Annotated in this window: 52 protein-coding genes, 3 tRNA genes and 1 riboswitch (1 of these 56 running past the window's edge); of the genes, 15 read left to right on the top strand and 40 right to left on the bottom strand. The window is 64.0% G+C overall.

Translation table 11 applies throughout. The annotated features are described in order from the left end of the window. Positions 1-1,789, bottom strand: the 5' portion of a protein-coding gene (gene dnaK, locus JMJ54_RS12450; protein WP_203538884.1) for a molecular chaperone DnaK. Its footprint begins 137 nt before the window's first position; the window shows 1,789 of its 1,926 coding nt (coding positions 1-1,789); its start codon is at positions 1,787-1,789; its stop codon lies beyond the left edge, outside the window. A gap of 265 nt (positions 1,790-2,054) precedes the next feature. After that, positions 2,055-2,594 carry a nucleotide exchange factor GrpE gene (grpE, locus tag JMJ54_RS12445; RefSeq protein WP_203538883.1) on the bottom strand — a complete coding sequence of 180 codons (540 nt, stop codon included), beginning with the start codon at positions 2,592-2,594 and terminating at the stop codon, positions 2,055-2,057. A 258-nt stretch (positions 2,595-2,852) separates the two neighbouring features. On the opposite strand from grpE, the gene aceA reads away from it, so the two are divergent. Next, a complete protein-coding gene (aceA, locus tag JMJ54_RS12440) occupies positions 2,853-4,133 on the top strand; it encodes an isocitrate lyase (RefSeq protein ID WP_189461322.1) in 1,281 nt (426 codons plus the stop codon). A 165-nt stretch (positions 4,134-4,298) separates the two neighbouring features. Here the strand turns inward: aceA and JMJ54_RS12435 are convergent, their stop codons facing one another. Beyond that, positions 4,299-4,658 carry a 5-carboxymethyl-2-hydroxymuconate Delta-isomerase gene (locus tag JMJ54_RS12435; RefSeq protein WP_203538882.1) on the bottom strand — a complete coding sequence of 120 codons (360 nt, stop codon included), beginning with the start codon at positions 4,656-4,658 and terminating at the stop codon, positions 4,299-4,301. 69 nt (positions 4,659-4,727) lie between these two features. Beyond that, positions 4,728-5,624, bottom strand: coding sequence for a LysR family transcriptional regulator (locus JMJ54_RS12430; protein ID WP_203538881.1), 897 nt, complete (start codon positions 5,622-5,624; stop codon positions 4,728-4,730). A 117-nt stretch (positions 5,625-5,741) separates the two neighbouring features. Here JMJ54_RS12430 and aceB point away from each other — a divergent pair, with 117 nt between their 5' ends. Continuing rightward, the gene (gene aceB, locus JMJ54_RS12425; RefSeq protein ID WP_203538880.1) at positions 5,742-7,337 is read left to right on the top strand and encodes a malate synthase A; all 1,596 of its coding nucleotides are present in this window, start codon (positions 5,742-5,744) and stop codon (positions 7,335-7,337) included. A gap of 55 nt (positions 7,338-7,392) precedes the next feature. On the opposite strand, the gene JMJ54_RS12420 is transcribed toward aceB, so the two are convergent. Both JMJ54_RS12420 and JMJ54_RS12415 read right to left on the bottom strand, forming a co-directional pair. After that, positions 7,393-8,271, bottom strand: a complete 879-nt coding sequence (locus JMJ54_RS12420) for a lipid A biosynthesis lauroyl acyltransferase (protein WP_203538879.1) — start codon at positions 8,269-8,271, stop codon at positions 7,393-7,395. A gap of 175 nt (positions 8,272-8,446) precedes the next feature. Beyond that, positions 8,447-9,370: a bestrophin family protein gene (locus tag JMJ54_RS12415; protein WP_203538878.1), complete on the bottom strand. Its 924-nt coding sequence runs from the start codon at positions 9,368-9,370 to the stop codon at positions 8,447-8,449. Between the two features lie 150 nt (positions 9,371-9,520). On the opposite strand from JMJ54_RS12415, the gene JMJ54_RS12410 reads away from it, so the two are divergent. Continuing rightward, on the top strand, positions 9,521-11,305 hold the full coding sequence (locus JMJ54_RS12410; protein WP_203538877.1) for an ABC transporter transmembrane domain-containing protein: 1,785 nt from the start codon (positions 9,521-9,523) through the stop codon (positions 11,303-11,305). Positions 11,306-11,411: 106 nt separating this feature from the next. Further along, positions 11,412-12,023, top strand: coding sequence for a glutathione S-transferase (locus JMJ54_RS12405; protein ID WP_203538876.1), 612 nt, complete (start codon positions 11,412-11,414; stop codon positions 12,021-12,023). A gap of 43 nt (positions 12,024-12,066) precedes the next feature. Here JMJ54_RS12405 and JMJ54_RS12400 read toward each other — a convergent pair whose 3' ends face one another. From JMJ54_RS12400 to JMJ54_RS12370, 7 genes are all read right to left on the bottom strand, one after another. Then, positions 12,067-13,212 (bottom strand): osmoprotectant ABC transporter ATP-binding protein OsmV, encoded by a 1,146-nt coding sequence (locus tag JMJ54_RS12400; RefSeq protein WP_203538875.1) that lies wholly within the window; start codon positions 13,210-13,212, stop codon positions 12,067-12,069. Beyond that, positions 13,212-13,871, bottom strand: coding sequence for an ABC transporter permease (locus JMJ54_RS12395; RefSeq protein ID WP_203538874.1), 660 nt, complete (start codon positions 13,869-13,871; stop codon positions 13,212-13,214). Before JMJ54_RS12395 ends, JMJ54_RS12400 begins: the two co-directional genes overlap by 1 nt. After that, positions 13,871-14,773 carry a glycine betaine ABC transporter substrate-binding protein gene (locus JMJ54_RS12390; protein ID WP_239000070.1) on the bottom strand — a complete coding sequence of 301 codons (903 nt, stop codon included), beginning with the start codon at positions 14,771-14,773 and terminating at the stop codon, positions 13,871-13,873. The genes JMJ54_RS12395 and JMJ54_RS12390 overlap by 1 nt, the downstream gene beginning before the upstream one ends. 73 nt (positions 14,774-14,846) lie before the next feature. Further along, positions 14,847-15,563, bottom strand: a complete 717-nt coding sequence (locus JMJ54_RS12385) for an ABC transporter permease (protein ID WP_203538873.1) — start codon at positions 15,561-15,563, stop codon at positions 14,847-14,849. Between the two features lie 263 nt (positions 15,564-15,826). Beyond that, positions 15,827-16,384 (bottom strand): sugar O-acetyltransferase, encoded by a 558-nt coding sequence (locus tag JMJ54_RS12380; RefSeq protein WP_275411106.1) that lies wholly within the window; start codon positions 16,382-16,384, stop codon positions 15,827-15,829. Positions 16,385-16,454: 70 nt separating this feature from the next. Beyond that, positions 16,455-18,452 (bottom strand): UvrD-helicase domain-containing protein, encoded by a 1,998-nt coding sequence (locus JMJ54_RS12375; RefSeq protein WP_203538872.1) that lies wholly within the window; start codon positions 18,450-18,452, stop codon positions 16,455-16,457. Between the two features lie 72 nt (positions 18,453-18,524). After that, positions 18,525-20,150, bottom strand: coding sequence for a methyl-accepting chemotaxis protein (locus JMJ54_RS12370; protein WP_203538871.1), 1,626 nt, complete (start codon positions 20,148-20,150; stop codon positions 18,525-18,527). A gap of 367 nt (positions 20,151-20,517) precedes the next feature. Further along, a riboswitch (glycine riboswitch) is annotated at positions 20,518-20,636 on the top strand. Positions 20,637-20,729: 93 nt separating this feature from the next. Between JMJ54_RS12370 and JMJ54_RS12365 the strand changes: the two genes are divergently transcribed. Beyond that, positions 20,730-22,118: an alanine/glycine:cation symporter family protein gene (locus JMJ54_RS12365; protein WP_203538870.1), complete on the top strand. Its 1,389-nt coding sequence runs from the start codon at positions 20,730-20,732 to the stop codon at positions 22,116-22,118. 54 nt (positions 22,119-22,172) lie between these two features. On the opposite strand, the gene JMJ54_RS12360 is transcribed toward JMJ54_RS12365, so the two are convergent. Further along, entirely contained in the window at positions 22,173-24,014 is a 1,842-nt protein-coding gene (locus tag JMJ54_RS12360; protein ID WP_203538869.1) for a carbohydrate-binding protein, read from the bottom strand. Between the two features lie 283 nt (positions 24,015-24,297). Between JMJ54_RS12360 and JMJ54_RS12355 the strand changes: the two genes are divergently transcribed. Further along, positions 24,298-25,257: an AraC family transcriptional regulator gene (locus JMJ54_RS12355; RefSeq protein WP_203538868.1), complete on the top strand. Its 960-nt coding sequence runs from the start codon at positions 24,298-24,300 to the stop codon at positions 25,255-25,257. 86 nt (positions 25,258-25,343) lie between these two features. On the opposite strand, the gene JMJ54_RS12350 is transcribed toward JMJ54_RS12355, so the two are convergent. The 12 genes from JMJ54_RS12350 to folD form a co-directional block, all read right to left on the bottom strand. Next, positions 25,344-25,625: a hypothetical protein gene (locus JMJ54_RS12350; protein WP_203538867.1), complete on the bottom strand. Its 282-nt coding sequence runs from the start codon at positions 25,623-25,625 to the stop codon at positions 25,344-25,346. 168 nt (positions 25,626-25,793) lie between these two features. Next, positions 25,794-26,099: a hypothetical protein gene (locus JMJ54_RS12345; protein ID WP_203538866.1), complete on the bottom strand. Its 306-nt coding sequence runs from the start codon at positions 26,097-26,099 to the stop codon at positions 25,794-25,796. A gap of 232 nt (positions 26,100-26,331) precedes the next feature. Then, complete coding sequence (gene nth / locus JMJ54_RS12340; RefSeq protein ID WP_203538865.1) at positions 26,332-26,982, bottom strand: endonuclease III; 651 nt, start codon at positions 26,980-26,982, stop codon at positions 26,332-26,334. A 75-nt stretch (positions 26,983-27,057) separates the two neighbouring features. After that, positions 27,058-27,768, bottom strand: a complete 711-nt coding sequence (locus tag JMJ54_RS12335; RefSeq protein WP_203538864.1) for an electron transport complex subunit E — start codon at positions 27,766-27,768, stop codon at positions 27,058-27,060. After that, positions 27,768-28,394: an electron transport complex subunit RsxG gene (gene rsxG, locus JMJ54_RS12330; RefSeq protein ID WP_203538863.1), complete on the bottom strand. Its 627-nt coding sequence runs from the start codon at positions 28,392-28,394 to the stop codon at positions 27,768-27,770. Before rsxG ends, JMJ54_RS12335 begins: the two co-directional genes overlap by 1 nt. After that, a complete protein-coding gene (locus JMJ54_RS12325) occupies positions 28,391-29,419 on the bottom strand; it encodes an RnfABCDGE type electron transport complex subunit D (RefSeq protein WP_203538862.1) in 1,029 nt (342 codons plus the stop codon). The genes rsxG and JMJ54_RS12325 overlap by 4 nt, the downstream gene beginning before the upstream one ends. Further along, positions 29,416-30,498: a DinB family protein gene (locus tag JMJ54_RS12320; protein WP_203538861.1), complete on the bottom strand. Its 1,083-nt coding sequence runs from the start codon at positions 30,496-30,498 to the stop codon at positions 29,416-29,418. The genes JMJ54_RS12325 and JMJ54_RS12320 overlap by 4 nt, the downstream gene beginning before the upstream one ends. Next, positions 30,495-32,603, bottom strand: a complete 2,109-nt coding sequence (rsxC, locus tag JMJ54_RS12315) for an electron transport complex subunit RsxC (protein ID WP_308438001.1) — start codon at positions 32,601-32,603, stop codon at positions 30,495-30,497. Before rsxC ends, JMJ54_RS12320 begins: the two co-directional genes overlap by 4 nt. Beyond that, positions 32,600-33,160, bottom strand: a complete 561-nt coding sequence (gene rsxB, locus JMJ54_RS12310; RefSeq protein ID WP_203538860.1) for an electron transport complex subunit RsxB — start codon at positions 33,158-33,160, stop codon at positions 32,600-32,602. Before rsxB ends, rsxC begins: the two co-directional genes overlap by 4 nt. A 10-nt stretch (positions 33,161-33,170) precedes the next feature. Further along, positions 33,171-33,752 (bottom strand): electron transport complex subunit RsxA, encoded by a 582-nt coding sequence (gene rsxA, locus JMJ54_RS12305; protein WP_203538859.1) that lies wholly within the window; start codon positions 33,750-33,752, stop codon positions 33,171-33,173. A 235-nt stretch (positions 33,753-33,987) separates the two neighbouring features. Next, the gene (locus JMJ54_RS12300) at positions 33,988-35,013 is read right to left on the bottom strand and encodes a quinone-dependent dihydroorotate dehydrogenase (RefSeq protein WP_203538858.1); all 1,026 of its coding nucleotides are present in this window, start codon (positions 35,011-35,013) and stop codon (positions 33,988-33,990) included. A gap of 1 nt (position 35,014) precedes the next feature. Continuing rightward, positions 35,015-35,869 carry a bifunctional methylenetetrahydrofolate dehydrogenase/methenyltetrahydrofolate cyclohydrolase FolD gene (gene folD, locus JMJ54_RS12295; RefSeq protein ID WP_203538857.1) on the bottom strand — a complete coding sequence of 285 codons (855 nt, stop codon included), beginning with the start codon at positions 35,867-35,869 and terminating at the stop codon, positions 35,015-35,017. 128 nt (positions 35,870-35,997) lie between these two features. Here folD and JMJ54_RS12290 point away from each other — a divergent pair. The 3 genes from JMJ54_RS12290 (at position 35,998) to JMJ54_RS12280 (ending at position 36,300) form a co-directional block, all read left to right on the top strand. After that, positions 35,998-36,074: transfer RNA gene (locus tag JMJ54_RS12290), tRNA-Pro, on the top strand. A gap of 29 nt (positions 36,075-36,103) precedes the next feature. After that, positions 36,104-36,180: transfer RNA gene (locus tag JMJ54_RS12285), tRNA-Arg, on the top strand. A gap of 44 nt (positions 36,181-36,224) precedes the next feature. After that, positions 36,225-36,300 (top strand) — tRNA-His (locus tag JMJ54_RS12280). Between the two features lie 156 nt (positions 36,301-36,456). On the opposite strand, the gene JMJ54_RS12275 is transcribed toward JMJ54_RS12280, so the two are convergent. The 3 genes from JMJ54_RS12275 to JMJ54_RS12265 form a co-directional block, all read right to left on the bottom strand. Beyond that, positions 36,457-36,930, bottom strand: coding sequence for a hypothetical protein (locus tag JMJ54_RS12275; RefSeq protein ID WP_203538856.1), 474 nt, complete (start codon positions 36,928-36,930; stop codon positions 36,457-36,459). Between the two features lie 16 nt (positions 36,931-36,946). Beyond that, positions 36,947-37,741: a DUF2092 domain-containing protein gene (locus JMJ54_RS12270; protein ID WP_203538855.1), complete on the bottom strand. Its 795-nt coding sequence runs from the start codon at positions 37,739-37,741 to the stop codon at positions 36,947-36,949. Between the two features lie 402 nt (positions 37,742-38,143). Further along, positions 38,144-39,337 (bottom strand): amino acid aminotransferase, encoded by a 1,194-nt coding sequence (locus JMJ54_RS12265; protein WP_203538854.1) that lies wholly within the window; start codon positions 39,335-39,337, stop codon positions 38,144-38,146. 220 nt (positions 39,338-39,557) lie between these two features. On the opposite strand from JMJ54_RS12265, the gene JMJ54_RS12260 reads away from it, so the two are divergent. The 3 genes from JMJ54_RS12260 to JMJ54_RS12250 all read left to right on the top strand — a co-directional run bounded on the left by JMJ54_RS12260 (position 39,558) and on the right by JMJ54_RS12250 (position 42,332). Further along, positions 39,558-39,836 (top strand): DUF5710 domain-containing protein, encoded by a 279-nt coding sequence (locus JMJ54_RS12260; RefSeq protein ID WP_203538853.1) that lies wholly within the window; start codon positions 39,558-39,560, stop codon positions 39,834-39,836. A 127-nt stretch (positions 39,837-39,963) separates the two neighbouring features. Further along, entirely contained in the window at positions 39,964-41,388 is a 1,425-nt protein-coding gene (sbcB, locus tag JMJ54_RS12255) for an exodeoxyribonuclease I (RefSeq protein ID WP_203538852.1), read from the top strand. After that, on the top strand, positions 41,385-42,332 hold the full coding sequence (locus JMJ54_RS12250; RefSeq protein WP_203538851.1) for a LysR family transcriptional regulator: 948 nt from the start codon (positions 41,385-41,387) through the stop codon (positions 42,330-42,332). Before sbcB ends, JMJ54_RS12250 begins: the two co-directional genes overlap by 4 nt. Before the next feature lie 2 nt (positions 42,333-42,334). Here JMJ54_RS12250 and JMJ54_RS12245 read toward each other — a convergent pair whose 3' ends face one another. Together JMJ54_RS12245 and JMJ54_RS12240 are read right to left on the bottom strand one after the other, a co-directional pair. After that, on the bottom strand, positions 42,335-42,628 hold the full coding sequence (locus JMJ54_RS12245; RefSeq protein WP_203538850.1) for a TFIIB-type zinc ribbon-containing protein: 294 nt from the start codon (positions 42,626-42,628) through the stop codon (positions 42,335-42,337). Positions 42,629-42,666: 38 nt separating this feature from the next. Beyond that, positions 42,667-44,952: a heavy metal translocating P-type ATPase gene (locus tag JMJ54_RS12240; protein ID WP_203538849.1), complete on the bottom strand. Its 2,286-nt coding sequence runs from the start codon at positions 44,950-44,952 to the stop codon at positions 42,667-42,669. Positions 44,953-45,013: 61 nt separating this feature from the next. Between JMJ54_RS12240 and cadR the strand changes: the two genes are divergently transcribed. After that, entirely contained in the window at positions 45,014-45,448 is a 435-nt protein-coding gene (gene cadR / locus JMJ54_RS12235) for a Cd(II)/Pb(II)-responsive transcriptional regulator (RefSeq protein ID WP_203538848.1), read from the top strand. Positions 45,449-45,613: 165 nt separating this feature from the next. Here cadR and JMJ54_RS12230 read toward each other — a convergent pair whose 3' ends face one another. The 3 genes from JMJ54_RS12230 to JMJ54_RS12220 are packed head-to-tail and all read right to left on the bottom strand — an operon-like array spanning position 45,614 to position 48,074. Further along, positions 45,614-46,390, bottom strand: coding sequence for a ferredoxin--NADP reductase (locus tag JMJ54_RS12230; protein ID WP_203538847.1), 777 nt, complete (start codon positions 46,388-46,390; stop codon positions 45,614-45,616). A 2-nt stretch (positions 46,391-46,392) separates the two neighbouring features. Further along, positions 46,393-47,325: an electron transfer flavoprotein subunit alpha/FixB family protein gene (locus JMJ54_RS12225; RefSeq protein ID WP_203538846.1), complete on the bottom strand. Its 933-nt coding sequence runs from the start codon at positions 47,323-47,325 to the stop codon at positions 46,393-46,395. Further along, positions 47,325-48,074: an electron transfer flavoprotein subunit beta/FixA family protein gene (locus JMJ54_RS12220; RefSeq protein ID WP_203538845.1), complete on the bottom strand. Its 750-nt coding sequence runs from the start codon at positions 48,072-48,074 to the stop codon at positions 47,325-47,327. Before JMJ54_RS12220 ends, JMJ54_RS12225 begins: the two co-directional genes overlap by 1 nt. Before the next feature lie 107 nt (positions 48,075-48,181). Here JMJ54_RS12220 and JMJ54_RS12215 point away from each other — a divergent pair, with 107 nt between their 5' ends. Next, a complete protein-coding gene (locus tag JMJ54_RS12215) occupies positions 48,182-49,819 on the top strand; it encodes an electron transfer flavoprotein-ubiquinone oxidoreductase (protein ID WP_203538844.1) in 1,638 nt (545 codons plus the stop codon). Positions 49,820-49,859: 40 nt separating this feature from the next. Here the strand turns inward: JMJ54_RS12215 and JMJ54_RS12210 are convergent, their stop codons facing one another. From JMJ54_RS12210 to JMJ54_RS12185, 6 genes are all read right to left on the bottom strand, one after another. Then, positions 49,860-50,936, bottom strand: coding sequence for a glycoside hydrolase family 18 protein (locus tag JMJ54_RS12210; RefSeq protein ID WP_203538843.1), 1,077 nt, complete (start codon positions 50,934-50,936; stop codon positions 49,860-49,862). A gap of 37 nt (positions 50,937-50,973) precedes the next feature. Then, entirely contained in the window at positions 50,974-51,324 is a 351-nt protein-coding gene (locus JMJ54_RS12205; RefSeq protein WP_203538842.1) for a RidA family protein, read from the bottom strand. 87 nt (positions 51,325-51,411) lie between these two features. Beyond that, a complete protein-coding gene (locus tag JMJ54_RS12200; RefSeq protein ID WP_203538841.1) occupies positions 51,412-52,593 on the bottom strand; it encodes a DesA family fatty acid desaturase in 1,182 nt (393 codons plus the stop codon). Between the two features lie 124 nt (positions 52,594-52,717). Continuing rightward, positions 52,718-54,052 (bottom strand): mechanosensitive ion channel family protein, encoded by a 1,335-nt coding sequence (locus JMJ54_RS12195; protein ID WP_203538840.1) that lies wholly within the window; start codon positions 54,050-54,052, stop codon positions 52,718-52,720. Then, entirely contained in the window at positions 54,039-54,527 is a 489-nt protein-coding gene (locus tag JMJ54_RS12190) for an adenylyltransferase/cytidyltransferase family protein (RefSeq protein ID WP_203538839.1), read from the bottom strand. The genes JMJ54_RS12195 and JMJ54_RS12190 overlap by 14 nt, the downstream gene beginning before the upstream one ends. Positions 54,528-54,529: 2 nt before the next feature. After that, positions 54,530-55,366, bottom strand: a complete 837-nt coding sequence (locus tag JMJ54_RS12185; RefSeq protein ID WP_203538838.1) for a ferritin family protein — start codon at positions 55,364-55,366, stop codon at positions 54,530-54,532. A gap of 112 nt (positions 55,367-55,478) precedes the next feature. Between JMJ54_RS12185 and JMJ54_RS12180 the strand changes: the two genes are divergently transcribed. Then, on the top strand, positions 55,479-56,213 hold the full coding sequence (locus tag JMJ54_RS12180; protein ID WP_203538837.1) for a competence/damage-inducible protein A: 735 nt from the start codon (positions 55,479-55,481) through the stop codon (positions 56,211-56,213). Positions 56,214-56,435 lie beyond the last annotated feature (222 nt).

The raw sequence follows: 56,435 nt of genomic DNA, 5'->3' as shown, positions 1-56,435 counted from the left end.
GGCTTGCCTGCATCAGCGCGTTGGTCTTGGCTTCGATCACTTCCTTGTCGTCACCGGACACGACTTCTTCCAGTTCCTTGATCGCGGTTTCGATCGCGGTCTTTTCCTCGGCCGAGATCTTGTCGCCGAATTCGCCCAGCGACTTCTTCACCGAGTGGATCATCGCGTCGCCCTGGTTGCGTGCGCCGACGAGTTCGGACAGTTTCTTGTCCTCTTCCGCGTTCAGCTCGGCATCCTTGACCATGCGGTTGATCTCGTCTTCCGACAGACCCGACGATGCCTGGATCTTGATCTTGTTCTCCTTGCCGGTCGCCTTGTCCTTGGCCGACACGTGCAGGATGCCGTTGGCGTCGATGTCGAAGGTGACTTCGATCTGCGGCGTGCCACGCGGCGCCGGCGGGATGTCCGACAGGTTGAACTGGCCGAGGCTCTTGTTCGCTGCCGCCTTTTCACGCTCGCCCTGCAGAACATGGATGGTCACCGCGTTCTGGTTGTCGTCGGCGGTCGAGAACGTCTGCGATGCCTTGGTCGGAATCGTGGTGTTCTTCTGGATCAGCTTGGTCATGATGCCGCCCAGCGTTTCGATGCCCAGCGACAGCGGGGTCACGTCCAGCAGCAGCACGTCCTTGCGGTCACCCGACAGCACCGAACCTTGCAGCGCGGCACCGACGGCCACGGCCTCGTCCGGGTTCACGTCGCGGCGTGCTTCCTTGCCGAAGAACTCTTTGACCTTTTCCATCACCTTCGGCATGCGGGTCTGGCCGCCGACGAGGATCACGTCATCGATGTCCGACACCTTGAGACCGGCATCCTTCAGCGCGATACGGCACGGCTCGATCGAGCGCTCGATCAGGTCGTCGACCAGCGATTCGAACTTGGCGCGGGTGATCTTCAGCACCAGGTGCTTCGGACCGGTTGCGTCCATCGTCACGTACGGCAGGTTGATTTCGGTCTGCGCTGCCGACGACAGTTCGATCTTGGCCTTCTCGGCAGCTTCCTTCAGCCGCTGCAGCGCCATCACGTCCTGCTTCAGGTCGATGCCCTGTTCTTTCTTGAACTCGCCGATGATGTAGTCGATCAGGCGCTGGTCGAAGTCTTCACCGCCAAGGAAGGTGTCGCCGTTGGTCGCGAGCACTTCGAACTGCTTGTCGCCATCGACATCGGCGATTTCGATGATCGAGATGTCGAACGTACCGCCGCCAAGGTCGTATACGGCGATCTTGCTGTCACCCTTCTCGTGCTTGTCGAGGCCGAACGCCAGTGCGGCAGCGGTCGGTTCGTTGATGATGCGCTTCACTTCCAGACCGGCGATGCGACCGGCATCCTTGGTGGCCTGACGCTGGCTGTCGTTGAAGTAGGCCGGCACCGTGATCACGGCCTCGGTCACTTCTTCGCCGAGGTAGTCTTCGGCCGTCTTCTTCATCTTGCGCAGCACTTCGGCGCTGATCTGCGGCGGCGCCATCTTCTTGTCGCGCACCGACACCCAGGCGTCGCCGTTGTCAGCCTTGACGATGCCGAACGGCATCAGGTCGATGTCCTTCTGCACTTCCTTGTCGGTGAACTTGCGGCCGATCAGGCGCTTCACCGCATACAGCGTGTTCTTCGGGTTGGTCACGGCCTGACGCTTGGCCGGCGCACCGACGAGGATCTCGCCGTCTTCCTGATAGGCGATGATCGACGGTGTGGTGCGAGTGCCTTCGGCGTTCTCGATCACCTTCGGCTGGCCGTTTTCAAACACAGCCACGCAGGAGTTGGTGGTGCCCAGGTCAATACCAATGATTTTTGCCATGTTTCGTTTCCTTCCAATAAGTGGGTTCCGCCTTGGCGAAACCGTCGATATGAATAACCTTGCTAGCCAAGTGGGGATGCCGACCGACTTTTCAAGAGTGCCGTCCGGAGGGGCGATAGCCGTTGTCGATCCGCCACGCCCCTCAGCGCATCGGGCCGTGCGGCGGCCGATACGGTCGTCACGTCACGCCCCGACAGCCAGTACCGGTCTGGCGATGGCCTAGCGGTGGTCGTGCAACCCCCGGTCGTGGGTCGGCCCTGCCGACTCAGGCTGCGGCGACGATGACCATCGCCGGGCGCAACACGCGGCCGGACAGGGTGTAACCCTTTTGCAGCACGCGCACGATGCTGTTCGGCTCCTGCTTTGCCGGCTCCATCGAAATCGCCTGATGCAGGTTCGGGTCCAGCTTGTCGCCGGCTACCGGCGCCACTTCCACGAGCTCGAACTTCTCGAACGCCGACACCAGCGCCTTGTGGGTCAGATCGACACCGGTTTTCAGCGCCTCGAAGTTGCCGGACTGGTCGAGCAACGCCATTTCCATCGCGTCCTTCACCGACAACAGTTCACGCGCGAATTTTTCCACCGCGAACTTGCGCGCCTTGTCGTTCTCTTCGGCAGCACGACGACGGACGTTGTCCATTTCGGCCTTGGCGTACAGCACGTCCTGACGGGCACGGTCGAGGTCGGCCAGCGCGGCCGACAACTGCGCCTCCATATCGGAACCCTGCACGTCGTTCTGCGCGACGGCGGCGTCCTGCTCGGTTTCGGTCGGGTTCAAAGGCTGTTTTTCGTTTTCTTGCGACATCGGTTCCGTACTCCTGAACATCCAATATGACTGTCCCGCTATATAGGGCCTGCGCCGGTATTTTCAAGCATTTTGGGCACAGAAAAATAGTCAAACGGCGATGCGATCGGGTTGATACGGGCAAATCCCAATATGTAGTCAAAACCATCGGACTACACTCAATTGGTGCACCGCAAAATCATGTTGCGCTGCAGAAGTTTTGTGCTTGAATTTCTTTTGTTTTCGGCGGAAACGCCAGTCACCACGCGGGAGAGAGAGATGACTACACGGGAAGAGCGCATCGCACAACTCGAGAAGGAATGGGCGGAAAACCCACGCTGGAAAGGCATCCAGCGCACTTACAGCGCGGCCGATGTTGAAAGGTTGCGCGGTTCACTACAAATCGAACATACGCTGGCGCGTCGCGGTTCGGAAAAACTCTGGAAGCTGCTGAACGAAACGCCGTACGTGCACGCGCTCGGCGCATTGACCGGCAATCAGGCGATGCAGCAGGTCAAGGCCGGCCTGAAGGCGATCTACCTGTCGGGCTGGCAGGTTGCCGCCGACGCCAACATCGCCGGTGAAATGTATCCGGACCAGTCGCTGTATCCGGCCAACTCGGTCCCGGCCGTCGTGCGTCGCATCAACAACACCTTCCAGCGTGCCGACCAGATCAGCCACGCTGAAGGCGACGACAGCATCGATTATTACGCGCCGATCGTCGCCGATGCCGAAGCCGGTTTCGGTGGCGTACTGAACGCCTTCGAGCTGATGAAGGGCATGATCGAAGCCGGCGCTGCCGGCGTGCACTTCGAAGACCAGCTCGCCTCGGTGAAGAAATGCGGCCACATGGGCGGCAAGGTACTGGTGCCGACGCGTGAAGCCGTCGAAAAGCTCGCCGCAGCCCGACTGGCTGCCGACGTCATGGGTGTGCCGACCCTTCTGGTCGCCCGCACCGACGCCGAAGCCGCCGACCTGCTGACCAGCGACGTCGACGACAACGACAAGCCGTTCTGCACCGGCGAGCGCACGCCGGAAGGCTTCTACCGGACCAAGCCGGGTCTCGAACAGGCGATTTCGCGTGGCCTCGCCTACGCCCCGTACGCCGACCTGATCTGGTGCGAGACCGGCAAGCCGGATCTCGAATACGCGCGCGCCTTCGCCGCGGCGATCCACGCCAGGTTCCCGGGAAAGATGCTGGCGTACAACTGTTCGCCGAGCTTCAACTGGAAGAAGAACCTCGACGACGCGACGATTGCCAAGTTCCAGAAAGAACTCGGTGCGATGGGCTACAAGTTCCAGTTCATCACGCTGGCCGGCTTCCATGCACTGAACTACGGCATGTTCAATCTGGCGCACGGCTATGCCCGTACCGGCATGAGCGCCTTCGTCGAACTTCAGCAGGCCGAATTCGCCGCCGCCGACCGTGGCTTCACCGCGGTCAAGCACCAGCGCGAAGTCGGTACCGGCTACTTCGACTCGGTCACCCAGGTGATCCAGCAGGGCCAGTCAAGCACGACCGCGCTGACCGGGTCGACCGAGGAAGAACAGTTCCACTGAACGCAGAAACACGAGGCTAGACCGTGCCCGACATGATCAAGGGGCACGGTTGGCGGCCGGAACGGTGCCTACTCCTCCCACACCGTCCACCGGTCTGCCGATGGCAGCCAGAAAAAAACCGCACGCTACCCGCCGTGCGGTTTTTTCATTGCGATGCCGGCGGTTTCAACCCGGCAGCACTTCCTTGGCGTAGCAGTCGCGGTTCATGTCGCGGACGTCGACCGTCAACTGGACCGGTCCATTCACCGCCGGCAGCGTCGATTTCAGCGCAGCAGCGATCCGCGCACCCAGCGCCTGTTTCTGCGCGTCGGTCCGTCCGCAGAGCAAGGACACCTGCACATGCAGAAAGGCGGTACCGGTATCGCCGGTACCCACCAGATGATCGTCCAGCCGGTAGGCGCGGCTCTTGATGTCGGCTTCGCCAAACAATCCCGAATCGAACATCACCTGCCCCAGGATGCGCAGGGCTTGCGGTGCATCGTAATCGACGAGGTTTTGCGTGTATTCCAGACTCAGGTGCGGCATGGCGTGTCCTCTTGGTGGCCGATGGGCGCCAGCGGCGCCATGCCCCAAGCCTACCAGTTGGGCGCGCTTTCAGTCCCAGTAGCCCGGCACGGCGTAGACCGTTTTCAGATGATCGATGAAGCGCCGCACCCGCTGCGGCAGATGCTTGCGCTGCGGCATCACCGCATACACCGGGTAATCGGGGGCCGAGTACGCGTCCAGCACGGTCACCAGCCGTCCCTCGCCGACGTCGCTGCGCACCTCCCACAGCGAACGCCACGCCAGCCCGTAGCCCTTCAGCGCCCATTCGTGCAGCACCGCACCGTCATTGCATTCGAGCACGCCCTGCACTCGCCAGTTGCTCAGCTTGCCGTCGACGCGAAAGGTCCAGCCACGGCTCTGGCTGGCGCCGAGTGACAGGCAATCGAAGCGCTCCAGATCGGCCGGTGTTTTCGGAATGCCGCGTTCGGCCAGATAACTCGGCGATGCGACGACGACCCGGCGGTTTTCGGCCAGCCGTACCGCAACATGGTTCGAGTCGGCCAGCTCGCTGATCCGGATCGCACAGTCGACGCGCTCCCCCGCCAGATCGACCAGCCGGTCCGACAGGTCCAGCGTGACCTTCAGATCCGGGTGTTCGCGCTGGAACGTCGCGATGTGCGGCGCCACGTGGCGGCGGCCGAAACCGGCCGGTGCCGTCACGCGCAGATGGCCGCGTACCCGCGCGCTGCCCGAAGCGACCGCCGCCTCGGCCTCTTCGAGTTCGGCGACGATGCGCTGGCCGTCCTCGAAGAACGCGCTGCCTTCCTGCGTCAGCGTAACGCGCCGGGTCGTGCGCACCAGCAGCCGGGCACCGAGACGCTCCTCGAGCGCATCGAGCCGCCGGCCGATCACTGCCGGCACCACACCTTCATCCCGCGCCGCCGCCGAAAGGCTGCCGAGATTGACCACCGCGATGAACGTCTGGAGCTGTTTGAGCGCGTCCATTATGTACTTGAAAGTAAAAGAAGCTATCGCATTCTAGGGCTTTTTTGTGGCCATGGCCGCGTCTAGACTGGGTGCACTGCAACACACATCCAATGATTCCCGTTCGAGGAGCACGCAATGAGTTCACTGCCACAAGGCGTCCAGATCCACGCCCCGATTTCCGACGATTTCGCCGCCATCCTGACGCCGGAAGCGCTGGCCTTCGTTGCCAGACTCCACCGCGCCTTCGAAGGCCGGCGGCAGGAACTGCTGGGGCGGCGCGTGCTGCGCCAGCAGGAACTCGACGCCGGCAAGCGCCCGGACTTCCTCGCCGAAACCGCGCACATCCGCGCCGGCGAATGGCAGATCGCGCCAATCCCGGCCGACATCGCGCTGCGCCGCGTCGAAATCACCGGTCCGGTCGAAAAAAAGATGATCATCAACGCGCTGAACTCGGGCGCGGACAGCTACATGACCGACTTCGAGGATTCGAACACGCCGAACTGGTCCAACCAGATCCAGGGCCAGATCAACCTCAAGCAGGCGGTGCGCCGCACGCTCGCCTTCCGCAACGAGGCCGGCAAGGAGTACAGGCTCAACCCGAAGATCGCCACGCTGATCGTCCGCCCGCGCGGCTGGCACCTCGATGAAAAGCACGTCACCGTCGACGGATCACGCGTCTCGGGCGGGCTGTTCGACTTCGCGCTGTTCCTGTTCCACAACGCCAAGGAACAGCTTGCCCGCGGCACCGCACCCTACTTCTACCTGCCGAAGATGGAGTCGCACCTCGAAGCGCGACTGTGGAACGACACCTTCGTGCTGGCGCAGGACGAACTCGGCCTGCCGCAGGGCACGATCAAGGCCACGGTGCTGATCGAGACCATCCTCGCCGCGTTCGAGATGGAAGAAATCCTCTACGAGCTGCGCAACCACTCGGCCGGACTCAACGCCGGCCGCTGGGACTACATCTTCAGCTGCATCAAGAAATTCAAGACCGACCGCGACTTCTGTCTGGCCAACCGCGCCCAGATCACCATGACCGTGCCCTTCATGCGCGCCTACGCGCTGAACCTGGTCAAGACCTGCCACAAGCGCGGCGCGCCGGCGATCGGCGGCATGAGCGCGCTGATCCCGATCAAGAACGACCCTGAGGCCAACGACAAGGCAATGGCCGCTGTGCGTGCCGACAAGACCCGTGATGCCGGCGACGGCTTCGACGGCGGCTGGGTCGCCCACCCGGGGCTGGTGCCGATCGCGATGGAAGAATGGGTCAAGGTCCTGGGCGAGCGACCAAACCAGTTCGACAAGCAGCGCCCGGATGTCGCGGTCACCGCCGCTGACCTGCTGAACTTCCAGCCCGAAGCGCCGATTACCGAGGCAGGCCTGCGGATGAACATCGACGTCGGCATCCAGTACCTCGGCTCCTGGCTCGCCGGCAACGGCTGCGTGCCGATCCACAACCTGATGGAAGACGCGGCGACGGCCGAAATCAGTCGCTCGCAGGTCTGGCAGTGGATCCGCACGCCGAAGGGCGTACTCGACGACGGCCGCAAGGTGACCGCCGACATGGTGCGCGGCATGATTCCGGAAGTGCTCGACGCGATCCGCGCCGAACACGGCGATGCGGTCTTCAGTGCCACGCCGTATGCGCAAGCGGCACAGATCTTCGAAACCATGAGCACCAGCGACGACTTCGCCGAGTTCCTGACGCTGCCGCTGTACGAAAAGTTGTGATCTGAGCGAGTCCATGAAAAACGGCACCCTCGGGTGCCGTTTTTCATGCCGGGTGTCAGTACACCGGCGCTTCGCCTTCGGGCCGGTGCTTGAAGCGCTTGTGCACCCAGTAGTACTGCTCGGGCAGGCGCCGGACCTGCGTTTCCAGAAACGCATTCATCGTCCGCGCATCGGCCACCGCATCCCCGCTGGGATAGTCCGCCAGCGGCGCGAAGATGTTCAGCTTGTAGCCACGGAAATCGGGCAAAACCTCGGTAACGAAGGGCACGACGCGCGCGCCGCTCAACTTGGCCAAACGCGACACCGACGTCAGCGTGCAAGCCTGAACGCCGAAAAACGGCACGAAAGCCGAGTTCGTCACGCCGAAGTCCATGTCCGCGGCCAGCATCACCGGCACGCCACGACGCAGGCACTCGAGCGAGGCGCGGGCGCTGTCGGCACGGGAGATCATCTCGGCGCCGAAGCGGCCCCGCTGGGTCCGGGCCAGACCGTCAAAATCGCGGTTCGACATCGGCGTGTACAGCGAGGCCACCGGATGGCGCGACGAGTAGCGCATCGAGCCTGCTTCGATCGCCACGAAGTGGAAGCCCATGAAGATGGTCGGCGGTGCTGCGGGATCGTGCAGGTCGATGGCGCTGTCGAGTTCGATCAGTTGCGCCATCTTCCGCGCGTCGCCGAACCACTGGAAACCGCGCTCGAGGTAGCTGCGGATCACCTGGCAGATATGCGCCCTGGCCAGTACCTCGCGCTCGGCGTCGTCCATGTCCGGAAAACACAAACGCAGGTTCACATGCACCACGCGCTTGCGCGACGTCGGCAATCGATACAGCAGCAAGCCGAGCGCGTGGCCGATGCGCGCGACGACGCCGTACGGCAAACACGCCAGCAGCCGCAACAGGCCCACGCTGAAAAAGAATCCGACCTTGCGTTTCAAGTGCTGCTTCCCGCGGGCGCTCCCATCGGCGCCGCTTGCCCAAAACAACGCGGGGCCAGCATACGCGGTCTGCGCGCGGCGCCACGCGATAATTTTGTGAACGCGGCCACATCGATACGGTCTGGCAACAGCCCCTTTCGTCTCCAGTCTCAGGGCTGTCAATACACCACAATACTCACGTCAGAATGTACTGGGAGTCGGGCTCCAACGCCGGTGGCAATCGGGCGGCATCGGTCATTTCGAGCAGGGTCCGCTCGACCGTGCGGCAGATGGCGTCCAGCGCCAGATCGTTGGGTTCGGTGCCGAACGGCGTTTCCAGCTCGCCGGCAATCGACTCCAGCGCCATGAAGGTGTAGGCGACGAAGACCGAGATCAGCGGCGTCAGCAAGCCGATGCTGTCGACCAGCCCCAGCGGCAGCAGCGAGCAGTACAGGTAGATCGTCCGGTGCAGCAGCACGCTGTATGCATACGGCAAGGGCGTGCTGGCAATGCGTTCGCAGCTGCCGAGGATGTCCGACAGCTTGTCGAGATTGGCATCCATCGACTGCCACAGGATGTCGTTCAGCCGCCCTGCCGCTCGCTCTTCCGCCAGCCACAGGCCCAGCTCCCGCAGCACCATTGCCGGGACGAACTGTGCGGCCGCCAGCCGTGCTGCCGTCTCGGGTGGCAACAGGCGCACCAGATCGTCGCGCGGATCGGTCTGGCGCAACTGGTGCTTCAGCGCAAAGGCGAACGCCTGCAGCAGCGCGGCGAACTGCACGATGCGCGGGTCGTCCGGCGTCCGGCCGGTCATCGTGATCGCCTGCCGCAGCAGCGAGCGGGTCTGCACCAGTACGCCGCCGCACAGCTTGCGTGCCTCCCAGAACCGGTCGTAGCTGGTGTTGTTGCGGAAGCCGAGGAAGATCGCCAGCGCGATCCCCATCAGGCTGAACGGACCGATCGACAGCCGCAGGCCGAAACCTTCGACCCAGCCGTGCAGCACGACCACCAGCAGCGCAAAAGCCAGATTCAGCGCGAGTCGCGGCAGGATCGACGAGAGCACCGACCCCCGCCAAGTGAAAACCATGAAAAACCAGTGTTGCGGCGGGCGGACGATCATCGGACTGACGGAAAGACATCGGGGCCGCCATTATAGGCGGCCCCCGGATACAGCCAGGTTACCGCTTGCTACGCCGGCAAGGCGTTTCCCCCCTCACGGCGAGGATGGCGTACCCTGCCCGGATCATCCCCTCCGGCCTCGCTCAAACGCATGTCCGCCCCCTCGAATCCCCGCCGCATCAGACCACTGTTCGGTCTTGCCCCCTTCCTTCGTCCCTATGCCGGCCGCTGGCTGCTGGCTTTCGTCGCACTCGCGGTTGCCGCCGGCGCGACGCTGGCGCTGCCGGTCGCCTTCCGCTACCTGATCGACCTCGGCTTCTCGCCGGGGCATCGCGGCGAGATCAACCGCTATTTCATCGCACTGTTCGGCGTCTCGCTGGTGCTGGCTGCGGCAACGTCGCTGCGCTTCTACCTCGTCTCGTGGCTGGGCGAGCGCATCACCACCGACCTGCGCAGCGCCGTCTACGAACACGTACTCGGCATGAGTCCGGCCTTTTTCGAGACGACGCAGACCGGCGAAGTCCTGTCGCGACTGACGACCGACACCACGCTGATCCAGACCGTCGTCGGGACCAGCCTGTCGATGGGCTTGCGCAACTTCTTCCTGTTCACCGGCGGCACGGCGATGCTGATCGTCACCAGCCCGGTACTCTCCGCCTACATCCTCGTGACGCTGGTCGCCGTCATCGTGCCGATCCTCGTGTTCGGCCGGCGGGTGCGCAAGCTGTCCAAGGCCAGCCAGGACCGCGTCGCCGACGCTAGCGCACTGGCTGGCGAAGTGCTGAACGCGATGCCGACGGTGCAGTCGTTCACGCAGGAACCGTACGAAAACGCCCGCTTCGGCAGCGCGGTCGAAACGGCGTTCGGCACCGCGCTGGCCCGGATCCGCGCCCGCGCCTGGCTGACCGCGATGGTCATCGTGCTGATGTTCGCTGCCGTAGTCTTCGTGCTCTGGCTCGGCGCGCAGGCAGTGCTGGCCGGTACGATGAGCGCCGGTGAACTGTCCCAGTTCATCCTCTATGCGGTGGTGACCGCCGGTGCCGTCGGCGCGATCGCCGAAGTCTGGGGCGATCTGCAGCGCGCAGCCGGCGCGACCGAACGCCTGCTGCAATTGCTCGGCACCCGCTCGCCGGTCCAGGAGACCGCCACACCGCAGCCGCTGCCGGACAGGGAGTCCGGCATCGAATTCGACGCAATCGACTTCGCCTACCCGTCTCGCCCCGATGCGCCGACGCTCGCCGGCCTGTCGCTGCACATCCGTCCGGGCGAACACATCGCACTGGTCGGACCATCGGGCGCGGGCAAGACCACGCTGTTCCAGCTGCTGATGCGTTTCTACGAACCGCAGGCCGGCGCCGTCCGGCTCAACGGCGTCGACATCCGCGATCTGTCGATGGCCACGCTGCGTCGGCACATCGGCGTGGTGCTGCAGGAGTCGGTGATCTTTGCCGGCAGTGTCGCCGACAACATCCGCTACGGACGGCCCGATGCGACGCAGGCCGAGATCGAACAGGCAGCCGAAGCGGCGGCAGCAGCCGGTTTCATTGCCGAATTGCCGCAGGGTTACGACACCTTTCTCGGCGAGCGCGGCGTGCGGCTGTCGGGCGGCCAGCGCCAGCGGATCGCCATTGCCCGGGCGATCCTGAAGAATCCGCCCATCCTGCTGCTCGATGAAGCCACCAGCGCACTCGACGCCGCCAGCGAGCGGCTGGTCCAGCAGGCGCTCGACAACGCCTCGCACAACCGCACCACGCTGGTGATCGCGCACCGGCTGGCCACGGTGCTGGAAGCCGACTGGATCGTCGTGCTCGATCACGGGCGCATCGTCGCGCAGGGCCGGCATGCCGACCTGCTGCACAGCTCGCCGCTGTATGCCCGGCTCGCGGCATTGCAGTTTGCCGACGCGGCCCGGGTCTCGGCCACGGCGGGAAACTGACTCGAACATACAAAAATACTGATATGTTGCTTGCAGACAACCCTAATGGCCGAAGCGCTGCCGGCCGATTAGAATCGGCTCGCCTTCCTTCTCGCGTGTCTCAGCCATGAAACTGATCAGCTCGCTCACCAGCCCGTTCGGCCGCAAGGTCCGCATCGTGCTCGCCGAAAAGCACATCGACTATCAGCTGGTCGAAGACTCGCCCCATGCCGCAGACAACCAGATCGCGGCACTCAACCCGCTCGGCAAGGTGCCGGTGCTGATCCTTGACGATGGCAGGCCGCTGTACGACTCGAGCGTCATCGTCGACTACCTCGACCAGATTTCACCGGTCGGCAAGCTGATCCCGGCCGAACACCGCCAGGCGATCGGCGTCAAGCGCTGGGAAGCGCTGGCCGACGGCATCACCGATGCTGCGATATTGATCGTGATGGAGTCGCGCCGCCCGGCCGAGCAGCAGAGTGCCGAGTGGGTCGCCAAGCAGCAGCTCAAGATCGAACGCGGCCTCGAACGCGTCGCCACCGATCTGGCCGACCGCAAATGGTGTACCGGCGATGCCTTCACGCTCGCCGATGTCGCCATCGGCTGCATGCTCGGCTACCTCGAGCTGCGCTTTCCGGAACTGCAGTGGGCCGAGCATCATCCGAACCTGGCCGGACTGCGTGCACGACTCGACGCCCGCGCCTCGTTCGGCGACACCCGGCCGCCGGCGGTCTGAACCGCGGTTCCGCACAAAAAAAGGGCGCCGACGGCGCCCTTGTTCATTTCAGCGCCATGCGCTGGCGGCCGTGCGTCTTGCCCGAATTGAGGAAACTGGCGATGTAGTCCTGCGAGACTTCGCCGTTGTAGCGGCCGTCGGCATCGAGCACCGGCATCCACGTCAGATTGTGCTCGTACAGCCTGGACAGCACCACGCGCAGGTTTTCGTCCGGTTTGGAGGTCGCGCTGAACGGCTTGAGCTTGTCGGCACACGTGCCCTCCGCGCCCTTGGCGTCCTTGCGCTGCACATAGCCCAGCGGCTTGCCCTCGCGATCGACCACCGCGAGATAACGTGCGTCGTTGTCGTCCATCACGCCGAAGGCATGGCTCAGCGGCGTATCCAGCGTCGCGGTCTGCGTTTCCTGCGCATCGGCCACGTCGCCGGCCTGTACCAGCAGCAGGCGCTTGAGCGTGCGGTCGTGACCGACGAAGGATGCAACGAACTCGTCGGCCGGCTTGGCAAGGATCTCGTCGGCCCCCGCGCACTGGACGATCCTGCCCTGGCGGAACACGGCAATCCGGTCGCCGAGCTTGATCGCTTCGTCGATGTCGTGGCTGACCAGCATCACCGTCTTGCCGAGCTGGCGCTGCATCAGCTGGAACTCGTTCTGGATCTGCTCGCGGTTGATCGGGTCGACCGCGCCGAACGGTTCGTCCATCAGCAGCACCGGCGCGTCGGCCGCCAGCGCGCGGATCACGCCGATGCGCTGCTGCTGGCCGCCGGACATTTCCTTCGGGTAGCGGTGCAGGAACCGGTCCGGATCGAGTGCAACCATGCTCATCAGCTCGCGCGCGCGTTCACGGCAGCGCTTCCTGTCCCAGCCGAGCATGCGCGGCACGACCATGATGTTGTCCTCGATCGTCATGTTCGGGAACAGGCCGATCTGCTGGATCACGTAGCCGATATTGCGCCGCAGGGTCACGGTGTCGATGCCGGCGGTGTCTTCGCCGTTGATCAGCACCTGGCCCGAGCTCGGCTCGATCAGCCGGTTGATCATCTTCATCGTCGTCGTCTTGCCGCAACCCGAAGGCCCGAGCAGCACGCAGATCTCGCCTTCCGGCACCACGAGGTTGACGTCGTTGACCGCGTTGAACGACTGGCCGTTTTTCTGGATGAATTGCTTGGTGAGGTTCTTGAGTTCGATCATCAGCGGATTCCTTTCGGGGTCAGTACGCGCTGCAGACGAAGCAGCACCTGGTCCATCACGACGGCGAGCAGGCTCACCACGACGGCGCCGGCAATCAGCTTGCGGATGTCGCTCTGGCTGATGCCGTGCAGGATCAGCGTGCCGAGCCCGCCGGCGCCGACGATGGCGGCAATCGCCATCACACCGATATTGAGTACGACGGCGGTACGGATGCCGCCGAAAATCAGCGGCACCGCCAGTGGCAGCTCGACCCACTTGAGCCGCTGCCAGAAGGTCAGGCCGATGCCGCGACCGGCCTCGCGCACGCCGGGATCGATCGTCGTCAGCGCGGTATGCGTGTTGCGCACGATCGGCAGCAACGAATAGAGGAAAGCGGCGGTGATCGCCGGCACCGCGCCGATGCCCTGCCCGATCAGCGAAAACAGCGGGATCATCAGCCCGAACAGCGCGATTGCCGGAATCGTCAGCACCACGGTCGCCAGGCCCAGCACGATGCCGGCCAGCGACTTGAAGCGGACGATCAGCACGCCGAGCGGCACGCCGATCAGCACCGCGAGGCCGACGGCGATGCCGACCAGCCTCAGATGCTGCTGCGTCAGCCCGAGGATGAAGGGCAGGTTGTGCCAGATGTAGGCGAAGGTCTGGTTCAGCGTCTCCATCAGATCAGCCCCTTTTCGCGCAGGAACTCGCCGGCAACGTCCTTGACCGGGCGATGCTCGATGTCGACCTTGGCGTTCAGCGCCGACATGGTGTCGTTGTCGAGCAGTGCGGCAAGGGTATTCAGGTCGTCGGCCAGGCCCGGGTTCTGCGCCAGCACCTCGGTGCGCACCACCGGTGTCGCGGCGTAGCTCGGGAAGTAATGCAGGTCGTCCTCGAGCACCAGCAGATCGAAGCCCTTGACCCGGCCGTCGGTGGTGTAGACGAGGCCGGCGTCGACAAAGCCGTCACGGATCGCGTTGTAGACGAGACCCGGGTCCATCTGGCGGATCTGCGGCCGGTTCAGTTCCAGCTTGTACAGTGCCTGCATCGGCTTGAGGCCGTCGGAGCGGCCGGCGAACTCCATGTCGAAACCGAGTTGCCACGGCTTGTCCGCCTTGGCGGCGTCCATTTTCGCGACCAGATCGGACACGCTGCGGATGCCTTCCGCTTCGGCGCGCTCGCGTTTCATCGCCAGCGCATAGGTGTTGTTCAGCGGCGCCGGGTTAAGCCAGGTCAGGCCTTTCGCGGCATCGATGCGCTTGACCGTCGCGTAGGCGTCGGCGTCGCTCATCCGCTCGGTGATGTGGTTGTAAATGATCAGCGCGGTGCCGGTGTAGTCCCAGACCAGATCGAGCTGCTTGTTCTCGAGCGCGTTGCGCTGGATCACCGTCGCCAGATCGGTCTTCTGCTCGACCTGATAGCCTTTGCTGCCGAGGTATTGCGCGGTCAGTGACGACAGGATGTGCTGCTCGGTGAAGTTCTTGCTGCCGATCACCAGATTGGCGGCCAGCGCCGGTGCGGCCATGACGAGTGCGGCTACACACAGCGCCATGCGTTTGGAAAGTGACGAAAGTATCGTCATGGTGCGTCCTCCATGTGGGGTCCCGCCCGCCCTGCGCGAGCCGGGCAGCGGGATACAGGGGGTAAAGCGGTCGTCAGGCGACGCCGCGCGGGCTCATGAACTTGCCGAGGCTGGCGACCAGCACGTCGAGCACCAGCGCGATCGCGGCGGTGCCGACGGCGCCGAGCAGCAGCGCGGTGTGGTTGTTCAGGTAGATGCCCGGGAAGATCAGCTCGCCATAGCTGCTGGCGCCGATCAGGAAGGCCAGCGGCGCGGTGCCGACGTTGATCGCCAGCGCGATGCGCACGCCGGACAGGATCACCGGCAGCGCATTGGGCAGTTCGACCCGCCACAGCCGTTGCCGCGGCGTCATGCCGATGGCGTTGGCGGCCTCGATCAGTGTCGGCGACAGGCCGGACAGGCCGGCATAGGTATTGCGGACGATGGGCAGCAGGGAAGCGAGGAACAACGCGACGATGGCCGGCTTGTCACCGATGCCGACGACGACCATCGCCAGCGCCAGCACCGCCATCGGCGGCAGCGTGTTGCCGATGTTGAACACCTGCATGCCGTGCTCGGCGTAGCGTCTGGCCCAGGGCCGGCTCAGCAGCACGCCGCTGGGCAGTCCGACGACGAGTGCCAGCGTCATCGACACGCCGACGAGGTAGAGGTGCTGCTGGCCGAGGTAGACCAGATCCTCGCGGTACTGGGCGATTTCGGCGGGGCCAATGCCGTAGACCAGCGCGGCGATGGCCGCGGCGGCGAGGATGAGCCCGATACTGATGCGCTTTAAAAACGCTCTATTGTTCATGCGTCCTCCTTGGCGAAAAGCAGGCCGGCATCATGCCGGCCGCGATTTGCTGTAATGATCGCGACAACCAGAGAGCTGCCTTACGAAGGTGTTCGACATGGCGTCGAACCCGGTGCGTAAAAACGCGACTGGCGGCCGGGAAAGGCCGCCAGATTGAGTGGCGCGCAAGCGCCGTCTGACGAATGCATATACTTATAACACTTCGTTACCGACAATTACAAACCAAATACTTTTGATTCTATGACTCCCGGCGGGCCAGGGATTCAGCGTTCGCTGTCGGTCAGCTTGCGGATGATCCGGGCCGGATTCCCGCCGACGACGGTGTCCGGCGGCACATCCTTGAGCACCACGGCACCGGCGCCGACGATGGCGCGCGCGCCGATGGTCACCCCCTGACAAATGACGGCATTGCCGCCGATCCATACGTCATCTTCGACCAAAATTGGCTTCCAGCGTGCAGTCCAGTCGCGCCGCTCGATGTGGTCGACCGGATGGCTGGCACCGTAGAACTGGACGTTCGGTCCGACCAGCACGTTGTTGCCGATGGTGATCGCGGTGCCGTCGAGCAGGGTGACGCCGGCATTGAGGAATGTATGGTTGCCGATACGAACCGACTTGCCATATTCACAAAACAGCGGCGCGCGCACCCAGCTGTCTTCGCCCAGCGCGCCGAACAGCTCGCGCCAGAGCGGCGGCTGCAACTCGGATTCTGTATTGGCGATCTGGCGCAGCAGCCGTTCGGCGTTCTTGCGCATCGCCACCATTTCGGGGGCGTAGAAATCGAATGGCTCGCCGGCAAGCAGTTTGTCGAGTTCGGTCATCGGGCGGCTCCGCAAAATCGTGAAGCCGCCAGCTTACCCCGCCATCGGCCCCGCGCCAGCCGATTCTTGCTCAGCCGCCGAGCTTGGCCAGCATGCCGGCCAGCATCGCCCGGCCTTCCTGCTTGCTGATCGCACCCTCGACCTTGTCGCCGGCCAGCCTGCCGGAGAAACGCACGTCGTCACCGGGCAACTCGCGCAGAAAACGGCTCGGCTGGGTGATCTGCCATTCGCCGCCACGGCGGCGCTTGCCGCAGTAGCTGATCGTCAGGCTGCGCTGCGCGCGCGTGATGCCGACATACATCAGCCGCCGTTCTTCCTCGACCATGTTCGACTCGATCGAGTTCTGGTGCGGCAGGATGTCCTCCTCGCAGCCGACGAGGAAGACGTGCGGGTACTCGAGGCCCTTGCTCGCGTGCAGTGTCGACATCTTCACCGCATCGACCTCGTCCTCGTCACGGCCCTGCAGCATCGTGATCAGCGCGATCGTCTGGCTGATCTCGATCAGGTTCTTGCCGTTGTTCTCGCCCTGCTTGGCGACCCAGTCGACCAGTTCGAGCACCGTTTTCCACTTGGTCTCGGCCGGCTTCGGCTCGTCGCTGTCGTACAGCCAGGTCTCGAAATCGATCGCGTCGAGCAACTGCTTCAGCAATTCGCCAGCCGGCGCGCGCGGCGCCTCGAACTGCATCCGGCCGATGAAGTCGCAGAACTGCTTCAGCGGCTCGTACTGCGTCGCCTGCACCTGCCAGACGAAGCCCTCCTCGTAGACGGCGGCGAACAGCGAGATCTGCCGCTCTGCCGCGTAGGCGCCGAGTTTTTCCAGCGTGACATTGCCGACGCCACGCTTCGGTGTCGTCACCGCACGGATGAAGGCCGGATCGTCATCCTCGTTGGCGATCAGCCGCAGATAGGACAGCACGTCCTTGATCTCGGCCTTGTCGAAGAACGACTGGCCGCCCGAGATCGTGTACGGAATCTTGTGCATGCGCAGCTGGGTTTCGACGATGCGCGCCTGATGGTTGCCGCGGTACAGGATGGCGTAGTCCTTGAAGTCGGTGCCGTGCTCGAACTTGTGCGCCAGCAGCTTCATCGCGACGAGTTCGGCCTCGTGCTCGTCGTTCCTGGCTTCGATCACCTGCACCGGATCGCCGATGCCGAGGTCCGACCACAGCGTTTTCTCGAACAGCTTCGGGTTGTTGGCGATCACGGCGTTGGCGCAGCGCAGGATGCGCGCGACCGAGCGGTAGTTCTGCTCGAGCTTGATCACCTTGATCTTCGGGAAGTCGGTCGACAGCTGCCGCAGGTTTTCCATATTCGCGCCGCGCCAGGCGTAGATCGACTGGTCGTCATCGCCCACGGCGGTGAACAGCCCGGTGATGCCGGTCAGCTGTTTCACCATGTCGTACTGCGTGGTGTTGGTGTCCTGGCACTCGTCGATCAGCAGGTAACGCAGCCGGTGCTGCCACTTGGTCAGCACTTCCTCGTTGCCTTCGAACAGGTCGACCGGCAGCCGGATCAGGTCGTCGAAGTCGACCGCCTGATACGCCTGCAGCGTGTCCTGATAGGCGCGGTAGAGCTTGGCCAGATGCATTTCACCGTCCGAGCTTGCGCGTACCAAGGCGGTGTCGGGCGAAATCCGGTCGTTCTTCAGCAGCGAAATCTGGCTGACCGTCGAGCGGATCAGCTGCTTGTCGGTCGTCGTCAGCAGGTCGGAGATGATCTTGCTGGCATCGGCCGAGTCCAGAATCGAGAACTGCGGCTTGTAGCCGAGGTGGCGCGCTTCCTCACGCAGGATGCGCATGCCGAGGCTGTGGAAGGTCGAGACCGTCAGGCCCTTGAGGCGGTTCGCATCCATCAGCGCGCCGACGCGTTCCTGCATTTCGCGCGCAGCCTTGTTGGTGAAGGTGATCGCCGCGATATTGCGCGCATCCATGCCGGCCTGACCGATCATGTAGGCGATCTTCTGCGTGATCACCCGCGTCTTGCCCGATCCGGCGCCCGCGAGCACGAGGCAGGGGCCGCCCAGATATTTGACGGCTTCGCGTTGCGGTTCGTTGAGCTTGTCGAGCATAAAGCGGTTTTCCTTCAAGGGTTTGCGATTCTATCACGCCCCCTGCCCCGCTCCGCGCCGGCCGACCGCCGCTTACACCCTGAACTGGCCGACCACCCCGTCGAGCCGGTTGGCCATGGCCGCCAGATGCGCCGATGCGGTGGCGATTTCGCCGATCGCCTGCACGTTCTGCTGGCCGGTGGCCGAAATCGCTTCGACATTGCGCGCGATCTCGCGGCTGGCCTGCGATTGCTCGCTGGCCGTCTGCGCGATCTCGCCCAGAATCCCCGAGACTTCGCAGGTCCGCTCGTCGATCTGCGAGACCGTCGTCCCCGCCTCGCCGACCAGTGTCACCCCGCTCAGTGCCAGATCGCTGACACTGCGGATGCCTTCCACCGCTGCACCGGTGTCGTGCTGGATGGCATCGGTCATCGTCGTGATCTGCCGCGTCGCATCGCTGGTCCGCTCGGCCAGCTTGCGCACCTCGTCGGCGACCACGGCAAAGCCGCGGCCGAACTCGCCTGCGCGCGCCGCCTCGATCGCGGCGTTCAGCGCCAGCAGGTTGGTCTGGTCGGCAATGTCGCGAATCGTCGAGACGATGGTCGAAATCTGCCCTGAACGCTCGCCCAGTGTTTGCACCACCTGCGCCGACTCGCCGACCGATGCGGCGATGCGCTGCATTTCGCCGGTCGCGCGCCCGACCGCCGATCGCCCCTGCTGCGACAGGTTATGCGCCTGCTCGGACAAACCGGCAACTTCACCGATGTGCGCGGTGATCTGGGTAATGCTGCTGCTGATCTGCTCGACCGTCGCCGCCGTCGCCATCGCAGAGCGGTTCTGCGTGTGCGAACTTTCCTCGATCACCTTCATGTTGCGCGCCAGCTCGCCGATCTCGCCCGAGACCTCGCGGGAACCCTGAGCAACGTCACGCAAAATGCCGCGAAAGCGGTCGATCAGCGAAAAAAACGCGTCGCCGATCTGCCCGGCCTCGCCGCCGGCAGCCGGCCGGTTGCCGAGCGTGAGGTCACCCGAGCGGGCAATGGCGCCCATATGGTCGCGCAAGCGTTCAAGCGGTGCGCTGATGCTGTGCGCGATGAACCACGACGCCAGCACCAGCAGCACCAGCCCGATACCGATCGCGCCGCCCCAGACCCACGCCTTGTGGCGGAACTCGGCCTCGACATCGTCGACATAGATGCCGGTGGCCACCACCCAGCCCCAGGGCGCATACAGCCGGCTGGTGCTGATTTTGTCGACCGGCGCCTTGCTGCCCGGCTTGGCCCACTGGTAATCGACGAACTCGTCCTTGCCGCGCTTGGCCGCGTCGACCAGCTCGACCACCATGTGGATGCCCTTCGGGTCCTTGAGGCCGCTTTGGTCCTTGCCGTTCAGCTCGGGTTTGATCGGGTGGCGCAGTATCGTGTAGCGCGTGTCGTACAAGGCAAAGTAGTTGCCGCCTTCGTAGCGCATGCCGGCAACCGCATCGGCCGCCGCCCGCTGCGCCGCGTCCAGCGACATTGTCCCAGACTGGGCGAGCTGACCGTAGTGCGCCAGCGTCGTGTAGGCCACATCGACCAAATGTCGCGTGGTCGCGCGGCGGGCATCGAGCATTTCGCGCCGCTCGTTCAGCAGCGCCGTCGTGGTGCCGGCGGAAATCACCACGAAAACCAGCAGCATCAGCAGCCAGAGCTTGTGACGGATCGTTGCGTTCGAAAACATGTCCGGCCTCCGATATGCGATCGCAGCATCGCATTGATTTACAACAATCATTGTCAGACACAATTCAGCAAACTCCAGAAAAAGTCTTTCCGCTGCGATGACCGGCTGGTCGCGCCTGCCCGGCCGGTGCAAGGCGCTTGTCGGCTGCGCACCACGCGGCGCCCTGCGGCATTTGTGGCAGGTCAACATTGGGACAAATCTCAATGCCAATGACTACGTCGTTTTGCTACATTCGATCGGGCAAGCTTCCCCCGTGTTCGGATGAAGGTCGCAGGAGAGTGCCCACCACAACACGCCGCAAGGCGTGTCGGGCCGCCGAAGAAGTGAATCTTTCAGGCGCCGGGAAAACCCGGCAGGGACTGCGACTGGACGAGCCTCTGGAGAGCCCCGGCGTGCGTTGACCAAATGCACCGGCCGGGCACCGAAGGCGAAAGGCGCTCCATCAGGAACGCTGAAACGCTCAGGTAAAAGGACAGAGGAAGGACGGCCGCTCGCCGTGCCTGCCCGCGTCCCGGGCCGGCGCGGCTGGCCGTCCCCTCTGTCAGATCGATGTTTGATACTGACGGAGACCCATAAACCATGCCCCCGCTCCAAGACCTGCTGCAGACGATCGACAACCTCGTCTGGGGCCCGCCTTTGCTGATCCTGCTGGTCGGCACCGGCATCTACCTGACCGCCAGCCTCGGCCTCTTGCAGGTCTTCAGGCTGCCGCTGGCGCTCAAGCTCGTGTTCCGCGCCGACAAGAACCCGCACCTGCCCGGCGACGTATCGAGCTTTGCCGCGCTGTGTACCGCGCTGTCGGCCACCGTCGGCACCGGCAACATCGTCGGCGTCGCCACGGCCATCAAGCTCGGCGGCCCCGGTGCGCTGTTCTGGATGTGGATGGCGGCGTTCTTCGGCATGGCGACCAAGTACGCCGAATGCCTGCTGGCGGTGAAGTACCGCCAGGTCGACGACAGGGGCCAGATGGCCGGCGGGCCGATGTACTACCTGACACACGGCCTCGGCCTGCCGTGGCTGGGCAAACTGTTCGCGCTGTTCGGCGTCGGCGTGGCGCTGTTCGGCATCGGCACCTTCGCGCAGGTCAACGCGATTTCCGAAGCCGTGCATTCGACCTTCGACGTCCCGGTACTGTGGACCTGCCTGACGCTGGCGGTGCTGGTGGCGATGATCACGCTCGGCGGCATCAAGTCGATCTCGCGCGTCGCCGAGGCCATCGTGCCGTTCATGATGGTGTTCTATGTCACCGCGTCGGTGGCACTGCTGGCGATGAATGCCAGCGCGCTGCCGCAGGCAATCGTGCTGGTGATCCAGTCGGCGCTCACCGGCCACGCCGCCGTCGGCGGCTTTTTCGGCGCGACGATGATGCTGGCAATCCAGAGCGGCGTTGCCCGCGGCGTGTTCTCGAACGAATCGGGTCTGGGCAGCGCGCCGATCGCCGCCGCCGCCGCACGCAGCAACTCCTGCGTCGAGCAGGGGCTGATCTCGATGACCGGCACCTTCTTCGACACCATCATCATCTGCACCATGACCGGACTGGTGCTGATCGTCACCGGCGTCTGGTCCGGCGATGCCAGCGGCGCGCGGATGACCAACCTCGCCTTCCAGCAGGGGCTGTCGCAGGACTGGGGCAACCTGATCGTCACCATCGGCCTGCTGTTCTTCGCCTTCACCACCATCATCGGCTGGAACTACTACGGCGAGCGCTGCATGCAGTACCTCGCCGGCCGGCGCGGCATCATCCCGTTCAAGCTGGTGTTCATCGCCTGCATCGTCGGCAGCGCCTTCCTGCATCTGGACCTGATCTGGGTACTGGCCGACATCGTCAACGGCCTGATGGCGATTCCGAACCTGATCGGCCTGATCGGCCTGCGCCATGTGATCGCTTCGGAAACCCGGCGCTACTTCGCCGGCCAGTTGGATGGCGACGACAACGGCGTGTTGCAGCCGGTGCTGGCGCAGCGCTGATCGCTCAGCACGCAGCAAAAAGCCCCGGTATTCACCGGGGCTTTTTGCTGCGCCTTACTGGTCGAACACCGACAGCGGCCCCGCCAGCGGATCGGCGTCGACGCGGAACTTGCCGCCACCGAGTGCCTTGACCGCCAGCGCAGTCGCCCCTTGCTTGACGTTGATCGCCGACACACTGGCACTCAACTCCAGCGTCAGCGGCGTCGCGTACTTCACGCAATCGGCGTTTCCGGCGTTGAACACAACCTGACTGCCGTTCAGTGTCGGCGCGCACGCTTCACGGGCATAACGGTAGCGGATCACGTTCGACGGCGTCGCCACCCACAACAGCCCGGCGTCGACCTTGGCCTTCACGTAGTCCAGATGACCAAGGTAGCGTGCCACCGGCACCGGCTCGTAGCCATCGTAGGCATTGTCGCTGACACCATGCATCGTCCGCGTCGCCCAGCCGCCCTGATCGATCGCCGCATCGACGTGCAGGTTGAGGATTTCGCTGCCCATCGGATACAGCGACCATTGGCCGGACGCAGTGAACACATCCCACTTCACCATGTACGGATCGCTGAAGTTGGCCGCATTCACCCCCGCCGGACGGCCGACATACTCGATGTTGCCACCGCCCAGATCGCGATTGCTGCCCCGTCCGCCCAGATAGTCCGGTTGCGTGCGCAAGTAGGCGAGCGCCGCATCGGTCGCGGTGTCGTACGGCCAGATGAAGTAAGTCATCTGATAGCCATTCAGATTCGTTTTCACGTCCTGAACCGAGTCGCCGATTTCGACGCTGTTGACCCAGTTGGCATCACTGCTGCCGGCGGGCAGATGGTTGCGCGAGTGGTTGGCGATTTCATGACCGTGCGTCACGAAGGTCTGTGCCGCAGTCCAGTGAGCGGGTTGGCATTCGGCCGTGATGGCGCCAAACGCGGCGACCAGACCGCGCTTGGTCAGCTCCGGCTCGGCAATCGTCGTATGGCTCTGGCTGACGCTGCTGTTGCAGAAATCGTCGTGCACCATCGAATACGCGCCCTTGGCCGCACCGCGCCAGGTTTTGACCTCGACCCCGGACAGCTGTACCGGTGGCGCAACCGTGACGGAAAACGGCTCGGTCGTGTAAATCGGTCTGTCTTGGTCGCCGCTGAAGTACACGTTCACGATGTACGTATGCGCTCCGGCTGCGACGTTCTGAAGCGTCGTGCCACCGGAGCAGATGTGACCATCGAAATGGAGCTGGCCGCTGGTGTACCAGTAATCCCGGCAGCTGGGCGAACTCTTGTTGTCGTAAGTGCCGGAAAACACAACCGTGCCGTTCTCGACCAGATCCCAGCGATTGACGCTGGGCATCGTTCTCGGTGCCGTTGTCCACGAAATGGCCACGCTGTTACCGGTAGCGATAGCCGAGACCTTCTCGGGTGGGATCTGGACCGGCGTTGGCCCGACTGGCGTCGGGACAGGAGTCGGAGTCGGGGTCGGCGGTACCGAGACGTCGCCGATGTATTCCCAGGGGCCCCACGGGTCGATGCCCGGCTCTGCGTTCTGCGCCCACCATTTGGCGCGATACATTTTGCCCTTGTAGATGATGCACTGACCGGCGGTATAGACCGTGGTCGAGCCCCACGGCGTACATCCGCCCGGCGTGGGTACTGGGGTCGGGGTCGGCGTCGGCGTCCCGTTGGACTGGGTACCCAGGTCTTGCCACAAGGTCGGCGTAGTCGAGGGCGTCCAGCCCGTGCCAACGTAGGCGGTATGCGTCGTCAGCGCTTTGTAGTCATGCCCCTGGTACGCCACGATCGTACCGGCGGCATACGTGCCGCCCTCGACCCAGGTCGGATAAGCATAAGCCTGCAACGCCACGCAGAGCGCTGGCACCGCAGTCATTGCAAAGCGGTTGAAGTGGTTCATCGGTTGTCTTCTCCTTCGAGTCTTGTCGGTCCTGCACGGTCGTCATGCCGCGCCGGGCAATGTGTCAGGTACACGCAAGTAAAACCAGTCGCACCGGCAGCCTGATTCATGAACGGCAAGGTGGAATTGAAAAACATCATTTGAATCAATGAACTGCATCAATCATCTGGAAATCCGCCTTCACGAATGACGTTGCAAACGCGTATCTCTCCGTCATTCCGGCACGCTGGCCTGCGCCGGAACGCCGTACGATGCGGGATCCATTTCCACTTGGCACCGTGCCATGGCCAATGCCCACCTTGTCGAATACAGCTGCCGGATGAACCGGGTGCTCGACCATATCGATCGCCACCTCGATGCCCCGCTCGACCTGGCCACGCTGGCGGACGTGGCGCACTTCTCGCCGTTTCATTTCCACCGGATCTTCCAGGCCTGGCTCGGCGAGACGCTGGGCGACTATCTGCGGCGACGGCGGCTCGAGGTCGCCGCCGCCACGCTGGCCATCCATCCGGACGAACCGGTGCTGAACATCGCGCTGGCGGTCGGTTTCGGTTCGGGCGAAGCGTTCGCGCGCGCGTTCAAGACCCGCTTCGGCGTCACGCCGAGCGAGTGGCGGCGGCAGACACCGGCGCGCTGGCAGTCGCAGCTCGACGCCATCCGCGAGCGGCAGGCACAGAACCGCAATCCGGATCAGGCCCAACGCAACGTCGATCAGGCCGGTGCCGGCATGGCCGGGCACGATGAAGGCTCGTTACCCGACACGGAGATCACCATGAACGTCACCATCCAGACGCTGCCGCCGGCACGCATCGCCTACCTGCGCCATATCGGCCCCTACGGCCCGGCGCTCGGCCAGTTCTGGCGCGGCCACTTTGCGCCGTGGGCACGCACTCACGGCCTGTCCGGCCAAACCAGTTATGGCATCGCCTACGACGACCCGAGCGTCACCCCGGCCGACAAATGCCGCTACGATGCGGCGGTCGAAGTGCCGGCCGACTTCGTGGCCACCGGCGAGGCCGGCATCGCCGAACTGCCGGGCGGCCGCTATGCCGTGGCCCGGTTCAAGGGCGATGTACGCACCATCGGCGATGCGTGGATGACACTGACCCGCGACTGGCTGCCTTCGAGCGGCTACCAGTTCGACAACAAGCCGTGCTTCGAGCGCTATGACAGCGCGCCGGACGAGGACACAAGCCGGGAGGATTTCAGCTGCGATCGGTGCATTCCGGTCAGGCCGCTTTGAGCCGTACGACGTTTGCACCGGCGGTATGAACCGATCCGAAACCGGACACGGGGCGAGCGCGCGCAACCCGGGCTTTCCAGCCGCACTCAGGGGTGGTGGTGCGCATCATGGCCGTCATCCACACCGCAACCCAGTGGCGGAATGTCGTCATTGGCCTCAACGGCAGCATGATCGAACGGGGCAGTGCTGCTTTGCGAAACCAGAAATGCACCAACCAGCACCGCCCCGATGACAGGCAGCAGCCAGATCAACAAGACCTGAAGCGCTTTCTGCATCCGGTCAAACAGCACGCTGCGGCACACGGCAACGGAGACCAGCGCATTCAGGCTGGCAAACAGCAGCAGTATGGCAACAGCGAACCCGCTCATGCGCGCTCCGGATGGACGACCTGATATTCACCGCACAGCGTGTCGGGATCGTAAAAGGCGGCCAAGCCTCTTGGGGTGCGCCCGCCGGGCTGCCGTTTCGTTGTACATCACACTCAAGCGCTTCGACACAAACAGCCTGGCATCCAGGCTGTTTGCTTGCCGTCGTGATCAGGACTGGTAACCCTTGTCCTGCCACTCGCCCGAAACCGGGTTGTAGATCTTGTCCGGCTTCTGCACCGGGCCGGAAGCACCGGAGCCCGTATGCCAGTCTTCGATGCGCTCAACCTTCCCGATCGGCACTTTGTCCGTCCTGCCCGAATACACTGTGCTTTCCAGATGGACGAGGCCGGCCTCTTCGTCGAGTTTCACGAATGTCCCTTGCAGGCACTCCTGATTGATCGACGAGCCGTAGTGGCCCCAAAGCCGCAGATAGGTTTTCAGGGGAATGCTCTTGAAGTCATCAACTGTTGCCATGGCTGAATCCTCATTCCGGATCGTGAACGCCCCGATGCAGCGCATCAGGCTCGTGGCCTTGCAAGTGCGCAAAGCTGCTTCCAAGGCTAGTCGCCGGAATTGCCCTCGACCGTCCCCGCTGGTCGTCACAACGTTGAGACAGTCAGGGCATCGCTCGCATTGCTGAGACACCGCCGAACCGCTCGTACGGAAATAACGCGTCCGATGCCGCGGCAAGCCGCCGGATACAGGACTAGCGCCCCTTCGGCGGCACCATTTCCTTGTCCTTGTAATCGCACAGGTCGGCCACGACACAGCGCCAGCATTCGGGCCGACGCGCCTTGCAGATGTAGCGGCCGTGCAGGATCAGCCAGTGGTGGGCGTGCAGCATGTATTCCTTCGGCACGACTTTCAGCAGCTTGAGCTCGACCGCGAGCACGTCCTTGCCCGGCGCCATGCCGGTGCGATTGCCGAGGCGGAAGATGTGGGTGTCCACCGCCATCGTCGGCTCGTTGAACGCGACGTTGCGCACGACGTTGGCGGTCTTGCGGCCGACGCCGGGCAACGATTCGAGCGCAGCCTGATCGTTCGGCACTTCACCGCCGTAGCGCTCAAGCAAGATCGCACAGGTCTGCAGCAGGTGCTTGGCCTTGCTGCGATACAGGCCGATCGTCGCGATGTAGGACTCGAGCCCTTCCTGCCCCAGCGCCAGAATGGCCGCCGGCGTGTTCGCCACCGGGAACAGCCGGCGTGTCGCCTTGTTGACGCCGATATCGGTCGCCTGCGCCGACAGCAGCACCGCGGCGAGCAGCTCGAACGGCGTGCTGTATTCGAGCTCGCTTTTCGGTTCCGGGTCGAGTTCGGCGAGGCGGCGGAAGAATTCGCGGCGGGTATCCTTGTTCATCACGGCTCCAAACGAAAAAACGCCCCGCATCGCGGGGCGTTCATTCTAACCGGTGATGCGGGCAAGCCGGCGGCCTCAGACCGTGGCCGTCTCGCTTGCAGGCTGCGGTGGTGCCGCCTTGGCGCGCGCCTCGGCACGCCGGTCGAGCGCCAGCTTGCCGGCAACGAGAAAACCAAGGCCGATGAAGGCGCCCGGCGGCAGCATCGCCAGCAGAAACTGGTAATGGGCGTCCGCCGGGATCACGTGGATCACCCAGTCCTTGGCCTGCGGGCCGAACAGCAGGTCGATGCTCGACAGCAGCGTGCCCTGCCCGACCAGTTCGCGCATCGCACCGAGCACCGCCAGCACGCCGGTCAGCCCCAGCCCCATGAACAGGCCGTCGAGCCCCGACTGCAGCACGCCGTTCTTGCTGGCGAACGCCTCGGCCCGCGCCAGCACGATGCAGTTGGTGGTGATCAGCGGGATGAAGATGCCGAGCACCACGTACAGGCCGTGCACGTAGGCGTTCATCGCCAGATCGACCATGGTCACCAGCGCGGCGATGATCAGGATGAAGATCGGCGTGCGCAGCTCGTTCGGCACGAAGCGGCGGATCGCTGCAACGGCCATGCCCGAGATCAGCATCACCAGACTCGTCGCCAGCCCGAGGCTGACGCCGTTGATGATGTTGTTCGACATCACCAGCACCGGGCACATGCCCAGAATCTGCACGATGCCGGCGTTCTGCTTCCACAGGCCGTTGTGGACGATGGCCTTCGCTTCGCCCCTGTCGATCAGCTTGTCCATCAGTTCCGGACTCCAAACAGTTGCAGACGGTGGGCGTCGACATAAACCAGCGTTGCGTGGATCGCCTTGACCACGGCACGCGGGCTGATCGTCGCGCCGGCGCGACTGTCGAATTCGCCGCCGTCCTTCCTGACCTTCCACTGCGCGTCGCTGCCGATGCGCTTGCCCCGGAACTGGTCGATCCAGTCGGATTTGGAAATGTCGATATAGTCGCCCAGCCCCGGTGTTTCCTTGTGGCTGACCACGCGCACACCGAGCACGGTACCGGCAGTATCGACGCCGATCAGCAGGCGGATCTTGCCGGCGTAGCCGTCCGGCGCGGTGGCCTCGACGACGGCGCCGACGGTCCTGCCGGCCTTCCTGGCCAGATAGATGCGGCTCTCGGCCTCGTTGCCGAGCTGCGTCGCCTCGGCCTTCGGCACCACAACGGCATCATCAAGCAAGGCATTATCGTAGCTGCCGGCCGGCAGCACCTGCGCCAGCAGCGCGACCTTGGCGTCGAGCTCGTTCTTTTTCACCGTGTCGCGGGTCAGCGCATAGGTGCCGGCCATCAGCGCGGTGAACACCAGCGCAAACACCGCCAAGGTTGCCGCGCCGCGCACGCCGGATTTGACCATCCGCTTCATGCCGCCTTCCCCTTGCGGCCGAACACCTTCGGCTGGGTGTACTGGTCGATGAACGGTGCGGCCAGGTTCATGATCAGCACCGCGAATGCCACGCCGTCCGGATAGCCGCCGAATACACGGATCACGTACACCAGCACACCGATCAGCGCGCCGTAGATCAGCCGTCCGCGCGGCGTGGTCGGACCCGAGACCGGGTCGGTGATGATGAAGAAGGCGCCGAGCATCGCCGCGCCCGAGAACAGGTGGAACAGCGGCGATGTGAACCGCGCCGGATCGACCAGGTGCAGCGCGCCAGCCAATGCCGCCAGCGACACCAGAAACGATAGCGGCGTCTGCCACGGGATGATTTTCGAGGCAAAGAGATAGACGCCACCGGCGAGGTAGGCCAGCGCAATCCAGCCCATCATGCCCGGCAGCCACCCTGCCCCGAATTGCCCCGCCTGGAACAGCGGCGCGGCAAACAGCTCGCCGATGCCGCCATGCTGCAGGATCGTCGTCTTGACGGTGTCGAGTGGCGTCGCCGATGCGATCGCGTCGAACGGCACCGCCAGATGGCCGGTGAAAATGTAGGTCAGCTGCGCCAGTGCATCCAGCTCCGCCTGCGGCGCCGCCCAGCGCGACATCTGCGCCGGGAACGACACCATCAGCACCGCAAAGCCGACCATCGCCGGGTTGAAGGTGTTCTGCCCCAGCCCGCCGTACAGATGCTTGGCCAGACCGATCGCGATCGCCGTCGCCAGCACGATCATCCACCACGGCGCCAGCGGCGGCAGCGACAGCGCCAGCAGCCACGCGGTGACGATGGCCGAGCCGTCGGTGATGAAGGGCTTGATCGGGAAATTGCGCAGCTTCAGGCACGCAGCCTCGACGCCGAGCGCGGTCAGCGTCGCCAGCAGCAGCTGGATCAGGATGCCGGCACCGAACACGTACACGTAGACGGCAATGCCCGGCAGCAGCGCCAGCAACACCTTGGTCATGACGACCTGAAGAGGGGTCGGTTTGGTGAGGAACGGGGAAGTGATCATTCGACGTCCGCAATCAGGGGGGCGAGATCGGTCACGCCGAGATCGACGCCGGCCTGACTCAGCAGAGTGCTCGCCTGGCCGCGATGGTGGGTCTGGTGGTTGAAGAAGTGCAGCAGCAGGTCGCCCAGCCGCTTCTGGTAGGCCACGCCGTTGGCGCGGGTGTAGTGCAGCGTTTCGGTCAGCAGATCCGAACTGACACCGCCAATCCAGCCGCCGATCGCGTGATCGAGCAGCGCGCGCCGTTCGGAAAGCGACGCGAGATCGGGGCAAACGATGGCATCGAGCCCGGCCGGCATCGGCAGTGCCACCACCGGCGCCAGTGCCGCGGCATGGTTGCTCGAACCGGAAGCCGGATGTGCGGCAAAACGCTTGAGCCACATCGTGTCGCCGACGACGAGGTGGTTCAGCGTCGCGAACAGCGAACCGAAAAAGGCGCCGCGATCGCGCATCAGCTCGGCCTCGGACAGGCTCGCCGCCGCTGCGTACAGCTTGGCGTTCATGTGCGCGTTGTAGCGCGCCATCAAAGCCAGTTGCGCGGGACCGATCACCGCATCGGCGAGACCCAACCCCTGCAGCAGGCACCAGCCCTCGGCCCAGTCGTCAAGGCCGGACTCGGCGTTCAGGTGACCGCGCTCGCCGGCATCGACCAGCTGCACGTCCCAGTCCGTCGCCACCTGCTGGCTGAAAGCCCAGCCCGCGTACGGATCATTACGGCTGGCGACCATCGTCGCCAAAAACGGCAAGCGCGCCATCGGCACCGGGCCGAAGCCGGCGGCGGCCGGCGGAAACGCCACGCCTTGCGGATCGGGCACCGCCACCAGCAAGGCCCCGGCGATCGGCCGCAGCGAACGCGCAGCCCAGTGTGCGACAAGCAGGCAGCCGAGGCTGTGCGCGGCGATTTTGACATCAGGGCCGGCGGCGAGTACCGCTGCGTCGAGTTGCGCGATCCACGCATCGATATCGGGCGCCTCCCAGTCGGCCTGTTCGACGCGAATGCACTCGGGATGCAGCGCCTGCCAGCGGCTCTGCCAGTGCGCGGGGCCGGAGCCGCCGTAGCCGGGGACGATCAGGATGCTCACTGTTCACTCTCCTTCTTCGCTGCGGCGCGCACCCTGGCAGCGTCGATCCGGGCCTGACGTTCGGCATCGAGCGCGGCGCGCTCCTCGGAGCTCATCGCCGCCAGCCGGGCTTTTTCTTCGTCGCGTTTCTGCATCGCCGCGCGAATGCGCTCGGCCTTTTCCGGGTCGAGTGCGGATGCGGCCGGCGCGGCTTCGGCAACCGGAGCTGCGGCCTGCAGCGATTCGCGATGTGCCTTGCGTTGTGCGGCCGCTTCCATCGCGGCGCGGATCTTCGCCGCCTTGGCATCGTCCATTGCAGCTGGCGCTACGTCGGTCTCGCCGGCCTGTGCCGGCGTGTCGGCCTTGGCCGCATCGCGCGCCGCCTTGCGCTGCGCCGCCGCTTCCATCGCGGCGCGGATCTTCTCGGCCTTGGCTTCGTCCACTGCTTCCGCCACGGGCGCTTCGCCGCCCTGCAGCGATTCGAGATGCGCCTTGCGTGCCGCTGCCTTTTCCATCGCAGCGGCGATTTTTGCGCGCTTCTCGGCGTCCATCGCATCGGTGGCCTGCGTATCGCCGGTCTCGCCTGCCGCCTTGCGTTCGGCCGCACGCGCCATCGCCGCCTTGATCTTGGCGGCCTTGGTTTCGGCATCGTCGGCCGCAGCCGCGGCATCGGCTGTCGTAGCCGGCTTGGCCGCCGCAGCCTGTCGCGCGGCGAGCCGTTCGGCCTTCTCGCGCTTTTCCCGTTCCTCGCGGAACTGCTTGAATTCGTGACGTTCGCGCGCCTTGTCGGCGGCCTTCTTGCTCGCTTCGGCCGCCCAGATCTCGGACTTGGCAAAGCGGTAGTAATCGACCAGCTGGATGCTCGACGGGCAGACGTAGGCACAGGCGCCGCATTCGATGCAGTCGAACAGGTTGCGCTCCTGCGCGCGGCCGAATTCGCGGCTGCGCGAGAACCAGTACAGGTCCATCGGCTGCAGCTCGGCCGGGCAGGCGCTGGCGCACTCGCCGCAGCGGATGCACGGCATCTCGCGGCCCTTGTCGGGGAAGTCGGCAGGTGCCGTTGCAATGACGCAGTTGCCGGCCTTGGAGAGCCCGGCATTCAAACCCGGCAGCGCGAAACCCATCATCGGTCCGCCGTAGATGTGCTCGCGCGTGCCGGTCTGCTCGCCGGCGAATGCCATCAGGTCGGAGAGCGGCGTGCCGATCAGCGCTTCGACATTGCCGGGCCGCGCGACATTGCCGGTCAGCGTGACGATGCGGCTGATCACCGGCTCGGCGTGTTCGAGCGCGCGGTAGATCGTGTAGACCGTCGCGACGTTGAAACACTGCACGCCCAGATCGGTCGAACGCACGCCGCTCGGCACCTCGATATTGGTCAGCAGTTTGATCAGCTGCTTGGCCCCGCCGGACGGATACAGGGTCGGCACGACGACGACCTCGATGTCGGCGCCGTCGATCGCGGCGTGCAAGGCCGCCACCGCCTCGGGCTTGTTGTCCTCGATGCCGATGAGCACCTCGCGTGCGTTCAGCAGTTGCCGGACGATCCGGATGCCGGCAACGAGATCGGCGGCGCGTTCGCGCATCAGCCGGTCGTCGCAGGTGATGTAGGGTTCGCACTCGGCGCCGTTGATGATCAGCGTGTCGAGCGCGTCGCGGCCGGCCAGTTTCAGGTGCGACGGGAACACCGCCCCACCCAAACCGACGACACCCATGTCGCGCAGGTAGTCGCGGATCGCCCTGCCATTGCCTGCGTCGTACGCGGCACGCCAGTCGAAACGTGTTCGCGCTTCCCACTCGTCCCGACCGTCGCTGGCGATGACGATGCAGGCCTCGGCAAGCCCCGACGGATGCGCGACCAGCCGCCCCTCGATCGCGGTCACGGTGCCCGAGGTCGGCGCGTGCAGCGCCGCCGACACGCTGCCATCGGCAGCAGCGATCAACTGGCCTTTGAGCACCCGCTCGCCGACCGCGACCAGCGGCTTGGCGGCGTTGCCGATGCTCTGCCGCAAAGGCAGCACCAGTTGCGCCGGCAGTGGCCCGGCGACGATGGGCGTGCCGGACGATTCGCGCTTGTGCTCCGGCGGGTGCACGCCGCCGTTGAACTTGTAAATCGGCCGCGCGCTCACGCCGCCACCTTTCTGAGCTGGATCACCGGGTAGCGCCATTTCCACGTCGCCGCCTCTTCACCGACGTCGCGCATCTCGATGCAGTCGACCGGACAGGGGGCGATGCACAGCTCGCAACCGGTGCATTCGGACGCGATCACCGTATGCAGCTGCTTGGCCGCGCCAACGATCGCGTCGACCGGACAGGCCTGGATGCACAAGGTACAGCCGATGCAGATGTTCTCGTCGATCACCGCCAGTGCCCGCGGCTTTTCGGCCCCGTTCTCGGCATTCAGCGGCTTGTATTCCTTGCCGAGCAGCTCGGCCAGCTTGCGCACGCCGTCGTCGCCACCCGGTGGGCACTGGTTGATCTCGGCCTCCTCGTTGGCGATCGCCGTCGCGTACGGCTTGCAGCCGGGGAAACCGCACTGGCCACACTGCGTCTGCGGCAGGATGGCATCGATCTTGTCGACCAGCGGGTCTTCGTCGACCTTGAAGCGGATTGCCGCAACACCCAGAATCGCGCCGAGCAGCAGCGCCAGCGCGATCATCAGCCCGAGGGCCAGCCAGAAACTCATCGCGCCCTCCTCACTTGACCAGACCGGAGAAGCCCATGAACGCAAGGCTCATGAGTCCGGCGGTGATGAAGGCGATCGGCGTGCCCTTGAACGGTGCCGGAATGTCGGCGCCTTCGAGCCTCTCGCGGATCGCCGCGAACAGGATCAGGATCAGCGAGAAGCCAACCGCGCTGCCGAAACCGAACACCAGCGATTCGACAAAGCCGTTCTTCGCCTGCGAGTTGATCAGCGGCACGCCGAGCACCGCGCAGTTGGTGGTGATCAGCGGCAGGTAGATGCCCAGCGTCTGGTACAGCGCCGGGCTGGTCTTGTGGATGAACATCTCGGTGAACTGGACGATCGCCGCGATGATGACGATGAAGGCCAGCGTGCGCAGATATTCGAGCTGCCACGCGATCAGCAACTGATCGGTCAGCCATGAGGTACCGCAGGCCAGGGTCAGCACGAAGGCCGTCGCCAGCCCCATGCCGATCGACGCCTCGAGCTTTTTCGAGACGCCCATGAACGGGCACAGGCCGAGGATGCGCACCAGCACCACATTGTTGACGAGCACCGCGCCAACCAGCACCAGCAGGTAATGGTTCAGTTCCATCCGATCACACCGTCATCCATCCATCCCGTTTACGACCGGGCAATTATCCGGTCAAACCGTGTTGCGACACGCCGTGTTTGATCAACAACCGTCGTCATGCAGGTCCGGAAATCGACGGGCCTGCAGCCGGGGCCACGGGCTACCGCCAGGACCATTTCCTTCCGCGGCCATGCACGCAACACGCCAACTAAAAGGGGCGGCCCATGCCGCCCCGTACACCGGCTTCAGCCCAGTTTCAGTCGCGCAGCGCGGCGATCGCCTCGACGCAATCGGCAACCAGATGCGGCCCGCGATAGATCAAGCCACTGTAGACCTGCACCAGGCTGGCGCCCGCACGCATTTTCTCGACCGCATGCTCGCCGGCGAGAATGCCGCCGGCACCGATGATCGGCACCTTGCCGTGCAGGGCTTCGGTCAGGTCGCGGATCACGTGCGTCGACTTCGACCGTACCGGTGCGCCGGACAGGCCACCGGTTTCCTTGCCGTGCTTCAGATGCTCGACGCCGGTGCGTGCCAGCGTGGTATTGGTCGCGATCACCGCGTCGATGCCGCTGTTGATCAGCCGCTCGGCAATGTCCTCGACCTGATGGGCATCCAGATCCGGCGCGATTTTCAGTGCCAGCGGCACGTAGCGCCCGTCCCGGTTCGCCAGTGCCAGCTGCTTGGCCTTGAGCGCGTCGAGCAGGTGCGCCAGCTCGTCGGCCTGCTGCAGCTGCCTCAGATTCTTGGTGTTCGGCGAGCTGATGTTCACCGTCACGTAGCTGGCGTATTCGTAGACTTTTTCGAGCCCGATCAGGTAATCGTTGGTCGCCTTCTCGATCGGCGTATCGGCGTTCTTGCCGATGTTGATGCCGAGCACGCCCTTGTACTGCGCGCGCTGGACATTCTCGATCAGCGCATCGACACCGGCGTTGTTGAAGCCCATGCGGTTGATGATGCCTTCGGCCTCGGGCAGCCGGAACAGGCGCGGCTTCGGGTTGCCCGGCTGCGGTCGTGGCGTCACCGTGCCGATTTCGAGGAAACCGAAACCCAGCTCGGCCAGTGCGTCGATGTGCTCGCCGTTCTTGTCGAGCCCGGCAGCCAGACCGACCGGATTCGGAAATTCGATCCCCATCACCGTCACCGGCGACGGCTCGGGCTGATGGGTAAAGGCGCGCAGGAAACCGAAACTGTGCAACGTTTCGAGCACGCCGAAGGTCAGCCCGTGGGCGCGCTCGGCATCAAGCGCGAACAGCAGCGGGCGAATCAGTGAATAACTCAACTCAGGCGCCCCGCTTCTCGCACGCGTCGAGCGTGTTCTGCATCAGCGTCGCGACGGTCATCAGGCCGACACCGCCCGGCACCGGTGTGATCCAGCTGGCTTTTTCCTTCGCCACGTCGAACTCGACGTCGCCGCAAAGCTTGCCGCTTTCGAGCCGGTTGATGCCGACGTCGATGACGATCGCGCCGTCCTTGATCCACTCGCCCTTGACGAAATTTGGGATGCCAACGCCGGCGACGACGATGTCGGCACCGCGCACCTTGGCCGCCAGATCCGTCGTCTTGCTGTGGCAGACGGTCACCGTCGTGCGCGCCAGCAGCAGCTCAAGCGCCTGCGGACGGCCGACGATGTTCGACGCACCGACGATGACCGCATCCTTGCCGACGATGTCGATGCCGGTTTTTTCCAGCAAGGTCATCACGCCACGCGGCGTGCACGGGCGCAGCAGCGGCATCTTCAGCGCCAGCCGGCCGATGTTGTACGGATGGAAGCCGTCGACGTCCTTGGCCGGGTCGATCAGCTCGATGATTTTTTCGGCGTTCAGGTGTTTGGGCAGCGGCAGCTGGACCAGGATGCCGTCGATGGCGTCATCGTTGTTCAGCTTTTCGACCAGCGCCAGCAGTTCGGCTTCGCCGGTGTCGGCCGGCAGGTCGTAGGCCAGCGAGGTGATGCCGGCATTTTCACACTGGCGTTTCTTGTTGCCGACATAGACCTGGCTCGCCGGATCGCTGCCCACCAGCACCACCGCCAGCGCCGGTGCCCGCTTGCCTGCGGCAACGCGCGCATCGACACGCGCACGCACGTCGCGGATGAGTTCTTGAGAAATGGCTTTCCCGTCAAGGATCTGGGCGGACATCGGGCAACTCCGGAAGCAACTGTCTGAATAATTGGCGCATTCTCTCATTGTTGCGCGATTGCACTCAATCACCGGGTATCAGGGGGTTGACGACCTTGGGTTGGCCGGGCTATATTCCGCCCTCTGTTCGGGGCGTAGCGCAGTCTGGTAGCGCACCTGGTTTGGGACCAGGGGGTCGTGAGTTCGAATCCCACCGCCCCGACCAGAATTTGCAATTGAAACGCTGGAAACACGGCGCCCGTAGCTCAACCGGATAGAGCAACGGCCTTCTAAGCCGTAGGTTACAGGTTCGATTCCTGTCGGGTGCGCCAAGTTTTCCCGGCAGTTGGCAGTGGTAGTAACACCGGTTTCAGTGGTGGCTGTAGCTCAGTTGGTAGAGTCCAGGATTGTGATTCCTGTTGTCGTGGGTTCGAGCCCCATCAGCCACCCCAAGTTAAAAAGCCCTTGAGCGATCAAGGGCTTTTTGCTTTTCTGCCCTCGCCCGGCAGTCCCCGCGCACGCAAGCACCGTTCAGCCCCAGCTCAACCGCCATGCCGGCGAGCACAAAAAAAGGAGGCCGAAGCCTCCTTTTTTTGTGCTCGCGCGCCTTAGCGCGGCGGGTTCACCACCACATACTGCACCGTCGTACCCGAGTACTGCGGCTGATACCAGGTGTTGCCGCACTGCTGGTAAGTGACGCCTGCGTACGCATACGGCGCGCAGCTCGGCGGCAGCGTACGCGTGATCGAGCCGATCACTGCCGAGGTCACTGCCACGGTCGCGGTCACGGCAGCCGCGGTTGCGATCGGGTGGTAGTCGTCATCGTCGTACCAGCCACCGCCATGGTGGTCGACATCCACATGCACATCACGGTTGACGTTGACGTTGCGGTTCGAATTGACGTTGACGTTACGGTTGTTATTGACGTTGACGTTGCGATTGTTATTGAGGTTGCGGTTGCCGCCGCGGTCAACGTTGTTGACGTTGGTACGGGCCCGGCCGTCACGCGCTTCTGCGAGCTGCGGCACGATCACCGACACGGCGCACAGTGCGAGCACCATCGAGGAAAGCTGTCGTTTCATAATGAGTCTCCTGTGCCTATTGCTTGTCGGCGGCACTCGCCGCGTTCAGCACAATGGGATGCGCATTCTTGGGCGCGGTGAACTTGAAGGTGGACGCCGCGATGCGTGCATCCGCGCGCCACTCGTAGCTCATCACCGCCTGCGGACGGGCCGCATCGCTGCTGTCGACGATGGCCAGCTTGCACGGCAGCGGCTTGTCGCCACGCGAAATCCACAGCTGCCAGTCCACCTCGCCCTGACGGTAGGCGTACTGGTCGCAGACCTGCTTGCCGAGCACCGACGCACCGACATAACGGGCTGCCTGGATGTCGTTGACCGGCGCGTGGTCTGTCCCCCACAGGAACAGGTCGGTCAGCGGCAGCTGGATGCCGTACTTTTCATCGAGCGTCGCAACCAGCTCGCCCACGGTTGCCGGCGCCTTGACGGTGGCGTAGTAGTTCAGCTTCTTGCCGTACAGCGTGAACTGCTGGCCGTCGTAATACATTTCCCGATTGGCGCGGCCGTTGACGATGCTGGCGTACAGCCGGTTCGGCAGCGCAACCTTGTAGGTGACGTCGTTGCTGAACTTGATCAGCTGGCCGGCGTCATCGAGCCGGTCGATATCGCTGTGCGACGTGACTTCAAAGCTTTTCAGCGAACGCAGGTTCCTGGACATGCGCTGCAGTGCCTCGATGGCGCGCGTTTCGCGCACCGGTGCCGTTGCCTCCGCCGGCTTGCTGTCGCCCGCCGCCTTGACTTCTTCCGCGCCGGCAGTGCCAGCACCGAGCAGCGCAATCACGCTCAGGCTGCCCAACATAGTCCGCACAAGCATGCTTCGTCCTCCGTTTCGATTCGCGTTATCCATGGTGTTACCCAATAGACCAGAAAATTGCTTAAGACAACAAGTCGTACAAATTCCTTTACAGATTCGGCCGATCCGCACGGCATGCCACCAACGGCCGTGAATGCACCGCAGAAAATACCCTTGAAGGCCTCGCTCGAACCGAGCCATACGGCGCGATTGCATCCGGCAGCACGCAGGATGCGCCTTACATGTGAATACTGTGTTGAATGAAACCAATCTGGACAATACGACAAAGCCCGGACAGGCATTCATTTAATTTGCATAAAACCCAAACAGGCAAGGCATTGCAGCACGGTCTTTGCGGCCGTCGCCGGTCGAAAAAAAGCCCCTGGATTGCCAGGGGCTTTTTCGGTTCTGCCACCGGCGGCGTCAATCCGCCAGCACGGCCGCGATCGATCTGGCGACGTAATCGATATTGCCCGGGTTGAGCCCGGCGACGCACATCCGTCCGGTCTGGATCAGGTAGATCGCGAATTCCTCACGCAACCGGTCGACCTGCGCCGGCGTCAGCCCGGTATAGCTGAACATGCCGCGCTGGGTGAGCAGGTAGCCGAAGTCGCGCGCCGGGAACGCCGCCGACAGGCAGTCGAACAGCGCCTTGCGCATCGCCTTGATCCGTTCGCGCATCTGCGCGACTTCGCCGGTCCACAGGTCGAGCAGCGCCGCGTCGTCGAGCACTCGCGCGGCGATGCGCGCGCCGCTGGTCGGCGGACTCGAGTAGTTGCGGCGTACGGTCAGCTTCAACTGGCTCAGCACCCGCGCCGCATCGTCGGCGGTCTGGCAGACGACCGACAGGCCGCCGACGCGCTCGCCGTACAGCGCGAGGTTCTTGGAAAACGAATTGCTGACGAAGAATTCGAGCCCGGCCTCGGCCATCGCGCGGATCGCGTACGCGTCGTCGGCGAGGTTGTCGCCGAAGCCCTGATAGGCGATGTCGAGGAAGCCAATCAACCCGCGCTCGGCAACAATGCCGATCACACGCTGCCATTGCGCGCGGTCGAGGTCGACGCCGGTCGGGTTGTGGCAGCACGGGTGCAGGATGACGATGCTTTGCGGCGGCAGCGTGTTCAGCGTCGCGCACATCGCGTCGAAGGCCACGCCACCGGTCGCCGCGTCGAAATACGGGTAGTCGTGCACCTTGATGCCGGCGCCTTCGAAGATCGCCCGGTGGTTGTCCCACGTCGGATTGCTGACCCAGGCCTCGCTGTTCGGGAAGTAGCGCTTGAGCAGGTCGGCACCGACCTTGAGCGCGCCCGAGCCGCCCAGCGTCTGGATCGTCGCGATCCGGCCCGCCGCCAGCACGGTGCTGTCGGCGCCGAACAGCAGCTTCTGTACCTGCGCGCGGTAGCGGGCATCGCCTTCCATCGGCAGGTAGGGCAGCCGCGTCGGGCCGGCCAGTGCGGCCTGCGCCTGCGTCACCGACGGCAGCAGCGGGATGACGCCGGTTTCGTCGTAATAGATGCCGATCCCCAGATTGACCTTTTCCGGCCGGACATCGCGCTGGAAGGCTTCGACCAGCGACAGGATCGGATCGCCGGGATAGGTATCGACATGGGCAAACATGGGCGCACTCGCTTCAATCGGGTTTGGGCGGGCCGGCGTCACCATGACGCAGCCCGATGGTTTGAGGGCCGTACCGCAGCACGGCCCGAAGCGCCGATTGTGCGCGATCCGGGCCGGCTTCGTCACCTGCGGCAGCAATGAGGCCCGCGCGGACGCCTCCGCACGGGCCGGCAACCCCGGACGGCGTCCGCGGTATCATGGCCGGCCTTCAGGAGTACATATGAGCAATCCACCCAAGCGCCCCGGCGGCGCCCCACGTGTCCAGCGTTACCTGGCCGTCCCCTTTGCCGAAAAGGATGCCGCCAAGGAGCTCGGCGCGCGCTGGGATCCGGCAAAGAAGAAATGGTATGCGCCGCAAGGTGTCGATCTGGCGCCCTTCGCCCAATGGCTGCCGCCTGACGACAGCCCTGCCGATGCAGTGCGTGGCGATACGCAGCGCGAACCGGTGCTGCCGCCGGGCTTTGTCGCCTATGACGGCGAAACCCCGCCCTGGGAATGACCGCTTCACGTACCGCAGCACCTTTCCGGCAGCCTGATCCGTCGGCGCACAAAGGCAGTATGCAACTTGTCGCCGCTTGCCCGGATCGACCATCATGTCGGCAATCCCCCTACCCGGCCTTCCGCCCATGAGCACCAGTTTTTTCTGGCACGACTACGAAACCTTCGGCATCGTCCCGCGTCGCGACCGGCCCGCGCAGTTCGCCGGTATCCGCACCGATCTGGAACTGAACGAGATCGCCGCGCCGGTCGAGCTCTTCTGCCAGCCGACGCCGGACTTCCTGCCCGATCCCGAATCCTGTCTGCTGACCGGCATCACCCCGCAGCAGTGTCTCGAACGCGGCGTGGCCGAGCGTGATTTCGCCGCCGGCATCGAGGCCGAGCTGGCACAACCGGGCACGATCGGCGTCGGCTACAACACCATCCGTTTCGACGACGAAGTCACCCGCTTCCTGTTCTGGCGCAATCTGTACGACCCGTACGCGCGCGAATGGCAGAACGACTGCGGCCGCTGGGACCTGCTCGACACGGTCCGCACCACCTGGGCGCTGCGCCCGGACGGCATCAACTGGCCGAACCACGACGACGGCCGGCCGAACTTCAAGCTCGAACACCTGTCCGCAGCCAATGGTCTTGCGCACGAAGCGGCACACGATGCGGTGTCGGACGTGCGCGCGACGATCGCGCTGGCACGGCTGATCCGCGACCGCCAGCCCAAGCTGTTCGACTTCTGCCTGAGCCTGCGCAAAAAGGATGCCGTGCTGGCGCAGATCGGCGCCGAACCCAAGCCCTTCCTGCACGTTTCCGGCATGTTCGGCACCGAACGCGGCTGCATGGCCGTAGTCTGGCCGCTGGCGACGCACCCGACCAACAAGAACGAACTGATCGTCTGGGATCTGGCGTTCGATCCGCGCGAGCTGTTCTCGCTCGACGCCGACACGATCCGCACCCGGATGTTCAGCCGTGCCGACGCCTTGCCCGAAGGCGTCACGCGCCTGCCGATCAAGACCATCCACATCAACAAGTCGCCGATCGTCATCGGCAACCTGAAGACGCTACAGCCGGCGCAAGCCGAACGCTGGGGCGTCGATTTCGACGCGATCGAGCGCCATGCCGCGCTGCTGCGCGGTGCGCCGGCGCTGCCGTGGGCGCAGGTGTTCAAGCGCGATCTGGCACCGGTCACCGATGTCGATCAGGACCTGTACGGCGGCTTCCTGTCGAACAACGACCGGCGCACGCTGGAAAAGCTGCGCGGCCTCGATGGCGACGCGCTCGCCGCCAGCCGCGTCAGCTTCGACGACCGCCGGCTCGACGAGCTGCTGTTCCGCTACCGCGCGCGCAACTTCCCCGCCAGCCTGACCGAGGTCGAGAGCGAGCGCTGGCAGCAGCTGCGCGGCGAGCGCCTGTTCGAAGGCCGCGACGGCTACCGGACGCTCGAGGACTATTGCGCCCGCATCGACGAGCTGGCCGAAACCGCCGACGAACGCGGCGAGCAGATTCTGGCGGCGCTGTACGACTACGCCGAAACCATCGTGCCCGAGTTCGGCGGATGAGGTATACGCTCCGGCAACTGGAAGTCTTTGTCGCGGTCGGCCGCTTCGAAAGCGTCTCGCGCGCGACCGAAGCACTGAACCTGTCGCAGTCGGCAACGAGCACGGCGCTGGCCGAACTGGAGAAGCAGTTCGACGTGCGGCTGTTCGACCGGCACGGCAAGCGTCTGCAGCTGAACGAATCGGGCCGGGCACTGTTGCCGCGCGCGATCGAACTGCTCGACCGCGCCGGTGAAATCGAAAGCCTGCTGGCCGGCAACGCCGGTCTCAACGGTTTCCGATTCGGCGCGACGCTGACGATCGGCAATTATCTGGCAACGCTGCTGGTCGGCGAATTCATGCGCCGTTATCCGGGTTGCCGGGTCCAGCTCGACGTCCACAACACCGAACAGGTGCTGCGGAAGGTCGCCCACTTCGAGCTCGATTTCGGCCTGATCGAGGGCGACAACCCGAATCCGGACCTCAGTGCCGAACCCTGGGTATCGGACGAGCTGGTCGTATTTGCCGCGCCCGATCACCCGCTGATGCGGGAAAAGCACGTCACGCTCGAGATGCTGGCGCGCCAGCCGTGGATCGTCCGCGAACCCGGCTCGGGCACGCGACAGGCGTTCGAAAACGCCTTCCATTCGGTGCGATCGCAGATGGACGTGCGGCTAGAACTCGAACACACCGAGGCGATCAAGCGTGCTGTCGAGGCCGGCATGGGTGTATCGTGCATTTCGCGGCTGGCGCTGAAGGAAGCCTTCCGCCGTGGCAGCCTCGTGCCGATCGAGGTTGCCGAACTGAATCTGCAGCGCCAGTTCCACATCGTCTGGCACAAGCAGAAATTCCATACCCCGGGCATGCAGGCCTTCATCGCGCTGTGCCGGGAAGTGACCGCCGGCGCGGCACGCAGCGACGAAATCGTCATGCGCGACGCCAGCGGTCGGGCGATCGAGTACCGCTGAGTTCAGTCGAACAGCTCTTCCCAGATCGATTTGCGCTTCTTGTACGGCTTGTGGTCGTAATGCGGTTTCTGGTCGTAGTGTTGCGGCCGGTTGTCGTAGCGGACTTCCTGCGGCTGCGGCTCGCTGCGCGGCGCTTCGCGGGCGGGCTGGGCGTCCTGGATCCGGGCGCGCTCGATGATCTTGTCGAGTTCGCCACGGTCGAGCCAGACACCGCGGCAACGCGGGCAGTAATCGATCTCGACGCCCTGGCGTTCGCTCATTACCAGACGTTCATCAACACAAGTCGGACATTGCATGGTGCTCTCCAGTTTGAATTGGCACTAACGAATCGGAGCTAGCGACGCAACAAGCGCAATCCGTTGCCGACCACCAGCAGACTGGCACCGACATCGGCAAACACCGCCATCCACATCGTGCCTAGCCCGGCCAGCGTCAGCGCCAGGAACACCGCCTTGATGCCGAGCGCCAGCACGATGTTCTGCACCAGCACCGCATGCGTGGCCCGCGAGAGCCTCACGAAGGCAGGCAGCTTGCGCAGGTCGTCGTCCATCAGCGCGACGTCGGCGGTTTCGATTGCGGTATCGGTGCCCATGGCGCCCATGGCAAAGCCGATGTCGGCCCGCGCCAGCGCCGGCGCATCGTTGATGCCGTCGCCAACCATCCCTGTGATGCCTTCGCGGCCGAATTGTTCCACGGCCGTCAATTTGTCCTGCGGCAACTGGTCGCCGCGCGCCTCGGTCACGCCGACCTGTGCGGCGATCGCTTCGGCGGTATGCGGGTTGTCGCCGGTCAGCATCACCGTTTTCACCCCCAGCGCGTGCAGCTCGGCCACCGCCTGCCGGCTGCTGTCCTTGACGGTGTCGGCCACGGCAAACAGCGCGAGCACGCGCTCAGCGTCGACCAGCATCACCACGGTCTTTCCCTGCCTTTCGAGCACGTCGAGCCGTGCCTCGAGTTCGGTCGAGCAGCGCCCCTGCTCGTGCACCATCCGGTGGTTGCCGAGCCAGTACGCCTTGCCGTCGATCTCGCCGCGCACGCCGCGGCCGAGCAGGGCTTCGAATCCTTCTACTTCGGCATGTGCAACCCCGGCTGCCGCGCGGGCGATGGCCTGTGACACCGGGTGGTCGGAGCGGCCGGCCAGGCTTGCCGCCAGCGCCGTTGCCGCGCCCAGATCGCCGCCGTTCCAGGCTTCGGATTCGGTCTGTTCGGGCTTGCCGTGCGTCAGCGTGCCGGTCTTGTCGAGCGCCAGCGTTTTCAGCTTGCGCCCTTCCTCCAGATACACGCCGCCCTTGATCAGGATGCCGCGCCGTGCGGCAGCGGCCAGGCCGCTGACAATGGTTACCGGCGTAGAGATCACCAGCGCGCACGGGCAGGCGATCACCAGCAGCACCAGCGCCTTGTAGATCCACGCGAGCCACGCGCCGTCGAACAGCGGCGGCACGACTGCTACCAGCAGCGCCACGGCGAACACGATCGGCGTGTAGATGCGGGCGAACTGGTCGACGAAGCGCTGCGTCGGCGCCTTCGCGCCCTGCGCCTCCTCAACGGCATGGATGATGCGCGCCAGCGTGGTGTTGGCCGCAGCGGCGGTGACGCGGTACTCGAACGAGCCCGACTCGTTGATCGTGCCGGCGAACACCGAATCGCCCTCGCCCTTCTCGACCGGCAGGCTTTCGCCGGTGATCGGTGCCTGGTTGATTGTCGAGCTGCCGGAGACGATCTCGCCGTCGAGCGCGACGCGCTCGCCCGGTTTCACCCGGACGACGTCACCGACGGCGACCGTCTTGGCGTCGACTTCGGCCCAGCGGCCGTCGGACTGGCGTACCGTGGCGCGCTCCGGCGCCAGATCCATCAGCCCGGCGATCGCGTTGCGGGCGCGGTCCAGCGACTTGGCCTCGATCAGCTCGGCCAGTGTGAACAGCACCATCACCATCGCCGCTTCGGGCCACTGGCCGAGGATCAGCGCGCCGGTCACGGCGATACTCATCAGCGCGTTGATGTTGAGGTTGCCGTTGCGGATCGCGACCCAACCCTTGCGGTACGTGGTCAGCCCGCAGCTCAGCACCGCGGCGATCGCCAGCAGCGCGGCGATCCACGTCGGCAGCCCCGCCCACTCGATGACCTCGGCGCCGACCGCCAGCACGCCGGCCAGCGCCAGCGGCCACCACGGCTTTTTCACCGCCGGTGACGGTGCGACGCCGGCCTCGGGCAGCTCGGGCGTGAAACCGAGCGAGCGGATCGCTGCCAGCACCGCATCCAGCGCCTCGGGCGCATGGACGACGGTCAGCACGCGCTGCATCAGATTGAACTCGAGCCGGCGCACCGTCGTCATACCACCGAGCTTCTTGCGGATCAGCGCCTCCTCGGTCGGGCAGTCCATCTCGCCGATGCGGATCTGAGTCGTCACACTGTCGGCCCCGGCAACACTCGCCGCCAGCGGTTGCAGCACGCCGGCCGGCGCGCAGCAGGCCTCGCCATGCGCGTGGTCGTGGTCGTGGTCGTGGTCGTGGTCGTGGTCGTGACGATGCTCGCCGACCTTGCGGTAACGGAGCGTCGATCCGGCCGCGCCGGATCCGCTCGTCGGCTTTTGCTCATGATCGTGGCCGCAGCAACTGGACATGATGGACTCCGTTTGCGATATGGATACAGTACACACCCTGAAGTCACTACAAGGTCAAGCGATGAAAATCGGTGAACTGGCGCAGACCGCGCAATGCAGTGTAGAGACCGTGCGTTACTACGAAAAAGAAGGCCTGCTGCCGACCGCCGAGCGCACGGCGAGCAACTACCGCAGCTATGGCCCGCAGCACGCGGAGCGACTGCGCTTCATCCGCAATTGCCGTGCCCTGGACATGACGCAGGAAGAAATCCGCACGCTGCTCGGCTTCGTCGACGATCCGGCCGCCGGCTGTGGCGCGGTCAATCATCTGGTCGACGACCATCTCGGCCATGTGCAGGCACGCATCGCCGAGCTGGTCGAACTGGAGAAACAGCTGGTCGACCTGCGGCACCGCTGCAACGGCGAATTCCCGGTCGACGCCTGCGGGATCGTGCAGGGCTTGAACGAAATGGAAGCGGAACCGAGGGCGGCCCACCGGCACACGCATCTGGGCTAGCGCTCACCCGGAGCCCGGAAATGCAAAACGGCCCCGAGGGGCCGTTCAGCACATGCAACAACAAAATCGTCCTCGCCCGGGTGCTGCGCGCGAAGCGCGAGGGCGACGTGTACATCAAGTACACGAGCCCTGGCGCGACAAAGCGCAGCGCCGGGCCAAGCCGATTTATTTTTCGACGAAGGCGCGTTCGATCACATAGTCACCCGGTTGACCGATCCGCTTGCTGACCTGGAAGCCGCGCTCGTCGAGCAGGCGGCAGGTGTCTTCCAGCATTGCCGGGCTGCCGCACAACATCGCGCGGTCGGTTTCCGGGTTGAACGGCGGCAGGCCGATGTCTTCGAACAGCTTGCCCGATTCGACCAGGTCGGTCAGACGACCCTGGTTGCGGAATGGCTCGCGCGTGACGCTCGGGTAGTAGATCAGCTTGTTGCGCACTTCTTCGCCGAAGAACTCGTTGTTCGGCAACTCGTTCTGGATGAAGTCGGCATACGCCAGCTCGGACACGGTACGCACGCCGTGGAACAGCACGATCTTGTCGTACTGCTCGTACGCTTCCGGATCCTGGATCAGCGACATGAACGGCGCCAGACCGGTACCGGTGCTGAGGTAGTACAGCGTCTTGCCCGGCTTCAGGTCCGACAGCACCAGCGTGCCGGTCGGCTTGCGGCTGACGAGCAGCTCGTCGCCGACCTGGATCTTCTGCAGCTCGGACGTCAGCGGACCGTTCGGCACCTTGATGCTGAAGAACTCGAGGTGTTCCTCGTAGTTGGCGCTGGCGATCGAGTAGGCGCGCATCACCTTCTTGCCGTTGATTTCAAGACCGATCATCACGAACTGGCCGTTTTCGAACTTCAGGCCCGGGTCGCGCGTCGTCTTGAAGCTGAACAGCGTATCGTTCCAGTGGTGGACCGAGAGGATTTTCTCAGAGACGTAAGTGCTCATTATTATTGTTCCAGTGCTTTGGTAAGTTGCGGAACGGCATCGAACAGGTCGGCAACGAGGCCGAAATCGGCAACCTGGAAGATCGCGGCGTCCGGATCGTGGTTGATCGCGACGATGACCTGGCTGTCCTTCATGCCGGCCAGATGCTGCTGCGCGCCGGAGATGCCGGCGGCGATGTAGAGCTCCGGAGCAACGACGGTGCCGGTCTGGCCGACCTGCTGCTCGTTCGGTGCAAATCCGGCATCAACGGCAGCACGGGTGGCGCCGATCGCGGCACCGAGCTGGTCGGCCAGCGGGCCGAGCAGCTCTTCGAAACGCTCGCCGAACGAACGGCCACCGGAAACGACGACACGCGCCGAAGCCAGCTCGGGTCGCTCGGACACGTTCTTGCTCTCGGACACCCAGCGTACGCGGGTATCGGCCGCCGGAGCCGGCAGCGATTCGATCGCGGCCGGAGAAGCGGCATCACCGGCCGCAGCAAAGCTGGTGGCACGCACGGTGACGACCTGGATCGGGTCATTGCTTTCGACCGTCGCCAGCAGGTTGCCGGCATAGATCGGACGCACATAGGTCGCCGGCGCGGTGATCTCGATTGCATCGGCGATCATCGCCACGTCGAGCAGACCGGCAACACGCGGCAGCACGTCCTTGGCCAGCGTGGCGTGCGGGGCGAGGATGACCTGGAAGTCGCCTGCCAGCGCCTTGATGATGTTGGCCACATCGGCGGCCAGCGGATGCGCCAGATGGGCGGCATCGACGCGCAGTACGCGGGTCACGCCTTCAAGCGCAGCCGCCTGTGCGGCAACGGCGGCGGTATCGTCACCGACCACCAGCACGTGGATCGGCGCATTCCATGCCTTGGCGGCACCGACGGCACGACGGCTGGCGGCCTTGAGTTGGCGACCGTCGTGGTCGGCCAGGATCAGTACGCTCATTACAGCACCCCCGAGGCACGCAGTTTTTCGACAAGCTCGCCCACGCTGGCGACCTTGATGCCGGCCTTGCGAGGTGCCGGTGCGGCGACCTTCAGGCGCTTGACGCGCGGTGCGAAGTTGACGCCCGTTTCAGCGGCGTCGACCACCTCGATCGGCTTCTTCTTCGCCATCATCAGGTTCGGCAACTTGACGAAGCGCGGCGCGTTCAGGCGCAGGTCGCACGTCACCACGGCCGGCAGCGCCAGCGCGATCGTTTCGACACCACCGTCGACTTCACGGGTGACTACAGCCTCGGCGCCTTCGATCTTCAGTTCGGACGCAAACGTCGCTTGCGGCCAGTCGAGCAGCGCGGCGAGCATCTGGCCGGCCTGACCGGCATCGTTGTCGATCGCCTGCTTGCCGACGAGCACGAGGCCCGGCTGTTCGCGTTCGACCACGGCCTTGAGCAGCTTGGCGACGGCCAGCGGCTGCAGGAAGGCGCCGCCGGTCTCGACCGTCAGCGCACGGTCGACGCCCATCGCCAGCGCGTGGCGCAGCGCTTCCGGGCTGGCCGCGCTGCCGAGGCTGACGGCGACGATTTCGGTCGCGATGCCCTTTTCCTTCAGGCGCAGCGCTTCTTCGACGGCGATTTCGTCGAAGGGATTGATGTTCATGCGAACGCCGTCGAGCTCCACGTCACTGCCGTCCGGCTTGGCGCGTACGGGGACATTGTGGTCGACGACGCGTTTGACGGCGACGAGAATCTTCATGGGCACTCCTTCGGTTTGCCCGACATTTTATTCGGCATTAAAATATCAGTTAATCGGATTGTTTCTATATTTTATATCCGTTATTTAGATATGCGAACGAGTAATTAATGCAACGCGACGAAATGGAATACGACGTTGTGATCGTCGGCGCCGGCCCGGCCGGTCTGGCCGCCGCGATCCGCCTGAAACAACGCGCGCCCGACGTGAGCGTTTGCGTGCTCGAAAAGGGTCCGGAAGTCGGCGCCCACCTGCTCTCCGGCGCAGTCATCGACCCGCGCGCGCTCGACGAACTGCTGCCCGAATGGCGCAAGGCACCGCTGAAACTGCGCACGCCAGTAAGGCACGAGGAAATGCTCTGGCTCAAGCAGTCCGAGGCCGAGACGCTGCCGCATGCCCTGCTGCCGAAAATGCTCAAGAACGACGGCTGTGAAATCATCAGTCTGGGCGAACTGTCGCGCTGGCTCGGCACGCAAGCCGAGGCACTGGGCGTCGAAATCTACCCGGGGTTTGCTGCCGCCGAACTGTCGCTCGACGAACACGGCGCGCTCAACGGCGTGATCACCGGCGACTTCGGCATCAAGCGCAACGGCCAGACCGGCCCCGAGTACGCGCCGGGGATGTTGATCAAGGCACGCTACACGCTGCTGGGTGAAGGCGCGCGCGGCTCGCTGACGCGCAAGGCCGAAGCACAGTTCAAACTGCGTGCCGACAGCGACGTGCAGAAGTTCGGCATCGGCCTCAAGGAGCTGTGGCGCGCGGCACCGGCCCGGCACCAGGCCGGCACCGTCGTGCACTCGCTCGGCTGGCCGCTCGACAACAGCACCGGCGGCGGCGGCTTCCTCTACCATCAGGCCGACGGACTGATTGCCGTCGGCTTCGTCGTCCATCTCGACTATGCCAATCCATACATCAATCCGTACGAAGAATTCCAGCGCTTCAAGACCCATCCGGCGATCCGCGCCCACCTCGATGGCGGCGAGCGGCTCGAATATGGCGCGCGCGCCATTGCCGAAGGCGGCCTGCAGTCGCTGCCGAAGCTGACTTTCCCGGGCGGCGCGCTGATCGGCGATTCGGCCGGCTTCATCAACCTGCCGCGAATCAAGGGCATCCACAACGCGATCAACTCCGGCATGATCGCGGCCAACGCCATTGCAGACGCGATCGGCGCAGGACGCAGCCATGACGAACTCGTCGCCTACCCTGAAGCACTGAAACAGTCGTGGACGTGGAAGGAACTCGACGCCGTCCGCAATGCCAAGCCGATGCTGTCGCGCTTCGGCACGCTGCTGGGCGTAGCCTGTACCGGCGCCGAGCTGATGCTGCGCCAGTTCGGCATCCGCCTGCCATGGACGCTGAAGCACAGCGGCAACGATGCCGCCAAGCTGCATCCGGCGAACGAATTCACGCCCATCATCTATCCGAAAGCCGATGGCGTGCTGAGCTTCGACAAGCTCACCTCGCTGACCTTTTCCAGCGTCCAGCACGCCGAAGACCAGCCTTGCCATCTGCGGCTGACCGATCCGGCCAAGGCCATCGACGTCAACCTTGCCCGGTTCGCCAGCCCGGAATCGCGTTACTGCCCTGCCGGCGTGTATGAAATCGTCGAAGACAATGCAGGTCCGCGCTTGCAGATCAACGCCAGCAACTGCCTGCACTGCAAGACGTGCGACATCAAGGATCCGACGCAGAACATCGTCTGGGTCACGCCGGAAGGCGGTGGCGGTCCGCAATACAGCCGCATGTGATAAAAAAAACCGCCGGATTCCGGCGGTTTTTTTATCAGCCCTACTGCAGCCCCTGCCACAGCGTAGTCAGCAGCGTGTCGGTCCGGTCTTCGGTGTATTCCCAGAAGAAACCGCCGGCCAGTCCTTCACGACGGATGAAGTCGGTTTTGGCGAGGATCGATTCAGCGTCGTCGTAGGAAACGAAGGTGTCGCCATCGACGAGCAGCCACGGCGCCTGCGCATCGGCATCCCAGTGCCGGACGGCGCGACCCGATGCCAGCAGTTCGGTGATCAGCGTGAACGAATCGAAGCCGTTGCTCTTCGGCGTACCAGGCGCGCCCAGCCCCGCAGCCCCCACGCCCTTGAGGCTGCGACCATAGAAGGCACAACCGAGCACGAGCTTGTCGCGCGGCAGGCCGGCAGCGGTAAACAGACCGACCGCCTTGGCACAGCTGTCACCGTCCGGGTCGCCCGGCGTGTTGTAGAGGTTGGTATGGTGACCGGCCCTGGTCGCCCAGCCGTTGTAGAAGTCGTAGGTCATCAGGTTGACGAAGTCGCACTGCTCGGCGACTGCCGCCATCTCGACGCCATCGAGGTAGTACTGGCCGGCACCGGCCGCGATGGTCAGCAGGTAGCGATCACCGGCCTTGCGGCCTTCGGTACCGGACAGGCTATCGAGCTGCCGGCGCAGGTCGGCCAGCATCAGCGTGAAATTCGGCTTGTCTTCGGGGCGCGCCTTGATGTCCGCCATATCGTTGGTCGGATACTCCCAGTCCAGATCGATACCGTCGAAACCGTAGCGCTGCATGAAGGCAATCGCCGACGCGGCAAATGCGGTACGGCTCTCGGCAGTCAGTGCCGCGTCGGAGAACCCGTCGGCGCTCCAGCCGCCAATCGAGATCAGCAGCTTCAGGTGCGGATGGCGCGCGCGCAGCGCGACCAGATCGGTGATGCGCGATTCGGCGCGCGGCTGGCCACCCGCCTCTTCGCTGTTGGAAAACAGCACGACCTCGCCGTCACGGATGTTGGCAAAGGCATAGCAGATGTGCGTCAACCGCTCGGCGTCGCGCTCGAGCGGCATGCTGGAAAAATCTTGCCAGCCGGCGATGTACGCCAGCAGGATCGTTGGGGCAGTCATGCGTTCTCCAATCGCGGGATCGACTGCCTGACGCGGATTACAGCGCAGCGATCACCGACATTTCAACCTTGTAGCGCGGATCGGCGAGGCGGGCCTCGACCGTCGCCCGTGCCGGCGTATGCCCTTGCGGTACCCACGCCGACCATGCGTCGTTCATATCGTCGTAGTCGGCCATATCGGCCAGATAGATCGTCACCGAGAGGATCTTCTGCTTGTCGGAACCCACTTCGGCAAGCAGCCGGTCGATACACGCCAGAACCTCGTCGGTCTGGGCACGAGCATCGCCATCTAGCGTATCGGCAATCTGTCCGGCCAGATAGACGGTATTGTTGTGAACGACAATCTCGGCCAAGCGCGGGCCGATGTGATAACGCTGGATGCTCGACATGCCGGTCTCCCTGATCAGGTATTCCTAGCAGCATAAAACAAAAGGCGAGCCCTCAGGCCCGCCTTTTGTTTGCTTGACGCCGCCGGATCAGACGACGGCAACGGTACGCAGACGCATCGAAAAGTCCTGCAGCGCCTTGATGCCGCTGGCTTCAGCGCGGGTGCACCAGTCCTGCAGATGCTTGACGAGCTCCGGCCGCGACAGCGCCGAGCGCTCCCACAAACGGGTCAGCTCCTGACGCATCTGGTAGACCTGATCGAGCACCTTGCTCTGGGCAAGGATTGCGTCAAGCTTGGGCTTGTCGCTTGCGGACGTATCCTTGGCATCCTGCTTCAGCCAGATCTTCATCTGCTTCAGGTCGACCTGCGGCAGATGAGCATGCGAGCGCAGCTTGTCGAACTCTTCGGCAACCGTTTCCTTGAATGTCCGCGCATAGCTGGCGGCAATCGCATAGCGGTTGGCGATAATGGCGCTCAACGCCTGCTCGTCGAGTTCCGGACGTGCGCCGACGGTCTTCATCTTCGGTGCGACGCGGCGAACCTTGGCCATGCGCAGCATTTCCATCGCACGGATGTAGCCCCAGCCGATGTCGAACTCGAACCACTTGTACGAGAACTTCGCCGACGTACCGAAGGTGTGATGGTTGTTGTGCAGCTCTTCGCCGCCGATCAGGATGCCCCACGGCACGAGGTTGGTCGACGCGTCTTCGCATTCGAAGTTGCGGTAACCGACGTAGTGGCCCAGACCGTTGATGACGCCAGCCGCCCAGATCGGAATCCACATCATCTGGATCGCCCAGATCCAGATGCCGTTGACGCCGAACAGCGCCAAGTTGACGATCATCATCGTCGTCGGGCCCATCGCGCTGTGCTTGCTGTACACATTGCGCTCGAGCCAGTCGTCCGGGGTACCGTGGCCGAACTTCTCCATGGTCTCGTCGACCTTGCACGCGGCACGGTACAGCTCGGCGCCTTCGAAGAACACCTTCTTGATGCCGAGCACTTGCGGGCTGTGCGGGTCTTCGGCGGTCTCGCACTTGGCATGGTGCTTGCGGTGAATCGCCGCCCATTGCTTGGTGACCATGCCGGTCGTGAGCCACAACCAGAAACGGAAGAAGTGGCTGGGAATCGGTCCCAGATCAATGGCGCGATGCGCCTGATGACGGTGCAGGTAGATCGTGACCGACGCGATAGTGATGTGCGTGAACACCAGCATCACCACGATGTAACCCCACCAGGGCAAGTCGATCAGGCCATTCAACCAGGTCATGGTCGTTGATTCTCCAGTCATATGAAAACGCCCGCACACACAAGGCACACGGGCGAACTGTTGATATTACTCAATTTTTTATGACTGTGCTTTACCGTTCATACCTTGCAGCACACGGACTTTTTCACTCCGGCTGGCTGGCACCCTGCAGATTGCCGTCACCGGCGACGCGATCGGTCGGGCGGAAGTGCACGACGTCGAGGCGGTTGAACGGAATATTGATGCCGTGCTCGCGGAACGCGGCCCAGACTTTCTGGTTGATTTCCGAACGCAGGCTCAGCTGGCCGTTCTCCGGATCCTTGAGCCAGAAGCCGACCGACATGTCGACCGAACTCGCGCCGAAGGTCTCGATATACGCACGCGGCGACGGATCTTTCATGATCCGCGGGTGCGCAGTAGCGATATCGACCAGCAGCTTCATCACGAGATCGAGATCGCTTTCATACGCAACCGACACAGGGACCTTGGTCCAGACCTGCTTTTCCCGGTAGGACTGGTTCACCACCGTCGACGTCACCAGCGTGTCGTTCGGAATCAAGGCCTCGGTCCCGTCCGCGCTCTTGAGCACGACATAACGCGAGGTAATGCTGGTGATCACGCCCAGCCGGTTGTCGACGTTGACCAGATCACCGATCTTGATCGACCGGTCGATCAGGATGATGAAGCCCGACACGTAGTTCGAGGCAATCTTCTGCAAGCCGAAACCGAGGCCGACACCCAGCGCACCGCCGAACACCGACAGCACGGTCAGGTCGATCCCGACCAGTGGCAGCGCAACGATCACGGCCAGCACGACCAGCAGCGTCTGCAGCAGCTTGACCAGCACGACGCGCACGTTCATGTCGATCATTTCGGCCCGCATCAGCCGGCGCTCGATCATCCGGGCAATCCACATCGCCACCAGCAAGGTGGCTGCCACCGATGCCAGCCCCTGCAGGATCAGCAGGATCGATACCCTGCCCTTGCCCATCGGAAAGCTGACCGCATCCAGTGCCTCGGCAATCTCGGGCAGGATGCCGACAACGTGCATCACATACAGCCCCCAGATCGACGCGGCGATGTAGCGCTCGCCCTTGGTGACCCAGTCCGCCCCGTTGAAGACGTGGCGAAGCATGTAGACCAGCACGCGAATGTTGGCCATCGCGGTCAGCAGCACCGTGGCGATCGCCAGCAGGGTGTGCGGAGCCGGATACACCAGCTTCAGCAGATGGTTGCCGAAAAACATCAGAATCAGTGCATTGAGCGGGAAGAACACCCGCAACAAGCCCTCACCGCCGGCGCGCCAGCGGCTGTTTTCCAGATTCAGTTTCGGTTTGATATAGGTGTTGCCGCACCAAGCGAGCAGCAACACCAACAGCAGGACGCCGACTTGTGCGAGCAGCGACGGATGCAGCATTCCGCTGCGCTCGACTTCGGCGATCAGGTTGACGACGAGGTTTTGTCGTTCAGTCAGTTCCACTACGAATTTTCTCCAGGGTGCGGGTCGTTGAGGTCTGATGCAGGAACGGGATCGAATGCACGCTGCCTCCCCAGCCCATCACCTCCTGGCCGCCAACGATCCGGTCGATCGCCCAGTCTCCGCCCTTGACCAGTATGTCCGGTCGCGCAGCCAGAATCAGTTCGTACGGAGTATCGGCGTCAAACCAGGTCACGAGGCTGACGCTTTCCAGCGCGGCAATCACCGCTGCGCGCTGCGCCAGTGCATTGATCGGCCGGTCGTCGCCCTTGCCTTGGCGACGCACCGATGCATCAGTGTTTAACGCAACGATCATACCGGCACCCAGTGACCGCGCCTGCGCCAAATAAGTCACATGGCCCCTGTGCAAAATGTCGAAGCAGCCATTGGTAAACACCAGGGGACGCGGCAAAGCCCCCAGACGCTCGGCCAACTGCTCGGGCGGACAGATCTTCTGCTCAAAGGCAACGGACAGCATGCTTACTCCCCCTTGGCGGCGAGCAACTGTTTACGATAGCGGTTCAGTTCGGCCGGCGTATCGAATTTTTCGCCGAACAGGCTGGAGAGATTGCGCAGGATCCCGCCGATCACCCGGCCTTCGCATTCCTTGTCGAACTGGATCTGCTCGTCGAGCCAGCGCTCCAGCCATTCCGGATCCGGCAGGCGGCTCTGGATCGTATCTCGCGGAAAGTGCTCCTTGCTGACGTGCAGATTGGTCGGGTGCATCGGCTTGCCCGAGCGCGCGCTCGACGCCATCAGGAAGCCGATCTTGGCAAACGCCACACGAGCTTCGTCGCCGTTCTTGTCGATCGCACGCTTCATGTACTTGAGATAAGCACCACCGTGCCGCGCCTCGTCGGTCGACAGTGTTTTGTAGATCTGCTTGATCACCGGCTCGGTGTGCCAGTCGGATGCACGGCGATACCATTGGGTCAGGCGGACCTCACCGCAGAAATGCAGCATCAGCGTTTCCAGCGCCGGCGCCGGGTCGAAGCTGAAGCGGATTTCATGCAGTTCCTCTTCGGTCGGTACCAGTTCCGGGCGGAAGCGGCGCAGGTACTCCATCAGCACCAGCGAGTGCTTCTGCTCCTCGTAAAACCAGATCGACATGAAAGCCGAAAAGTCGCTGTCGTCCTGATTGTCACGCAGGAACATCTCGGTGGCCGGCAGGGCCGACCACTCGGTGATCGCGTTCATCTTGATCGTCATCGCCTGTTCGTCGGACAACAAGCTGGCGTCAAACGCATCCCATTGGATATCGTCGGCCATGTCCCAACGGGCTTTTTCAAGGTCGGCGAATAATTGCGGGTAAAGCATGGGATCGACTCCTGCGCTGAAGCGCGGCAAACTGAACAATAGATAAACTTGTAATTAGACCTGCTGCCATCGCGAGCGGCAAGCCTTTGCGGCCAAGTCATGTGATCGTCATATGAAATTCGAACTCTTCATCATCGGTGACGAAATCCTCAGCGGCCGTCGCCAGGACAAGCACTTCGCCGCCATCCAGACGCGTCTGCTCTGCCGCGGCCACCAGTTGCATGGCGTGGCCTATCTGCCGGACGAACCGTCACGGCTCGAAGCGGCATTCAGGGAACAACAGCAGCGGGGCTTACCGCTGATCAGCTGTGGCGGTATCGGCGCAACGCCCGACGATCACACCCGTGGGGCGCTGGCACGCGCACTGGATCGTCCGCTCGTGCAGCACACGGCTGCGGCACAACTGATCGAGACCCGATTCGGCGATGCAGCCTACCCTCACCGTATCCGGATGGCCGAATTTCCGGCCGGCGCCAGCCTGATTCCCAACCCGGTCAACCATGTCGCCGGTTGTCGCTGCGAACAGGTCCATCTGCTACCCGGCTTTCCCGAAATGGCTTGGCCGATGTGCGACTGGCTACTCGAGCAGCACTACCCGGACGTCATCGCGGACATTTGCTACTCGCTCATCGCCGTCGATGCACGCGAGGGCGAGCTGATCGATCTGATGCAGGTGCTTGTGCAACGCTGGCCCGCGGTCCGTTTCAGTAGCCTGCCCTCTTACGGCAATGCCCGCCATCCTGGACAGCACATTGATTTCAGCGTCAGTGGTCTTGAACCTGATGTGGGCGATGCCTTCTCATTTCTACGCCGGGCCCTATTGCAGCGTGGTCTTACCCTGATCTGAGCGCATCAAGCAAAACGAAGTTCCAGAGCACTGGCGGCATTTCTCACGACGATCTCGGGGAGGCACAGGTTTACAGGCCTGCGTACTTCGCCACCTCAAAGCAAAAACCCCCTGCAGCGTAGCTGCAGGGGGTTTGCATTGGGAGTCTGGCGATGACCTACTTTCACACGGGAACCCGCACTATCATCGGCGCTGAGTCGTTTCACGGTCCTGTTCGGGATG

The sequence above is a fragment of the Jeongeupia naejangsanensis genome, assembly GCF_016865585.1.
Classification (GTDB): Bacteria; Pseudomonadota; Gammaproteobacteria; order Burkholderiales; family Chitinibacteraceae; genus Jeongeupia; species Jeongeupia naejangsanensis.
This window is presented reverse-complemented; position numbering and strand designations above follow the sequence as displayed.

Coding starts and splice junctions, on each gene's coding strand:
- JMJ54_RS12215 (WP_203538844.1), top strand. CDS start 48,182: ATGCAACGCGACGAAATGGAATACGACGTTGTGATCGTCGGCGCCGGC.
- JMJ54_RS12220 (WP_203538845.1), bottom strand. CDS start 48,074: ATGAAGATTCTCGTCGCCGTCAAACGCGTCGTCGACCACAATGTCCCC.
- JMJ54_RS12365 (WP_203538870.1), top strand. CDS start 20,730: ATGCCCCCGCTCCAAGACCTGCTGCAGACGATCGACAACCTCGTCTGG.
- JMJ54_RS12190 (WP_203538839.1), bottom strand. CDS start 54,527: ATGCTGTCCGTTGCCTTTGAGCAGAAGATCTGTCCGCCCGAGCAGTTG.
- JMJ54_RS12380 (WP_275411106.1), bottom strand. CDS start 16,384: ATGACCGAACTCGACAAACTGCTTGCCGGCGAGCCATTCGATTTCTAC.
- JMJ54_RS12270 (WP_203538855.1), bottom strand. CDS start 37,741: ATGCTTGTGCGGACTATGTTGGGCAGCCTGAGCGTGATTGCGCTGCTC.
- grpE (WP_203538883.1), bottom strand. CDS start 2,594: ATGTCGCAAGAAAACGAAAAACAGCCTTTGAACCCGACCGAAACCGAG.
- JMJ54_RS12245 (WP_203538850.1), bottom strand. CDS start 42,628: ATGCAATGTCCGACTTGTGTTGATGAACGTCTGGTAATGAGCGAACGC.
- JMJ54_RS12335 (WP_203538864.1), bottom strand. CDS start 27,768: ATGGACAAGCTGATCGACAGGGGCGAAGCGAAGGCCATCGTCCACAAC.
- JMJ54_RS12390 (WP_239000070.1), bottom strand. CDS start 14,773: ATGACGATACTTTCGTCACTTTCCAAACGCATGGCGCTGTGTGTAGCC.
- JMJ54_RS12355 (WP_203538868.1), top strand. CDS start 24,298: ATGGCCAATGCCCACCTTGTCGAATACAGCTGCCGGATGAACCGGGTG.
- JMJ54_RS12325 (WP_203538862.1), bottom strand. CDS start 29,419: ATGATCACTTCCCCGTTCCTCACCAAACCGACCCCTCTTCAGGTCGTC.
- nth (WP_203538865.1), bottom strand. CDS start 26,982: ATGAACAAGGATACCCGCCGCGAATTCTTCCGCCGCCTCGCCGAACTC.
- folD (WP_203538857.1), bottom strand. CDS start 35,869: ATGTCCGCCCAGATCCTTGACGGGAAAGCCATTTCTCAAGAACTCATC.
- JMJ54_RS12210 (WP_203538843.1), bottom strand. CDS start 50,936: ATGACTGCCCCAACGATCCTGCTGGCGTACATCGCCGGCTGGCAAGAT.
- JMJ54_RS12230 (WP_203538847.1), bottom strand. CDS start 46,390: ATGAGCACTTACGTCTCTGAGAAAATCCTCTCGGTCCACCACTGGAAC.
- JMJ54_RS12375 (WP_203538872.1), bottom strand. CDS start 18,452: ATGCTCGACAAGCTCAACGAACCGCAACGCGAAGCCGTCAAATATCTG.
- aceA (WP_189461322.1), top strand. CDS start 2,853: ATGACTACACGGGAAGAGCGCATCGCACAACTCGAGAAGGAATGGGCG.
- JMJ54_RS12430 (WP_203538881.1), bottom strand. CDS start 5,624: ATGGACGCGCTCAAACAGCTCCAGACGTTCATCGCGGTGGTCAATCTC.
- JMJ54_RS12395 (WP_203538874.1), bottom strand. CDS start 13,871: ATGGAGACGCTGAACCAGACCTTCGCCTACATCTGGCACAACCTGCCC.
- JMJ54_RS12200 (WP_203538841.1), bottom strand. CDS start 52,593: ATGACCTGGTTGAATGGCCTGATCGACTTGCCCTGGTGGGGTTACATC.
- JMJ54_RS12435 (WP_203538882.1), bottom strand. CDS start 4,658: ATGCCGCACCTGAGTCTGGAATACACGCAAAACCTCGTCGATTACGAT.
- JMJ54_RS12415 (WP_203538878.1), bottom strand. CDS start 9,370: ATGATCGTCCGCCCGCCGCAACACTGGTTTTTCATGGTTTTCACTTGG.
- JMJ54_RS12405 (WP_203538876.1), top strand. CDS start 11,412: ATGAAACTGATCAGCTCGCTCACCAGCCCGTTCGGCCGCAAGGTCCGC.
- JMJ54_RS12225 (WP_203538846.1), bottom strand. CDS start 47,325: ATGAGCGTACTGATCCTGGCCGACCACGACGGTCGCCAACTCAAGGCC.
- JMJ54_RS12410 (WP_203538877.1), top strand. CDS start 9,521: ATGTCCGCCCCCTCGAATCCCCGCCGCATCAGACCACTGTTCGGTCTT.
- JMJ54_RS12345 (WP_203538866.1), bottom strand. CDS start 26,099: ATGGCAACAGTTGATGACTTCAAGAGCATTCCCCTGAAAACCTATCTG.
- JMJ54_RS12205 (WP_203538842.1), bottom strand. CDS start 51,324: ATGTCGAGCATCCAGCGTTATCACATCGGCCCGCGCTTGGCCGAGATT.
- rsxG (WP_203538863.1), bottom strand. CDS start 28,394: ATGAAGCGGATGGTCAAATCCGGCGTGCGCGGCGCGGCAACCTTGGCG.
- JMJ54_RS12260 (WP_203538853.1), top strand. CDS start 39,558: ATGAGCAATCCACCCAAGCGCCCCGGCGGCGCCCCACGTGTCCAGCGT.
- JMJ54_RS12275 (WP_203538856.1), bottom strand. CDS start 36,930: ATGAAACGACAGCTTTCCTCGATGGTGCTCGCACTGTGCGCCGTGTCG.
- aceB (WP_203538880.1), top strand. CDS start 5,742: ATGAGTTCACTGCCACAAGGCGTCCAGATCCACGCCCCGATTTCCGAC.
- JMJ54_RS12265 (WP_203538854.1), bottom strand. CDS start 39,337: ATGTTTGCCCATGTCGATACCTATCCCGGCGATCCGATCCTGTCGCTG.
- JMJ54_RS12185 (WP_203538838.1), bottom strand. CDS start 55,366: ATGCTTTACCCGCAATTATTCGCCGACCTTGAAAAAGCCCGTTGGGAC.
- JMJ54_RS12360 (WP_203538869.1), bottom strand. CDS start 24,014: ATGAACCACTTCAACCGCTTTGCAATGACTGCGGTGCCAGCGCTCTGC.
- sbcB (WP_203538852.1), top strand. CDS start 39,964: ATGAGCACCAGTTTTTTCTGGCACGACTACGAAACCTTCGGCATCGTC.
- JMJ54_RS12250 (WP_203538851.1), top strand. CDS start 41,385: ATGAGGTATACGCTCCGGCAACTGGAAGTCTTTGTCGCGGTCGGCCGC.
- rsxB (WP_203538860.1), bottom strand. CDS start 33,160: ATGAGTTTCTGGCTGGCCCTCGGGCTGATGATCGCGCTGGCGCTGCTG.
- JMJ54_RS12350 (WP_203538867.1), bottom strand. CDS start 25,625: ATGAGCGGGTTCGCTGTTGCCATACTGCTGCTGTTTGCCAGCCTGAAT.
- JMJ54_RS12370 (WP_203538871.1), bottom strand. CDS start 20,150: ATGTTTTCGAACGCAACGATCCGTCACAAGCTCTGGCTGCTGATGCTG.
- rsxA (WP_203538859.1), bottom strand. CDS start 33,752: ATGGAACTGAACCATTACCTGCTGGTGCTGGTTGGCGCGGTGCTCGTC.
- JMJ54_RS12385 (WP_203538873.1), bottom strand. CDS start 15,563: ATGAACAATAGAGCGTTTTTAAAGCGCATCAGTATCGGGCTCATCCTC.
- JMJ54_RS12180 (WP_203538837.1), top strand. CDS start 55,479: ATGAAATTCGAACTCTTCATCATCGGTGACGAAATCCTCAGCGGCCGT.
- JMJ54_RS12240 (WP_203538849.1), bottom strand. CDS start 44,952: ATGTCCAGTTGCTGCGGCCACGATCATGAGCAAAAGCCGACGAGCGGA.
- cadR (WP_203538848.1), top strand. CDS start 45,014: ATGAAAATCGGTGAACTGGCGCAGACCGCGCAATGCAGTGTAGAGACC.
- JMJ54_RS12400 (WP_203538875.1), bottom strand. CDS start 13,212: ATGATCGAACTCAAGAACCTCACCAAGCAATTCATCCAGAAAAACGGC.